Source organism: Streptomyces sp. NPDC046939, from assembly GCF_040644575.1.
Classification (GTDB): Bacteria; Actinomycetota; Actinomycetes; order Streptomycetales; family Streptomycetaceae; genus Streptomyces.
The window spans coordinates 1-57,671 of sequence record NZ_JBEYWV010000023.1 but is presented as its reverse complement, the minus strand read 5'-3'; the positions used below and the strand labels follow the sequence as shown (position 1 = coordinate 57,671).

The 57,671-nt window shown below is 68.6% G+C and carries 48 protein-coding genes, 2 tRNA genes and 1 pseudogene; 30 read left to right on the top strand and 21 right to left on the bottom strand.

Translation table 11 applies throughout. The annotated features are described in order from the left end of the window. The first annotated feature begins 384 nt into the window (after window positions 1-384). Window positions 385-1,722, top strand: coding sequence for an MATE family efflux transporter (locus ABZ877_RS24560; protein WP_361074706.1), 1,338 nt, complete (start codon window positions 385-387; stop codon window positions 1,720-1,722). Window positions 1,723-1,861: 139 nt separating this feature from the next. Here ABZ877_RS24560 and rplI read toward each other — a convergent pair whose 3' ends face one another. The 4 genes from rplI to rpsF form a co-directional block, all read right to left on the bottom strand. After that, on the bottom strand, window positions 1,862-2,308 hold the full coding sequence (rplI, locus tag ABZ877_RS24555) for a 50S ribosomal protein L9 (RefSeq protein ID WP_361074705.1): 447 nt from the start codon (window positions 2,306-2,308) through the stop codon (window positions 1,862-1,864). 18 nt (window positions 2,309-2,326) lie between these two features. After that, window positions 2,327-2,563 (bottom strand): 30S ribosomal protein S18, encoded by a 237-nt coding sequence (rpsR, locus tag ABZ877_RS24550; protein WP_003949403.1) that lies wholly within the window; start codon window positions 2,561-2,563, stop codon window positions 2,327-2,329. 57 nt (window positions 2,564-2,620) lie between these two features. Then, window positions 2,621-3,211, bottom strand: a complete 591-nt coding sequence (locus ABZ877_RS24545) for a single-stranded DNA-binding protein (protein ID WP_361074703.1) — start codon at window positions 3,209-3,211, stop codon at window positions 2,621-2,623. 72 nt (window positions 3,212-3,283) lie between these two features. Then, entirely contained in the window at window positions 3,284-3,574 is a 291-nt protein-coding gene (rpsF, locus tag ABZ877_RS24540; protein WP_052578287.1) for a 30S ribosomal protein S6, read from the bottom strand. Window positions 3,575-3,863: 289 nt separating this feature from the next. Here rpsF and ABZ877_RS24535 point away from each other — a divergent pair, with 289 nt between their 5' ends. The 3 genes from ABZ877_RS24535 (at window position 3,864) to ABZ877_RS24525 (ending at window position 6,623) form a co-directional block, all read left to right on the top strand. Then, on the top strand, window positions 3,864-4,184 hold the full coding sequence (locus ABZ877_RS24535; protein ID WP_361074701.1) for a hypothetical protein: 321 nt from the start codon (window positions 3,864-3,866) through the stop codon (window positions 4,182-4,184). Window positions 4,185-4,313: 129 nt separating this feature from the next. Further along, complete coding sequence (gene femX, locus ABZ877_RS24530; RefSeq protein ID WP_361074699.1) at window positions 4,314-5,435, top strand: peptidoglycan bridge formation glycyltransferase FemX; 1,122 nt, start codon at window positions 4,314-4,316, stop codon at window positions 5,433-5,435. Window positions 5,436-5,591: 156 nt separating this feature from the next. Further along, window positions 5,592-6,623, top strand: coding sequence for an alanine racemase (locus ABZ877_RS24525; RefSeq protein WP_361074697.1), 1,032 nt, complete (start codon window positions 5,592-5,594; stop codon window positions 6,621-6,623). Between the two features lie 87 nt (window positions 6,624-6,710). Here ABZ877_RS24525 and ABZ877_RS24520 read toward each other — a convergent pair whose 3' ends face one another. Next, complete coding sequence (locus ABZ877_RS24520) at window positions 6,711-8,210, bottom strand: glycosyltransferase 87 family protein (protein ID WP_361074695.1); 1,500 nt, start codon at window positions 8,208-8,210, stop codon at window positions 6,711-6,713. A 128-nt stretch (window positions 8,211-8,338) separates the two neighbouring features. Beyond that, on the bottom strand, window positions 8,339-11,140 hold the full coding sequence (locus ABZ877_RS24515; RefSeq protein ID WP_361074693.1) for a transglycosylase domain-containing protein: 2,802 nt from the start codon (window positions 11,138-11,140) through the stop codon (window positions 8,339-8,341). Window positions 11,141-11,513: 373 nt separating this feature from the next. Here ABZ877_RS24515 and ABZ877_RS24510 point away from each other — a divergent pair, with 373 nt between their 5' ends. From ABZ877_RS24510 to ABZ877_RS24500, 3 genes are all read left to right on the top strand, one after another. After that, entirely contained in the window at window positions 11,514-12,191 is a 678-nt protein-coding gene (locus ABZ877_RS24510; protein WP_361074691.1) for a helix-turn-helix transcriptional regulator, read from the top strand. Window positions 12,192-12,234: 43 nt separating this feature from the next. Then, window positions 12,235-13,317: an inositol-3-phosphate synthase gene (locus tag ABZ877_RS24505; RefSeq protein WP_361074689.1), complete on the top strand. Its 1,083-nt coding sequence runs from the start codon at window positions 12,235-12,237 to the stop codon at window positions 13,315-13,317. A 122-nt stretch (window positions 13,318-13,439) separates the two neighbouring features. Next, window positions 13,440-14,711: an MFS transporter gene (locus ABZ877_RS24500; protein ID WP_361074687.1), complete on the top strand. Its 1,272-nt coding sequence runs from the start codon at window positions 13,440-13,442 to the stop codon at window positions 14,709-14,711. A gap of 129 nt (window positions 14,712-14,840) precedes the next feature. Here ABZ877_RS24500 and ABZ877_RS24495 read toward each other — a convergent pair whose 3' ends face one another. Further along, window positions 14,841-16,313, bottom strand: a complete 1,473-nt coding sequence (locus ABZ877_RS24495) for a CCA tRNA nucleotidyltransferase (protein WP_361074685.1) — start codon at window positions 16,311-16,313, stop codon at window positions 14,841-14,843. Window positions 16,314-16,534: 221 nt separating this feature from the next. On the opposite strand from ABZ877_RS24495, the gene ABZ877_RS24490 reads away from it, so the two are divergent. The 7 genes from ABZ877_RS24490 to trxA all read left to right on the top strand — a co-directional run bounded on the left by ABZ877_RS24490 (window position 16,535) and on the right by trxA (window position 26,529). After that, window positions 16,535-18,904, top strand: a complete 2,370-nt coding sequence (locus tag ABZ877_RS24490) for a DUF6049 family protein (RefSeq protein ID WP_361074683.1) — start codon at window positions 16,535-16,537, stop codon at window positions 18,902-18,904. Window positions 18,905-18,949: 45 nt separating this feature from the next. Beyond that, window positions 18,950-21,202, top strand: a complete 2,253-nt coding sequence (gene murJ / locus ABZ877_RS24485) for a murein biosynthesis integral membrane protein MurJ (protein ID WP_361074681.1) — start codon at window positions 18,950-18,952, stop codon at window positions 21,200-21,202. Window positions 21,203-21,322: 120 nt separating this feature from the next. Continuing rightward, complete coding sequence (locus ABZ877_RS24480) at window positions 21,323-23,032, top strand: serine/threonine protein kinase (RefSeq protein ID WP_361074679.1); 1,710 nt, start codon at window positions 21,323-21,325, stop codon at window positions 23,030-23,032. Window positions 23,033-23,323: 291 nt separating this feature from the next. Then, window positions 23,324-24,043 carry an RNA polymerase sigma factor SigM gene (gene sigM, locus ABZ877_RS24475; protein ID WP_361074677.1) on the top strand — a complete coding sequence of 240 codons (720 nt, stop codon included), beginning with the start codon at window positions 23,324-23,326 and terminating at the stop codon, window positions 24,041-24,043. Continuing rightward, window positions 24,040-25,032: a hypothetical protein gene (locus ABZ877_RS24470; protein WP_361074676.1), complete on the top strand. Its 993-nt coding sequence runs from the start codon at window positions 24,040-24,042 to the stop codon at window positions 25,030-25,032. The genes sigM and ABZ877_RS24470 overlap by 4 nt, the downstream gene beginning before the upstream one ends. Before the next feature lie 142 nt (window positions 25,033-25,174). Then, window positions 25,175-26,149, top strand: coding sequence for a thioredoxin-disulfide reductase (gene trxB / locus ABZ877_RS24465; protein ID WP_361074674.1), 975 nt, complete (start codon window positions 25,175-25,177; stop codon window positions 26,147-26,149). 47 nt (window positions 26,150-26,196) lie between these two features. Further along, window positions 26,197-26,529: a thioredoxin gene (gene trxA, locus ABZ877_RS24460; RefSeq protein WP_361074672.1), complete on the top strand. Its 333-nt coding sequence runs from the start codon at window positions 26,197-26,199 to the stop codon at window positions 26,527-26,529. 76 nt (window positions 26,530-26,605) lie between these two features. Here the strand turns inward: trxA and ABZ877_RS24455 are convergent, their stop codons facing one another. The 9 genes from ABZ877_RS24455 to rpmH form a co-directional block, all read right to left on the bottom strand. Beyond that, window positions 26,606-27,223, bottom strand: coding sequence for a GNAT family N-acetyltransferase (locus ABZ877_RS24455; protein WP_361074671.1), 618 nt, complete (start codon window positions 27,221-27,223; stop codon window positions 26,606-26,608). Between the two features lie 325 nt (window positions 27,224-27,548). Then, a complete protein-coding gene (locus ABZ877_RS24450; protein ID WP_361074669.1) occupies window positions 27,549-28,670 on the bottom strand; it encodes a ParB/RepB/Spo0J family partition protein in 1,122 nt (373 codons plus the stop codon). Next, on the bottom strand, window positions 28,667-29,743 hold the full coding sequence (locus ABZ877_RS24445; protein ID WP_361074873.1) for a ParA family protein: 1,077 nt from the start codon (window positions 29,741-29,743) through the stop codon (window positions 28,667-28,669). The genes ABZ877_RS24450 and ABZ877_RS24445 overlap by 4 nt, the downstream gene beginning before the upstream one ends. Window positions 29,744-30,016: 273 nt before the next feature. Beyond that, window positions 30,017-30,733, bottom strand: a complete 717-nt coding sequence (rsmG, locus tag ABZ877_RS24440) for a 16S rRNA (guanine(527)-N(7))-methyltransferase RsmG (protein WP_361074668.1) — start codon at window positions 30,731-30,733, stop codon at window positions 30,017-30,019. 106 nt (window positions 30,734-30,839) lie between these two features. Beyond that, window positions 30,840-31,352: a R3H domain-containing nucleic acid-binding protein gene (locus tag ABZ877_RS24435; RefSeq protein WP_361074666.1), complete on the bottom strand. Its 513-nt coding sequence runs from the start codon at window positions 31,350-31,352 to the stop codon at window positions 30,840-30,842. A gap of 41 nt (window positions 31,353-31,393) precedes the next feature. Next, on the bottom strand, window positions 31,394-32,701 hold the full coding sequence (yidC, locus tag ABZ877_RS24430; protein ID WP_361074664.1) for a membrane protein insertase YidC: 1,308 nt from the start codon (window positions 32,699-32,701) through the stop codon (window positions 31,394-31,396). A gap of 8 nt (window positions 32,702-32,709) precedes the next feature. After that, window positions 32,710-33,060: a membrane protein insertion efficiency factor YidD gene (gene yidD / locus ABZ877_RS24425; RefSeq protein WP_361074662.1), complete on the bottom strand. Its 351-nt coding sequence runs from the start codon at window positions 33,058-33,060 to the stop codon at window positions 32,710-32,712. Continuing rightward, complete coding sequence (gene rnpA / locus ABZ877_RS24420; protein WP_361074660.1) at window positions 33,057-33,428, bottom strand: ribonuclease P protein component; 372 nt, start codon at window positions 33,426-33,428, stop codon at window positions 33,057-33,059. The genes yidD and rnpA overlap by 4 nt, the downstream gene beginning before the upstream one ends. 20 nt (window positions 33,429-33,448) lie before the next feature. Next, a complete protein-coding gene (gene rpmH, locus ABZ877_RS24415) occupies window positions 33,449-33,586 on the bottom strand; it encodes a 50S ribosomal protein L34 (RefSeq protein ID WP_015659252.1) in 138 nt (45 codons plus the stop codon). 388 nt (window positions 33,587-33,974) lie between these two features. Between rpmH and dnaA the strand changes: the two genes are divergently transcribed. From dnaA to ABZ877_RS24370, 9 genes are all read left to right on the top strand, one after another. Further along, window positions 33,975-35,996 (top strand): chromosomal replication initiator protein DnaA, encoded by a 2,022-nt coding sequence (dnaA, locus tag ABZ877_RS24410; RefSeq protein ID WP_361074658.1) that lies wholly within the window; start codon window positions 33,975-33,977, stop codon window positions 35,994-35,996. Between the two features lie 900 nt (window positions 35,997-36,896). After that, window positions 36,897-38,027, top strand: coding sequence for a DNA polymerase III subunit beta (gene dnaN, locus ABZ877_RS24405; protein ID WP_361074656.1), 1,131 nt, complete (start codon window positions 36,897-36,899; stop codon window positions 38,025-38,027). Between the two features lie 197 nt (window positions 38,028-38,224). Continuing rightward, window positions 38,225-39,100, top strand: a complete 876-nt coding sequence (gene gnd, locus ABZ877_RS24400; protein WP_361074654.1) for a phosphogluconate dehydrogenase (NAD(+)-dependent, decarboxylating) — start codon at window positions 38,225-38,227, stop codon at window positions 39,098-39,100. Between the two features lie 112 nt (window positions 39,101-39,212). Next, window positions 39,213-40,337 carry a DNA replication/repair protein RecF gene (recF, locus tag ABZ877_RS24395; protein ID WP_361074653.1) on the top strand — a complete coding sequence of 375 codons (1,125 nt, stop codon included), beginning with the start codon at window positions 39,213-39,215 and terminating at the stop codon, window positions 40,335-40,337. Then, a complete protein-coding gene (locus tag ABZ877_RS24390) occupies window positions 40,334-40,894 on the top strand; it encodes a DUF721 domain-containing protein (RefSeq protein ID WP_361074652.1) in 561 nt (186 codons plus the stop codon). The genes recF and ABZ877_RS24390 overlap by 4 nt, the downstream gene beginning before the upstream one ends. 274 nt (window positions 40,895-41,168) lie before the next feature. Then, window positions 41,169-43,241: a DNA topoisomerase (ATP-hydrolyzing) subunit B gene (gene gyrB, locus ABZ877_RS24385; protein WP_361074650.1), complete on the top strand. Its 2,073-nt coding sequence runs from the start codon at window positions 41,169-41,171 to the stop codon at window positions 43,239-43,241. 42 nt (window positions 43,242-43,283) lie between these two features. Then, on the top strand, window positions 43,284-45,893 hold the full coding sequence (gene gyrA, locus ABZ877_RS24380; protein WP_361074648.1) for a DNA gyrase subunit A: 2,610 nt from the start codon (window positions 43,284-43,286) through the stop codon (window positions 45,891-45,893). 18 nt (window positions 45,894-45,911) lie between these two features. Beyond that, entirely contained in the window at window positions 45,912-46,580 is a 669-nt protein-coding gene (locus tag ABZ877_RS24375; RefSeq protein ID WP_361074646.1) for a DUF3566 domain-containing protein, read from the top strand. A 133-nt stretch (window positions 46,581-46,713) separates the two neighbouring features. Next, a tRNA-Ile gene (locus ABZ877_RS24370) sits at window positions 46,714-46,787 on the top strand. Window positions 46,788-47,265: 478 nt separating this feature from the next. On the opposite strand, the gene ABZ877_RS24365 is transcribed toward ABZ877_RS24370, so the two are convergent. Next, complete coding sequence (locus ABZ877_RS24365; RefSeq protein ID WP_361074644.1) at window positions 47,266-47,592, bottom strand: DUF6344 domain-containing protein; 327 nt, start codon at window positions 47,590-47,592, stop codon at window positions 47,266-47,268. A 324-nt stretch (window positions 47,593-47,916) separates the two neighbouring features. Between ABZ877_RS24365 and ABZ877_RS24360 the strand changes: the two genes are divergently transcribed. Beyond that, window positions 47,917-48,045, top strand: a complete 129-nt coding sequence (locus tag ABZ877_RS24360) for a DLW-39 family protein (RefSeq protein WP_003999697.1) — start codon at window positions 47,917-47,919, stop codon at window positions 48,043-48,045. A 215-nt stretch (window positions 48,046-48,260) separates the two neighbouring features. Continuing rightward, window positions 48,261-49,724, top strand: a complete 1,464-nt coding sequence (locus ABZ877_RS24355; protein WP_361074643.1) for a hypothetical protein — start codon at window positions 48,261-48,263, stop codon at window positions 49,722-49,724. 42 nt (window positions 49,725-49,766) lie between these two features. On the opposite strand, the gene ABZ877_RS24350 is transcribed toward ABZ877_RS24355, so the two are convergent. Together ABZ877_RS24350 and ABZ877_RS24345 are read right to left on the bottom strand one after the other, a co-directional pair. Continuing rightward, a complete protein-coding gene (locus ABZ877_RS24350) occupies window positions 49,767-52,040 on the bottom strand; it encodes a protein kinase (RefSeq protein WP_361074641.1) in 2,274 nt (757 codons plus the stop codon). Window positions 52,041-52,509: 469 nt separating this feature from the next. Further along, entirely contained in the window at window positions 52,510-53,058 is a 549-nt protein-coding gene (locus ABZ877_RS24345; RefSeq protein ID WP_361074640.1) for a DNA-binding protein, read from the bottom strand. 182 nt (window positions 53,059-53,240) lie between these two features. On the opposite strand from ABZ877_RS24345, the gene ABZ877_RS24340 reads away from it, so the two are divergent. Beyond that, a tRNA-Ala gene (locus ABZ877_RS24340) sits at window positions 53,241-53,313 on the top strand. Window positions 53,314-53,395: 82 nt separating this feature from the next. Here ABZ877_RS24340 and ABZ877_RS24335 read toward each other — a convergent pair. Then, window positions 53,396-54,097 (bottom strand): DUF5324 family protein, encoded by a 702-nt coding sequence (locus ABZ877_RS24335; protein WP_361074871.1) that lies wholly within the window; start codon window positions 54,095-54,097, stop codon window positions 53,396-53,398. A gap of 253 nt (window positions 54,098-54,350) precedes the next feature. Between ABZ877_RS24335 and ABZ877_RS24330 the strand changes: the two genes are divergently transcribed. After that, window positions 54,351-54,878: a peptidylprolyl isomerase gene (locus ABZ877_RS24330; protein ID WP_361074638.1), complete on the top strand. Its 528-nt coding sequence runs from the start codon at window positions 54,351-54,353 to the stop codon at window positions 54,876-54,878. 210 nt (window positions 54,879-55,088) lie between these two features. Further along, complete coding sequence (locus tag ABZ877_RS24325; RefSeq protein WP_361074636.1) at window positions 55,089-55,853, top strand: rhomboid family intramembrane serine protease; 765 nt, start codon at window positions 55,089-55,091, stop codon at window positions 55,851-55,853. 280 nt (window positions 55,854-56,133) lie between these two features. Here the strand turns inward: ABZ877_RS24325 and crgA are convergent, their stop codons facing one another. Further along, window positions 56,134-56,391, bottom strand: coding sequence for a cell division protein CrgA (gene crgA / locus ABZ877_RS24320; protein ID WP_361074634.1), 258 nt, complete (start codon window positions 56,389-56,391; stop codon window positions 56,134-56,136). 258 nt (window positions 56,392-56,649) lie between these two features. Between crgA and ABZ877_RS24315 the strand changes: the two genes are divergently transcribed. Further along, window positions 56,650-57,363, top strand: coding sequence for a DUF881 domain-containing protein (locus ABZ877_RS24315; protein ID WP_361074633.1), 714 nt, complete (start codon window positions 56,650-56,652; stop codon window positions 57,361-57,363). A 53-nt stretch (window positions 57,364-57,416) separates the two neighbouring features. Further along, window positions 57,417-57,671: pseudogene (locus ABZ877_RS24310) on the top strand (class E sortase); the annotation flags it as partial.

Below are 57,671 nucleotides of genomic sequence, written 5' to 3'. Positions count from 1 at the left end.
GCGCCCGATTCCGGTTGTGACGCGGGGTTTTCCCGAGGTTTTCGGGGCCGGCCGACACGGTGGGCGCCGCCCCACGTTAGGCGTGTCGGCACCGTCAGCCAATCTGGTTATCCACAGGCGGTGTGGATGACGGCCCTCTACCTGTGGAGAACTCGGTAAATCCTGTGCACGACCCGGTGGACAGCCCTGTGAACAAGCCCTCAGCCTCTTCCACACACAGGGCCTGACCTGCACTTATCCCATCCACCGGCTGTGCAGAAGAAAAACTTTCCCAGTCGGCGCGGGTTCTCTCACGACGGCACCGGACCGCCCATATGAGCACGCCTCAAGTAAGGGTTCATATGGCGTTGCATCTCTTACCTGTGGAAGATTAGATTGGTGCCCATGACACAGGCTTCCGTGACCCCCAAGGCCGCCCGGCGACGGCACGACCGAGAGATCGTGGCTCTGGCCGTCCCGGCCTTCGGCGCGCTCGTCGCAGAGCCTCTTTTCCTCATGGCCGACAGCGCCATCGTCGGCCACCTCGGTACCGCTCAATTGGCCGGACTCGCCGTCGCCTCGGCCCTCCTCACGACCGCGGTCAGCGTCTTCGTCTTCCTCGCCTACGCGACCACGGCGGCCGTCGCACGCCGGGTCGGCGCCGGCGATCTGCGGGCAGCGATCCAGCAGGGGATGGACGGCATCTGGCTCGCCCTCCTCCTGGGCGCCGCCGTCATCGCCGTCGTGCTGCCCACCGCCCCCGCCATCGTTGAACTCCTCGGCGCCTCCGACACCGCCGCGCCCTACGCCGTCACCTATCTCCGCATCTCGGCACTGGGCATCCCCGCCATGCTCGTGGTCCTCGCCGCCACCGGCGTCCTGCGGGGCCTGCAGAACGCGAAGACCCCGCTGTACGTGGCCGTCGCCGGTTTCGTCGCCAACGCCGCGCTCAACCTCGGCCTGGTCTACGGCGCCGACCTCGGCATCGCCGGATCTGCCTGGGGGACCGTCATCGCCCAGGTGGGCATGGCAGTGGTCTACCTGGTCGTCGTCGTCCGGGGCGCCCGACGCCACGGCGCATCGCTGCGACCTGACGCGGCAGGCATCCGGGCCTGCGCCCAGGCCGGTGCGCCCCTGCTCGTCCGCACGCTCTCGCTGCGGGCGATTCTGATGATCGCCACCGCGGTCGCGGCCCGGCTCGGCGACGCCGATGTCGCCGCACACCAGATCATCCTGTCCCTGTGGAACCTGCTGGCCTTCGCACTCGACGCCATCGCCATCGCCGGACAGGCCATCATCGGCCGCTACCTGGGTGCCGACGACGCCCAGGGCGCACGCGACGTATGCCGCCGCATGGTGCAGTGGGGCGTCGCCGCGGGTATCGCTCTCGGCGTCCTGGTCATCGCGGGCCGACCACTCTACGTTCCGCTGTTCACCAGCGATCAGACCGTCCAGGACGCGGCGCTGCTCGCCCTGATCGTGGTCGCCGTCTCCCAGCCCGTCTGCGGCATCGTCTACGTACTCGACGGTGTCCTGATGGGCGCGGGCGACGGCTCCTACCTGGCCTGGGCGATGCTGATCACCCTGGCGATCTTCACCCCGGTGGCTCTGCTGGTGCCAGTGCTCGGCGGCGGTCTCACCGCCGTATGGGGAGCGATGGCGCTGATGATGGCCGTACGTATGGCGACGCTCTGGCTGCGCTACCGCTCCGGCCGCTGGGCTGTCACAGGCGCCACCCGCTGACCGGGGGGTGACACCGGGTCCCGTTTCACGTGAAACGGCGCAAGTTTCACGTGAAACGGCGCGATGCCCACAAACGGATGGGGCCGCACCCCGAAGGGTGCGGCCCCATCTGCGCTATGCGCTCTGCTCAGGGCAGGGCTCAGGCAGCGACGACCTCGACGTTGACCTTGGCGGCAACCTCGGGGTGCAGACGCACGGACGTCTCGTGGGCGCCCAGCGTCTTGATCGGCGAGCCCAGCTCGACGCGACGCTTGTCGATCTTCGGGCCACCGGCAGCCTCGATCGCCGAAGCGACGTCGGCCGGGGTGACGGAGCCGAAGAGACGACCGGCGTCGCCGGAGCGGACGGCCAGACGCACGTTCACGGCCTCGAGCTTGGCCTTGATCTCGTTGGCCTGCTCGATCGTCGCGATCTCGTGGATCTTGCGCGCACGACGGATCTGCGCGACGTCCTTCTCGCCACCCTTGGTCCAGCGGATCGCGAAGTTCCGCGGGATCAGGTAGTTACGGGCGTACCCGTCCTTGACGTCGACGACCTCGCCGGCGGCGCCGAGGCCGGAGACCTCGTGGGTAAGGATGATCTTCATGATTCGGTCACCCTTTCCTTATCGCGCGGTGGACGTGTAGGGCAGCAGCGCCATCTCACGGCTGTTCTTGACGGCCGTGGCGACGTCACGCTGGTGCTGCGTGCAGTTGCCGGTCACGCGGCGGGCACGGATCTTGCCGCGGTCGGAAATGAACTTCCGCAGCATGTTCGTGTCCTTGTAGTCCACGTACGTGACCTTGTCCTTGCAGAAAGCGCAGACCTTCTTCTTCGGCTTGCGCACAGGCGGCTTCGCCATGGTGTATCTCCTGTGTGATCAAGAAGTGGGGGTACGGCCCACCCTCGGCCCGGGGGCCTAGAAGGGGGGCTCGTCCGAGTAGCCGCCGCCGGAGCCGCCGGAGCTTCCGCCCCAGCCGCCACCGCCGCCGCCCTGCTGCTGGCCGCCGCCGGCCGGCGCGCCGGTCGCCCAGGGGTCGTCGGCGGGAGCACCGCCGCCACCCTGCTGACCGCCACCGGGGCCACCGCCCCAGCCGCCGCCCTGCTGGCCGCCACCGCCGCCGTAACCGCCCTGGCCACCGCGACCGCTGGTCTTGGTGACCTTGGCCGTGGCGTTGCGCAGGCTGGCGCCGACCTCCTCGACGTCCAGCTCGTAGACCGTGCGCTTGACGCCCTCACGGTCCTCGTAGGACCGCTGCTTCAGCCGGCCCTGCACGATGACGCGCATGCCTCGCTGGAGCGACTCCGCGACGTTCTCCGCCGCCTGACGCCAGACCGAGCACGTCAGGAACAGGCTCTCGCCGTCCTTCCACTCATTGGTCTGCCGGTCGAAGGTGCGGGGAGTGGACGCGACGCGGAACTTCGCGACCGCCGCACCGGAGGGGGTGAAGCGCAGCTCGGGGTCGTCGACAAGATTGCCGACGACCGTGATGACGGTCTCGCCTGCCATGGGGTACCTCTCGGCGGGTTTGCTGCGGACTGCTTGCTGCTACTCGGATCCCAGAACCGCTGAACCGGAGGTTCAGTGGGTCTCGGGACGGAGGACCTTGGTCCGGAGGACCGACTCGTTCAGGTTCATCTGCCGGTCGAGCTCCTTGACGACCGCAGGCTCGGCCTGCAGGTCGATGACCGAGTAGATGCCCTCGGGCTTCTTCTTGATCTCGTACGAGAGACGACGACGGCCCCAGGTGTCGACCTTCTCGACCTTTCCGTTGGCCTCACGGACCACGGAGAGGAAGTTCTCGATCAGCGGGGAGACAGCACGCTCCTCGAGATCGGGGTCGAGGATGACCATCACCTCGTAGTGACGCATGTGGAACCCACCTCCTTTGGACTCAGCGGCCACGGTCGTTCCGTGGCAGGAGGGTTGTTATGCGTGAGCAACGGTATCGGCCGCCACTGACAATCGGTCGTCGCGAAGGACGACCATGCAGATCAGCGGGTACTAGTCCCATGTCGGGACGTGGGCAGACACCAATGCAGACGGTACAGACTACCCGCACCCCGGCTTCCGGTTGAAATCCGGCGGAAGAGGCCCCCACTCTGTATACGACGGGTGTGAACGGCGCTACGATGCGCCGCCTTCCGCAGGAGGTGCCCTCATGGCACAAGCAATGCGAACCAACAGCTCTCACGCCGGCGGTCTCTTCGCCTCGGACGGCAAGCCCCATCCGGTGCCCGACACCCTGGTCGCGGTGACCGCGGTGCTCGGACTGATCGCGATCATCACCTCGATCTGGCACAACCTCCACCTCGTGAGCTCCTGGACCGGCCTCATCGGGATCCTGACCGGGGCGTACGGCCAGTTCGTCTCGGAGACGACACGCGAACGCTTCGCCCTGATCCTCGGCCTCGGCGCCTCGGCGGTCGGCTTCTTCATCGGCATGGCCCACGGCGGCCTCTTCGGCGGCGTCATCGGGTGAGGTCAGCGCCCCATCGGAGGTCGACCCCCCATACAGCCAACCGGGGCGCTCACCGGGCGCAGTAGGCTTCGGCGCGAGAGCCGGAGCCCCTGTACCCAGGGAGCCACACCAGCCCGAGGAGCGCCCCGAATGAGCCTGACCCTGAGGACCATCAGCCGAGAGCAGCATCTGGCCTATATCCAGAGCCTGCCCGCGGCGAGCCACATGCAGGTCCCGGCCTGGGCTGATGTGAAGGCCGAATGGCGCTCCGAGAGCATGGGCTGGTTCGACGACCGCACGGGCGAGATGGTCGGCGCGGGCCTGGTGCTGTACCGCCAGCTCCCCAAGATCAAGCGGTATCTGGCGTACCTCCCCGAGGGCCCGGTCATCAACTGGTACGCGCCCAACCTCGACGACTGGCTGCGCCCGATGCTGGCGCACCTGAAGCAGCAGGGTGCCTTCTCGGTGAAGATGGGGCCGCCGGTCGTCATCCGGCGCTGGGAGGCCACCTCCATCAAGAAGGGCATCCAGGACCCGGACGTGAAGCGCCTGCGCGACATCGAGGCGGACTTCATCGAGCCCCGCGCCTTCGAGGTCGCCGACAAGCTGCGCCGCATGGGCTGGCAGCAGGGCGAGGACGGCGGCGCCGGCTTCGGTGACGTCCAGCCGCGCTACGTCTTCCAGGTGCCGCTCGCCAACCGCTCCCTGGAAGAGGTCCACAAGAACTTCAACCAGCTTTGGCGCCGCAACATCAAGAAGGCCGAGAAGGCCGGTGTCGAGGTCGTCCAGGGCGGCTACCAGGACCTCGCCGAGTGGCAGCGGCTGTACGAGATCACGGCCGTGCGCGACCGCTTCCGCCCGCGCCCGCTCTCGTACTTCCAGCGCATGTGGACGGCCCTCAACTCCGAGGACCCCAATCGCATGCGGCTGTACTTCGCGCGCCACAACGGGGTGAACCTCTCGGCGGCCACGATGCTCGTCGTCGGCGGCCACGTCTGGTACTCCTACGGCGCCTCCGACAACATCGGGCGCGAGGTCCGGCCCTCGAACGCGATGCAGTGGCGGATGCTCCGCGACGCCTACGCGCTTGGCGCCACCGTCTACGACCTGCGCGGGATCAGCGACTCGCTCGACGAGACGGACCACCTCTTCGGCCTGATCCAGTTCAAGGTCGGCACGGGCGGCGAGGCCGCCGAGTACCTCGGCGAGTGGGACTTCCCGCTCAACAAGCTGCTGCACAAGGCGCTCGACATGTACATGTCCCGGCGCTGACATCGGCACCCGTGAGCCGGGCACGGCGCCCCCAGTGGCCCGTCCCGGCACACCCCGATCCGCTTTCGCCGCGGACCCGGCACAATTCACGTAGCTCCAAAGTTCTTTCATACCTCTGATACACCGCAGCCACGAGAAAGGTTCCGGGACCGGGCCATGGCGCTCACGCTCTACGTCGACACCGCGCGCTGGCGGGCGCACCACAAGCACGTGCTCGAGCAGTTTCCGGGACTCGTACCCGTCTGCAAGGGAAACGGATACGGCTTCGGCCACGAACGACTCGCGGAGGAGGCCACCCGTCTGGGCGCCGACATCCTCGCCGTCGGGACCACCTACGAAGCCGCTCGGATCAAGGACTGGTTCAGCGGTGACCTGCTGGTCCTGACGCCGTTCCGGCGCGGTGAAGAACCGGTTCCGCTGCCCGACCGCGTCATCCGCTCCGTCTCCTCCGTGGACGGCGTGCACGGCCTCGTGGGCGCCCGCGTCGTCATCGAGGTCATGTCCTCGATGAAGCGGCACGGCGTGACCGAGCAGGACCTGCCGCTTCTCGCGCACGCCATCCAGGACGTGCGCCTGGAGGGCTTCGCGATCCACCTCCCGCTGGACCGCACCGACGGCTCGGACGCCGTCGAGGAGGTCATCGGGTGGATGGACCGGCTGCGCGCGGCCAGGCTGCCGCTGCACACCATGTTCGTCAGCCATCTGAAGGCCGAGGAGCTGGCGCGGCTGCAGCAGCAGTTCCCGCAGACCCGCTTCCGCGCGCGGATCGGCACCCGGTTGTGGCTGGGCGACCACGAGGCGACCGAGTACCGCGGTGCGATCCTGGACGTCACGCGCGTCGCCAAGGGCGACCGGTTCGGCTACCGGCAGCAGAAGGCGGCCTCCGACGGCTGGCTCGTGGTCGTCGCGGGCGGCACGTCGCACGGGGTGGGCCTGGAGGCCCCCAAGGCGCTGCACGGCGTCATGCCGCGTGCCAAGGGCGTCGCCCGCGCCGGCCTGGCGACCGTGAACCGCAACCTCGCGCCGTTCGTCTGGTCCGGCAAGCAGCGCTGGTTCGCCGAGCCGCCGCACATGCAGGTGTCGATCCTCTTCGTGCCCTCGGACGCCGCCGAGCCGAGGGTGGGCGAGGAGCTGGTGGCCCACCTGCGCCACACCACCACGCAGTTCGACCGGCTCGTGGACCGCTGAGGCCACGTCCAGCACGGATGTGAGAGCGGGGCCGGACACCACCAAATGTCCGGCCCCGCTCCCGTTGCCCTCAAGCCTCTTGTTCGCTCACAGCGAACTGTCGGCTTCCTTGCCCCAGCTCACCGACGGCGGCTGCTCCCCGTCAAGGTCCGCATGGCGCGGGGGACGGGCCGCGTGGCCGAGCACGAAGACGTCCTCCGCGCCGTCCAGCACGCCACCCGAGGGATCGTCCCCACCGCCACGGCGCACCACGTCCCGTTCGGGCAGCCAGATGTCGCGCACGACGACGGCGCACAGGTACAGCGTGCCCAGGAGGTGCGCGGTGATCGCCAACTGGTAGCCCTCGGTCGGCAGGCCCTGGTGCTTGTCTCCGCTGGTCGTGTACGCGAGGTACAGCCAGATCCCGAGGAAGTACGCGATCTCGCAGGCCTGCCAGACCAGGAAGTCCCGCCACTTGGGCCGCGCCAGAGCGGCGAGCGGGATCAGCCACAGTACGTACTGCGGTGAGTAGACCTTGTTGGTGAGGATGAAGGCCGCGACGACGAGGAAGGCCAACTGCGCGAAGCGCGGACGGCGCGGCGCGGTCAGCGTGAGTCCCCCGATGCCGAGGCACGCCAGCACCATCAGGGCCGTGGCGAGCGTGTTGACGACGTCGGTGTCGAGCGGCGTGTCCATGTGCTGGGAGATGACCAGCCAGAAGGATCCGAAGTCGACGCCGCGCTCCTGGCTGAACGTGTAGAACTTCGACCAGCCCTCGGGCGCGAGCAGCATCACCGGGACGTTCACGACGAGCCAGGCCACGAGCGCGCCGCCCGTCGCGGCGATGAACGGCCGCCATTTACCGGCCCGCCAGCACAGCACGAACAGCGGACCCAGCAGCAGGACGGGATAGAGCTTGGCGGCGGTGGCGAGGCCGAGGAGCACACCGAAGGCGAGAGCGCGCCCCCGGGACCACATCAGCATCGCGGCCGCTGTGAGCGCCACTGCGAAGAGATCCCAGTTGATGGTGGCGGTCAGCGCGAACGCGGGCGCAAGGGCGACCAGGAGGCCGTCCCAGGGCCGTCGCCGGTGGGTCCGGGTGACGCAGACGGCGATGACCACGGCGCAGATCATCAGCATCCCGGCATTGACCATCCAGTACACCTGCTCCTGGTGCTGGATGGAGCCGCTGCCGGGGGTCAGCCACGAGGCGACCTCCATGAACACACCGGTGAGGACCGGGTACTCGAGGTAGTCCATGTCGCCGGGCAGCTTGTCGAAGTACGGCACGAGACCGTCCGCGAAGCCCCGCCCCTGGTACAGGTGCGGGATGTCCGAGTAGCAGGCGTGCGTGTACTGCGAGCTCGCCCCGAAGAACCAGCCTCCGTCGTAGCAGGGGAACTTCTGGACCATCCCGAGCGCGAACATGCCGAGCATCACCAGCGCGATGACGCGTACCGGTGTCCACCACGACCGGCCGACCAGCGCCCGTACGCCGAGGGGGCCGCCGATGAACTCAACTCCGGCGGCCGCGACCTCGTCCTCCCTGGTGGGCCGCACCGGCTCCGGTTCGGGTTGGCTCATACGCGTCGTCTCTGCACTGGGCATGCCGCACATCCTGCCGTACGTGGTTGAGAACGGGGCGAGGGCCGCCGCACCCGGTTCGGTGCGACGGCCCTCGCCACCTGGAGAACGCGCAGCGTTTCACGTGAAACACGCAGCGCTAGCACTGGGACCTATTGGCCGTCCTTGCCTCCGATGAAGCCCCCTCCGGTCTGACCATTGGTATTGCCGCTGTTCGCGCCGCCGGTCGTGCCTTCGGTCGTCCCGCCGTCCGTGGTCTGGCCTCCGGTCGTCCCACCGTCGGCCGTGCCGCCGTCCGTGGTTCCGCCGTTGTCGGTCCCGCCGTCCGTCGTCCCCCCGTCCTTGCCGCAGTTCCAGTCCGTCCACTTGTTGCAGGTCTCCGTGGGGGTCGGAGACGACGGGGCGGATGTGGTCGGGCTCGGCGTCGTCTTGGTCGGCGTGGGCTTGGGGGTCGTCGGCGTGGGCTTGGGGGTCGTCGGCGTCGGAGTGGGAGTGGGCGTCGCGCCGACGACCTTGCCGATGGGCTCGGGCTCCGGGAACGACTCGTTCGGCAGGCCCTTCATGGCCTGGGCCATGTAGTCGTGCCAGATCTCCGACGGGAACGAGGCACCGTGGATCTTCTGCTGGCCGCCCGTCCCGTACATCTCCAGGAACTTGCGGTTCTTGGACTTCTCGTTGTCGTCCATCCGGTACATCGTGATCGCCGTGGACAGCTGCTTGGTGTAGCCCACGAACCAGGCGGACTTGTTGCCGTCGGTGGTACCCGTCTTGCCGGCCACGTCGCGGCCCGGCAGCGCGGCGTTGGTACCGGTGCCCTTCTCGACGACCGTCTTCAGCACGTCGGTCACGTTGTCGGCGACCTTGGAGGCGAAGGCGCGCTCCGGCGTCGCCTCGTGCCGGTACACGGTCTCGCCCTCGTGCTTCACGGACGTCACCGAGTAGGGGTCGTTCTGCTGGCCGCTGGCCGCGAAGGTCGCATAGGCACCGGCCATACGGATCGCGCTCGGGTCGGACGTGCCGAGCGAGAACGACGGGTACCTGGCGCTGGCGAAGCTGTTGTCCAGGATGCCGGCCTTCTGCGCGGCCTCCTTCACCTTGTTCAGCCCCACGTCCATGCCGAGCTGCACGTAAGCCGAGTTCACGGACTCACGCATCGCCTCACGCAGGTCGATCTGGTAGCTCGGCGGGTTGTACGACTTCTTGCCGTCGTTCTTCTGGTTCCACTGCTCGCCCTTCTCGTTCATCCAGACCTCGCCGTTGTAGTCGTGGATCTTCAGGCCGTTCTGGCCGCTGTAGAGGCTCTTCGGCGAGACGACGGTGCGCTGCGACTCGTCCTGGTCCGGCGGCCCCTGCGGGTTCCTGACACCCCACTCAAAGGCCGCTGCCAGAACGAACGGCTTGAACGTCGAGCCGACCTGGGCACCGGTCACGTCCGCGTTGTTGGTGAAGTGCTTCGTCGCGTCCTCACCGCCGTAGATCGCCTCGATGGCGCCGTCCTTGGGCGAGACGGATGCGCCGCCGAACTGGACGTACTTGTCGACGTACACCCCGTTGACCTTGCGCTTCTCGTCGAGGTTCTCCTTGCGGACCTTCTTGACCGCGGCTTCGAGCTGGTCCACCTTCTTGCGGTCGAAGGTCGTGTGGATCTCGTAGCCACCGAGCCGCAAGGCGTTCTCGGTGATCTTCCCTTCGCTGTTCTTGATCACAGACGCCCTGGCGAGGTCGACGAGGTAGCCGATCTGACCGCTGAGCTGGGCATTCGAGCGCGGGTTCTGAAGCTTCGGGAACTCGGTGTACTTGGCGCGATCCGCGGCGGACAGGTGGCCGTCCTTGACCTCCTCGTCCAGGATCCACTTCCAGCGGGCCGTGGCGCGCTCGGTGTTCTTCTCCTGCGTGGCGTTCACCGGGTCGATCTCGGGGGAGCCGGCCGGGTCGTAGTACGTGGCGCCCTTGAGGACGGCGGCGAGGAAGGCGGTCTGGTTCGGCTGGAGCTTCGCCGCGTCCTTGCCGAAGTACGTGCGGGCGGCGGCCTGGATTCCGTAGGCGCCGCGGCCGTAGTACGCCGAGTTCAGGTAACCGGCCATCACGTCGTCCTTGTCGACCGTGCGGCCGACCTTGATCGAGACGAGGAGTTCCTTCAGCTTCCGGCTGACCGTCTGCGACTGGTCGTCCAGCATCGCGTTCTTCACGTACTGCTGGGTGATGGTCGAGCCACCCTGGGTCTGGCCGCCCTTCGCCATGTTGAACACGGCGCGCGCGATACCCATGGGGTCGACGCCCTTGTCGGTCTCGAACGTCTTGTTCTCCGCCGACATGACCGCATCCCGCATGGACTTGGGGATGTCCTCGTACTTGATGATCTGGCGGTTGGTCTCACCACCGGTGGCGACCATCTGCGTGCCGTCCGCCCAGTAGTAGACGTTGTTCTGCGCCTTGGCCGTGTCGGCCATCTTGGGCACGCCCACCATCGCGTACGCGATTCCCGCGACCAGCATCATGCCGCCCAGGAAGCCGAAGCCCGTCCCGGTCACGAGCCGCCAGGACGGCACCCAGCGCCGCCAGCCCCACTTGTTCGCGCGCGGGTAGTCGATGAACCGCTTCTTCTGCGGACCACGCCCCTTGCCGCGCCCGGGGCCGCTCGGACCGCCAGGGCCACCGCCACCGCGGCGCCCGCCTCCACCGGCGCCACCGCGTCCGGCGCCGCCCTCGGCGGCCCTGCGCCGCCCACCACCGCGCTGCGCGGCGCGGCGCGCCTCCGCGCGTCCTCCCCAAGGTTGATCGTCACCCTGGCTGCCGTACGAACCCGAGGAACTCGGGGGATCGTAGGAACCGGAAGGCGACGCGGTGCTGCCGCGCGGTGCCGCGCGGCGGCCCGACGGTTCTCCTGACGCTCCGCGACGGGCCGCGGCGCGCCCGCCCTGCGGCTGCGGCGGTTTGCGACGGTGCTCGCTCATCGAACGATTACTCCTCGGGCAGGCGCGGCCTCGCGCGCCTGGAAACGGCGTCTGGTGTCCGGTCCCCCCGACGTACGGATGTGCCGCTCCCGGCACTCACCCGCACTGCACCCGGGACAACGACGCCCCCAGGCGTCACATGGTTCCCGGTGGTCTGCATGGCGGACAGACTACGCACCGTCAAAACCCTCCGAGGGCCGAAGTTCACCCCAAAACAGGCAAGTTGCTCCTATGAATCATTGATGTGACGCCGTTCACCGTGATCCCTCTTGTCGCAGTCGTAGGCTCGTTCTATCGTGCTGATGTATCGAGTCGATACATCAGCACGACATAAAGAGTCGATACACGGGCCCGCGACAGTGAGGAGGCGACGATGAGCCGGCGCTCCGGCATCCTTGAGTTCGCCGTACTCGGACTGCTCCGCGAATCCCCGATGCACGGCTATGAGCTGCGCAAACGACTCAATACGTCGCTGGGGGTCTTCCGCGCCTTCAGCTACGGAACGCTGTACCCCTGCCTCAAGACGCTGGTCGCGAACGGCTGGTTGATAGAGGAACCGGGCGCCGGTCCCGCCGACGCTCCCGCCTCACTCACGGGACGTCGCGCCAAGATCGTCTACCGGTTGACGGCGGAAGGTAAGGAGCACTTCGAGGAGCTGCTCTCGCAGACCGGCCCCGACGCCTACGAGGACGAGCACTTCGCCGCGCGATTCGCCTTCTTCGGGCAGACGTCACGCGATGTGCGCATGCGCGTCCTCGAGGGCCGTCGAAGCCGTCTGGAGGAGCGTCTCGAAAAGATGCGCCTCTCCTTCGCCCGCACCCGGGAGCGCCTGGACGACTACACACTCGAGCTGCAGCGACACGGAATGGAGTCCGTGGAGCGCGAAGTGCGCTGGCTCAACGAGCTCATCGAGAGCGAGCGCGCGGGCCGGGACCAGCGAAGGTCCGGCCCGGGGGGCGCAGCTCAGCAGGACATTTCTGGAGAGACGGGCGGCCTGCCCCGGCACCGGGACAGCACCCGGCCGGATCCGTCCGACGACACCGCCACGTGAAGTCCGCTCAGGACTTCACCAGTACACACAGGGAGCAACCGGAATGGGTTCGGTTCGCGTAGCCATCGTCGGCGTGGGCAACTGCGCCGCCTCGCTGGTGCAGGGCGTCGAGTTCTACAAGGACGCTGACCCGGAGACCAAGGTCCCCGGCCTCATGCACGTCCAGTTCGGCGACTACCACGTCGGCGACGTCGAGTTCGTCGCCGCGTTCGACGTCGACGCGAAGAAGGTCGGCCTGGACCTCGCGGACGCCATCGGCGCCTCCGAGAACAACACCATCAAGATCTGCGACGTGCCGAACACCGGCGTCCAGGTCCAGCGTGGCCACACCCTCGACGGTCTGGGCAAGTACTACCGCGAGACGATCGAGGAGTCCTCCGAGGCCCCGGTCGACGTCGTTCAGGTCCTCAAGGACAAGCAGGTCGACGTGCTCGTCTGCTACCTGCCCGTGGGCTCCGAGGACGCGGCGAAGTTCTACGCCCAGTGCGCCATCGACGCCAAGGTCGCCTTCGTCAACGCCCTCCCGGTCTTTATCGCCGGCACCAAGGAGTGGGCGGACAAGTTCACCGAGGCGGGCGTCCCGATCGTCGGTGACGACATCAAGTCGCAGGTCGGCGCCACCATCACCCACCGTGTGATGGCGAAGCTGTTCGAGGACCGCGGTGTCCGTCTCGAGCGCACCATGCAGCTCAACGTCGGCGGCAACATGGACTTCAAGAACATGCTCGAGCGCGACCGCCTCGAGTCGAAGAAGATCTCGAAGACGCAGGCCGTGACCTCGCAGATCCGCGACCGCGAGCTGGGCGAGAAGAACGTCCACATCGGCCCGTCCGACTACGTCGCGTGGCTCGACGACCGCAAGTGGGCGTACGTGCGTCTCGAGGGCCGCGCCTTCGGTGAGGTCCCGCTGAACCTCGAGTACAAGCTCGAGGTCTGGGACTCCCCGAACTCCGCGGGTGTCATCATCGACGCGCTGCGCGCCGCGAAGATCGCCAAGGACCGCGGCATCGGCGGCCCGATCCTCTCCGCCTCCTCGTACTTCATGAAGTCCCCGCCGGTGCAGTACTTCGACGACGAGGCCTACGAGAACGTCGAGAAGTTCATCAAGGGTGAGGTCGAGCGCTGACCTTCCTCACACGGCGTCGTTTCACGTGAAACAACGCGTGTCTGAGGGCTGACGCACCTGTCGAGACCCCCGGATCGCACCCATCGTGCATCCGGGGGTCTCCTCTGTGTGAGGCTGTGCCCATGGCTGTCGTCCGTGATCTGCGCGTCCTGCTGCGCTTGCGCGATTTCCGGCGTCTGCTCACACTGCGCCTGCTCTCCCAGGGCGCGGACGGCGTGTACCAGGTCGCGCTCGCCACGTACGTCGTCTTCTCCCCGGAGAAGCAGACGACGCCCACCGCCATCGCCTCGGCCATGGCCGTGCTGCTGTTGCCGTACTCGCTGGTCGGCCCTTTCGCGGGCGTCCTCCTCGACCGCTGGCGCCGCCGTCAGGTCTTCCTCTACGGCAACCTCCTGCGGGTCCTTCTGGCCTCCGCGACAGCCGCCCTCATGCTGAGTCACGCACCCGACTGGCTCTTCTACGCCTCCGCGCTCTGTGTCACCGCGGTCAATCGTTTCGTCCTGGCCGGACTGTCGGCCGCGCTGCCGCGCGTCGTCGACGCCGACCGCCTCGTCATAGCCAATTCGCTCTCCCCGACGGCCGGCACCCTCGCCGCGACCCTGGGAGGCGGCCTCGCCTTCATCGTGCGGCTGGTGGGCCCGGACTCGGACGCGTCGGTCGTCCTCCTCGGCGCGGCTCTCTACCTCTGCGCCGCGCTCGCCTCCCTCCGCATGGGCAGAGAGCTCCTCGGACCGGACCGCGACCTGATACAGCCCCGCCTCGCGGTCGCCCTGGCCGGTACCGCGCGCGACCTGCTGGCAGGCGTACGGCATCTCACCTCCCGGCGCCCCGCGGCGCGCGCTCTGGCCGCGATGACGGCCATGCGGTTCTGCTACGGCGCTCTCCTGGTCATGGTGCTCATGCTGTGCCGCTACGCCTGGACGACCACGGAGTCCGACGGCTTGGCCCTGCTGGGCCTCGCGATGGGCGTCTCCGGAGCGGGCTTCTTCGTCGCCGCTGTCATCACGCCTGCCGCCGCGAGACATTTCGGGGCGAGCGGCTGGATCGTGGTCTGCGCCGGGGTGGCGTCCGTCCTGGAGCTGACACTCGGGCTTCCCTTCGCGCCCGGCCCCACCTTGGTGGCGGCCTTCGTGCTGGGACTCACCACCCAGGGAGCGAAGATAGCCACCGACACCGTCGTGCAGTCCTCGGTCGACGACGGCTTCCGCGGCCGGATCTTCTCCGTCTACGACGTCCTCTTCAACATGTCCTTCGTCGGCGCGGCGGGTGTGGCGGCGCTCATGCTGCCACCCGACGGCCGCTCCGTCCCTCTGGTGGTGTTCATCGCGGCGCTCTACGGAGCGGTGGCGCTCGGCATGACCCGGCCCCGTGCGCATGTGAAGGATCCCGCCTGACACCTGGCCGACCCGACGCTCAGGGTCTCGGCCGGTGTTTCACGTGAAACACCGATTCACCCCGGATGCGCCTTGGGGCTCTGTTTCACGTGAAACAGAGCCCCAAGGCATGGCTTGTCCCTCAGCCCTTCAGTCCTGCGGCTGAGCCGCCCACCACTCCTTCAGAGCCGCCACCGCCGCGTCATGCTCCATCGGACCGTTCTCCAGCCGCAGCTCGAGGAGGAACTTGTACGCCTGGCCGATCACCGGCCCGGGCCGCACCCCCAAGATCTCCATGATCTGGTTGCCGTCGAGGTCCGGGCGGATCGAGTCCAGCTCCTCCTGCTCCTGCAGCCGGGCGATGCGCTCCTCCAGGCCGTCGTAGGCGCGGGAGAGGGCGTTCGCCTTGCGCTTGTTGCGCGTCGTGCAGTCGGACCGGGTCAGCTTGTGCAGGCGCTCCAGGAGCGGGCCCGCGTCCCGCACATAGCGGCGCACGGCGGAGTCCGTCCACTCGCCGGTGCCGTAGCCGTGGAAGCGCAGGTGCAGCTCCACGAGGCGGGTGACGTCCTTCACGAGCTCGTTGGAGTACTTGAGCGCGGTCATGCGCTTCTTCGTCATCTTGGCGCCGACCACCTCGTGGTGGTGGAAGGAGACGCGGCCGTCCGGCTCGAACCGACGCGTGCGCGGCTTGCCGATGTCGTGCAGCAGGGCCGCGAGGCGCAGGGTCAGGTCGGGGCCGTCGGTCTCCAGCGCCATGGCCTGCTCAAGGACGATCAGCGAGTGGTCGTAGACGTCCTTGTGCCGGTGGTGCTCATCCCGCTCCAGGCGCAGAGCGGGCAGTTCGGGGAGGACGTGGTCGGCCAGGCCGGTGTCGACGAGCAGCGTGAGGCCCTTACGCGGATGGGCCGACAGGAGGAGCTTGTTCAGCTCGTCCCGGACCCGCTCCGCCGACACGATCTCGATCCGGCCGGCCATCGCCTTCATCGCGGCGACCACGTCGGGGTCCACCTCGAAGTCGAGCTGGGCGGCGAACCGGGCGGCGCGCATCATGCGCAGCGGGTCGTCGGAGAAGGAGTCCTGGGGTGTGCCGGGCGTGCGCAGGACACGCGCCGCCAGGTCCTCGAGGCCGCCGTGCGGGTCGATGAAGTCCTTCTCCGGCAGCGCGACGGCCATCGCGTTCACGGTGAAGTCGCGGCGGACGAGGTCTTCCTCGATGGAATCGCCGTAGGAGACCTCGGGCTTGCGCGAGGTGCGGTCGTACGCCTCCGAGCGGTAGGTGGTGACCTCGATCTGGAAGCTCTGCTCGACGTCCCCGACGCGCGCGTCCTTCTGGCAGCCGACGGTGCCGAAGGCGATGCCGACCTCCCACACCGCGTCGGCCCACGGCCGGACGATCTTCAGTACGTCCTCGGGGCGGGCGTCGGTGGTGAAGTCCAGGTCGTTGCCGAGCCGGCCGAGCAGTGCGTCCCGGACCGAACCGCCGACCAGGGCGAGAGAGAACCCGGCCTCCTGGAATCGGCGGGCAAGGTCGTCCGCGACGGGCGAGACCCGCAGCAGCTCGCTCACCGCGAGGCGCTGCACCTGGCTGAGGGCGCTGGGGTTGTCTTCATTGGCGTTCGGCACAACAGGACAGGGTACGTGGCCCACCGCGCCCGGACCGAACCGTTTCGCGGGGCCGCCGCAGGACCACCGGAGCGGCCCCCTACCCTGGCTCCACGATCTTGTGGAGCAGACCGTGGCACCCAGCCACAGGGCTCCTCGTTACGATGCGTGGACACATCTGCGACCACTGACGACGACGAGGGACGGACGAGCGCGTGGCCGAGGCGGCAGACTACCCAGGGATGAGTCCCTCACCTGCCCGTCGCCTGCTGCGGCGCACCGGCGCTCTGTTCGCCGCTGCGCCGCTCCTTGCCGCGCTGCCGCTGCTGCCCGGCGCCGCCCCCGCGTCCGCGCACACGGCGACGTCCGCTGCCGCCGCGGCCACCGGCACCAAGACGGTCGACGTGGCCGTCAACGAGCTCTCGCCCGTCGCACCGTCCGCGCAGGACACCCTCACGATCCGCGGCAGAGTCACGAACAAGGGCAAGCAGGCGGTCACCGACGCCCATGTGGGCCTGCGCGTCGGCACCTCCTACGGCGGACGCTCGGCGATCGACGACGCTGCGGAGAGCGACACCGGGGGCGCACCGGACGGTACGGAGGTCGCGAGCAAGTACGCGCAGAAGCTCGCGAGGCTGGCGCCGGGCGCCACCCAGGACTTCACGCTGTCCGTGCCGGTCAAGGAGCTGCATCTCGGCGCCGACGGCGTCTACCAGATCAGCGCCGCCCTGATGGGGGAGACGGCCGCCGCGCCGTACCAGCAGACGCTCGGCATCCAGCGGACCTTCCTGCCCTGGCAGCCCGGCGGGGCCGACACCAAGACCAGGACCACCGCTCTGTGGCCGCTGATCTCCGACACGCACCTGACCGCCGAGACGGGTACGAGCGAGCAGCAGACGCCCGTCTTCAGTGATGACAGCCTCGCGCGGCAGATCGGCCCGGGTGGCCGCCTCCAGCAGATGCTGGCGCTCGGCGACGGCCTCGACGTCACCTGGGTGATCGACCCGGATCTGCTGGCCTCGGTCGACGCGATGACGGACACGTACACGATCAAGGGCCCGGACGGGAAGTTCACCCCCGGCAAGGACCAGGCGATCGCCAAGGCGTGGCTGCGCGACCTGCAGGCGGCCGTCCAGGGCCAGAAGGTGGTCACGCTGCCGTTCGCCGATCCGGATCTCGCGTCCTTGGCGCACACCGGCACGAAGGTCGGCGGATCGCTCGGGCACCTCAAGGACGCCACGGACGCGGCCGTGTCCACCGTGGACACCATCCTCCACGTGAAGGCCGACACGTCGTACGCATGGCCTGCCGAGGGCGCTGTCGACCGGGACATCGTCAAGGTCGCCACGTCCGCGGGCGCCAACAAGATCATCGCGCGCAGCGACACGTTCCAGGAGACGGGCAGCCTGTCGTACACGCCGTCCGCGGCGCGCCCCATCGGCGGCGGCGCGACGGCCGTGGTCGCCGACGCACGACTGTCGACCGCGTTCCAGGGCGACATGTCACGCGCCGAGAACTCCACGCTCGCCGTCCAGGAGTTCCTCGCCCAGAGCCTCATGCTGAACCGGCAGACGGACAAGCAGCGCACCGTCGTGGTGGCCCCCCAGCGGATGCCCACCACGAGCCAGGCCCAGGCGATGGCCGAGGCGCTGCGCGCGCTCCAGGACAGCACGTGGTCCCAGCCCCAGAGCCTGGCGGCCGCGACCACGGCCAAGCCGGACCCCGGTGCGAGGACCCGTGTGCCCTCCGCCCGCTCCTATCCGTCGTCCCTGCGTCGGCAGGAGCTGTCGCGGGCGGCGTTCGAGCAGATCCAGAGCACCCAGAACGACCTCGAGAACTTCAAGCACGTCCTCACCGACCGGTCCCGGGTGGTGACCCCGTTCGGCCGCTCGATGGACCGGGAGATGTCCACGTCGTGGCGGGGCCGGTCCAAGGCCTCCGCGTCCTTCCGTGACGGCGTCTCGACGTACCTCTCCGACAGCACCAACCAGGTCGCCCTGATCGAGAAGTCCCGCGTACGGCTCTCGGGACGCAGCGCGACCATCCCGGTGTCCGTGCAGAACAACCTGTGGCAGGACGTCGACCACCTGGTGCTGCGGCTCACCTCGGCCAACGGCACGCGTCTGCGGATCGGCGACGGCGCCTTCGAGGAGAAGGCCGTCAAGATCGCCAGCGGGCACAGCCAGTCCGTGAAGTTCACCACCACGGCCAAGGCCACGGGCCCCATCACGGTCTACGCCCAGCTCTACACCGAGGACAACCAGCCCTACGGCAAGCAGATCGCCTTCAAGGTGGACGCCACCGAGATCACGCCCACCGTGATGCTCGTCATCGGTGGCGGCGTCCTGCTCCTGGTCCTGGCCGGATTCCGCATGTACACCCAGCGCAAGCGCACCGCCGCCGCCCAGCAGGAGGAGGGCGCGGCGCAGGACGAGGCCGTCGACACGGCCGACACCGCCGAGCCCGTGCGGGGTGATGCGGAGGGTGAAGCGGAGAGCGAGTCGGCCCCCGGCGCGCAGGCGGACGTCCCGCAGCAGCCGAGTGACCCGACGGCTGACACCGCTCCGGAAAGCACGGCCCCGTCGGGCACGGGTGAGAGAGTGGACCGTTGAGCGATGTCGTGGCCGGTGGGCCGGGGACGATGAGGTGGGGTATCCATGAACGCGCCGTACAACGGTGACCGTGGTCAGGGCTCGGGCGGCTCTGCCTCGGGCGATGGCCACCCGTACGCCGACCCCCACGGGTCCGGCGGCCAGGTGCCGCCGCCCCAGCCCGCCCCCGAGGCCTACGGTCAGGACGCCTACCTCCAGGACGCGTACAGCCAGGACCCGTACCGGGCGCAGGACCTCTCCGCCCAGGACCCGGTGACCGAGGCGCTGTACGACCGCTCCGCGCACCCGCCGCCGCCCCCTGGCACCTACCAGGCGCCGCAGCCGCTGTACGCGCCGCCGCCCGCCAACCAGTACCAGCCGGATCCGCGTGTCTGGGCGCAGACGCCCGCACCGGAGCCCGAGGGCCCCTCCCAGTACCTGCCGTACGGCGACGACGCGCGCACGACCCAGTTCGTCGGGGTCGACGACCTCGTGACGCAGGCCGGTGAGGAGCGTCACGAGTCGGACGCCTTCGCCCATCTCTTCCGCGACCAGCAGCCCGGCTACCGAGGCGGCCGTGCCCCGGCCGAGCAGCCGGTCGACGACCCGACCACGTTCCTCGGTCAGGCGCCCCTCCAGGCGCCGCCACCGCCCGCGGCGCCGGCCTCCGCCCCCGCCGCGAAGAAGGGTGGCCGCGCGGCGAGCCTGATGAAGTCGAGCGCGGTGATGGCGGCGGGCACGCTCGTCTCCCGCCTCACCGGCTTCGTCCGCACCATGGTCATCACCGCGGCCCTGGGCGCGGGGCTCCTCGGCGACACCTGGACCGTCGCCTACACCCTGCCGACGATGATCTACATCCTGACCGTCGGCGGCGGCCTGAACTCCGTCTTCGTCCCCCAGCTCGTCCGCGCCATGAAGGAGGACGACGACGGCGGCGAGGCGTACGCCAACCGCCTGCTCACCCTCGTCATCATGGCTCTCGCGGTGATCGTGGCGGTCGTCGTCATCGCCGCACCACTGCTGATCAACCTGATGTCGAGCACGGTCTCGGACAACCCTGCCGCCGACAGCGTCGGCGTCACCTTCGCCCGCTACTGCCTGCCCACGATCTTCTTCATGGGTGTGCACGTGGTCATGGGCCAGATCCTGAACGCCCGCGGGAAGTTCGGCGCGATGATGTGGACCCCGGTCCTCAACAACATCGTCATGATCTTCACCTTCGGCATGTTCATCTGGGTCTACGGGACCGCCGCCGAGTCGCACATGGGCGTCACCACCATCCCGCCGGACGGTGTCCGCCTCCTCGGCATCGGCACCCTCCTCGGCCTGACCGTGCAGGCGCTCGCGATGGTCCCGTACCTGCGCGAGACCGGTTTCCGCTTCCGCCTCCGCTTCGACTGGAAGGGCCACGGCCTCGGCAAGGCCGTCAAGCTCGCCAAGTGGACCGTGCTCTTCGTCCTCGCCAACCAGGCGGGCGTCATCGTCGTCACCCAGTTGGCGACCGCCGCCGGCGAGGCCTCGAACGCTGCGGGCAGCGGCATCATGGGCTACTCGAACGCCCAGTTGATCTGGGGCATGCCGCAGGCCATCATCACCGTCTCGGTCATGGCCGCCATGCTGCCGCGCATCTCGCGCGCCGCCCACGACGGCGACCCGGGCGCGGTCCGCGACGACATCTCCTCCGGCCTGCGCACCTCGGCCGTGGCGATCGTCCCGGTGGCCTTCATGTTCGTCGCGCTCGGCGTCCCGATGTGCACCCTGCTCTTCGGCTCCAGCGGCATCGACGCCGCCAAGTCGATGGGCTACATCCTGATGGCGTTCGGCCTCGGCCTCATCCCGTTCTCCGTGCAGTACGTGGTGCTGCGTGGCTTCTACGCGTACGAGGACACCCGCACGCCCTTCTACAACACGGTCATCGTCGCCGCGGTCAACGCCGCGGCGTCGGCCCTGTGCTACGTGATCCTGCCCGCCCGCTGGGCGGTCGTCGGCATGGCCTTCTCGTACGGACTCGCGTACGCGATCGGCGTCGGCGTCGCCTGGCAGCGCCTGCGCAAGCGGCTCGGCGGCGACCTGGACGGCGCGAACGTCGTGCGGACGTACGCCCGCCTCTGCCTGGCCTCCGTGCCCGCGGCGATCATCGGTGGCGGAGTCGGGTACGCGCTCACCATGGTCCTCGGCCATGGCGCGCTCGGATCGATCGCGGCGCTGGTCGTCGGTGGTGCGGCCCTGCTCGGCGCCTTCTACGTGGCCGCGAGGAAGATGCGGATCGAAGAGCTCAATTCGATGGTCGGTATGGTCCGTGGACGTCTCGGCCGCTGAGAGGACCGGGATCGCGCACAACCTTCGGCGACCACCGTGTGTCGTGCTTAGCGTCGGACTGTGGGCACAATTGGCTTGGGCGTCGGAGTGAGCGCAACGAATGGGGAGGCAGGAACGACGGTGGCGGAACGGAGCACGGCTGCCGTCGACGTGGCCGACAACGGCGGGGACGAACCGCTGACCGCCAGTGCGGACAAGGCGGAGCAGGCCACGGCCGACGGGGTGGCCGACATCGCGAAGCGAGACACCACGGCACGTGAGGAACCCGCGGACATCGCGGAGACGGGGACCCACGTGAGCCCTCGCACGTCCTCACCGCCCGAGCTGCACAGCGGCCACAAGCTCGCCAGACGCTACCGACTCGAAGAATGCGTCACTCGTCTGGACGGTTTCAGCAGTTGGCGCGCGGTCGACGAGAAGCTCCGCCGCGCCGTCGGCGTGCACCTGCTGCCCGCCGACCACCCGAGAGCGCGCTCGGTGCTCGCCGCGGCCCGCTCCTCGGCGCTGCTCGGCGACCCGCGCTTCGTCCAGGTCCTGGACGCGGTCGAGGAGAACGACCTCGTCTACGTCGTCCACGAATGGCTGCCCGACGCCACCGAGCTCACGGCGCTGCTCGCGGTCAGCTCCCTGGAGGCGCACGACGCCTACCAGATGGTCAGCCAGATCTCCTTCGCCATGGCCGCCGCCCACCGCGAGGGCCTCGCCCATCTCCGGCTCACCCCCAGCGCCGTCCTGCGCACCTCCACGGGCCAGTGGCGCATCCGCGGCCTCGCCGTGAACGCCGCGCTGCGCGGCATCACCTCCGACACCCCGCAGCGCACCGACACCGAGGCGATCGGCGCCCTCCTGTACGCCGCCCTCACCCAGCGCTGGCCGTACGAGAACGATGCGTACGGCCTGTCCGGACTGCCCAAGGGCGTCGGCCTCATCGCCCCCGACCAGGTGCGCGCCGGCGTCCACCGCGGCCTCGCGGAGCTCGCCATGCGCGCGCTCGCCAACGACGGGGCGACGGCGTCCCGCCAGGAACCGGCGTGCACCACGCCGGAGGACCTGGTCAAGGCGATCGGTGAGATGCCCAAGATCCGCCCGCCGGAGCCCGCGTTCACCGCGCCGCCCGACTACCAGCGGACGACGTACCAGCAGGGACCGTTCGGGCGCCCCGCAGGCCCCGGCGTCACCCAGGCCGTGCCCACCCCGCCGCCCCCGCTGCAGAGCCGCACCGGCAAGGCCCTCAAGTGGGCCGTCTCGGCGCTGCTCATCGCCGCCCTGGGCCTCGGGAGCTGGCAGCTGGCGGACGCCCTGATGAACCGGAACGACAACCCGGACAAGTCCGAGCACACCCAGACGACGGACAACAGCGTCAAGGGGCCGACGAAACCGCCCACCGGCCCTGTCAGCATCAGTGCGGCACAGGACTTCGATCCGTTCGGCGACAACTCCGAGAAGCCGGCGGACATAGGCAAGGCCTACGACAACGACCCGGACTCGTACTGGCAGACGGACTTCTACAAGGGCGCCGAGTTCGGGAATCTGAAGCCGGGTCTCGGCATAGTGCTCGACCTGGGGAAGTCGCAGAGGGTGGGGAAGGTGACCGTCTCGTTCGTCGGGGACACCACCGTCGAACTCCGTGCGGCCTCAGCCGATGCGAGCACGCGTCCTACGTCCTTCAGCGCGTTCCAGGAGCAAGCGAAGGGTTCGGGCACGAGCGTCACGCTCCGCCCGGACAAGACGCTCAAGTCCCGGTACCTGCTGGTCTGGCTGACCAAGCTGCCTCTCACCGAGGACGGCACGTACCGCGGCAGGGTCAAGGACATCAAGATCACCAGCTGAACCGCCCGAGAAGGAACCGAGGGGATCGCGCCCGGCGCGATCCCCTCGAACATGCCCGGGCGGGCCGCCTACGCGGCTGTCGGCAGAACCGCGAGGAACACGACCGCAACCGCGAGCCGCAGCCCCGGTTGATCTTGTCTCGGTTTTCGCCAGGTCCCCTGCGGCCTTTCGGTCACATCGCCCCACTCCCGTTCCGGAACCGCTTCGGGCCGGATCCGTCCTGTGGCATTGTGACGATCGTTCTACGCGATCGGGTTATGGTCGCCTCCCCTACAGACCTCGGGGACACGCATGGAAAGCCGGTCGACACATTCCGAGCTCCCGGACACCGAGCTCCTCGCCCGTCATGTCGCGGGGGACAAGGACGCCTTCGCGGAGATCGTGCGCCGCCACCGGGACCGGCTCTGGGCCGTGGCCCTGCGGACCCTGGGCGACCGGGAGGAAGCCGCCGACGCCGTGCAGGACGCCCTGGTCTCCGCCTACCGGGCCGCGCACACCTTCCGCGGCCAGTCGGCCGTGACGACCTGGCTGCACCGCATCACCGTCAACGCCTGCCTGGACCGGGCCCGCAAGACGGCTTCCCGCAAGACCGCGCCCGTGGACGACACCGAGCGCCTCGACCAGCTCCTGGAGCCGCACGAGTCCGCCGCCGCTCCGGCTGAGCGCGGCGACCTCCACCGCGAACTCCTGGCCGCCCTGCGATCACTGCCGGCCGACCAGCGGGCCGCTCTCGTCCTCGTCGACATGCAGGGCTACCCGGTGGCCGAGGCCGCCCAGGTACTCGACGTCCCCGTCGGTACCGTCAAGAGTCGCTGCGCCCGCGGCAGAGCCAGACTGGTCCCCCTCCTGGCCCACCTCCGTACGGACGGCGACGGTGAAGAGGGCGAGGAGAATCCACCTCCCGAAAGGAACCGGACGCGGGGGACATCCGTCCCACCCTCAGCGGAGCCTCGGGACGAAGCAGGACCACACGATTCGGCTGCGATGAAGGGCGGAGGTGGGCGAGGGTGACATCCACGACCGATACGGCGGAGCACCCGGAGATCGACGAGATCTCCGATCTCGCCGAGGGCCTGCTGCCCGCGTCCCGCAGCGCCGAGCTACGACGGCACCTCGACGGCTGCTCGCTCTGCGCCGATGTCTACGCCTCGCTGGAAGAGATCCGCAGCCTTCTCGGTACGCCGCTGCCGGGGTCGTCCCGTATGCCTGACGACGTGGCCGAACGCATCGACGCGGCGCTGGCGGCCGAAGCGCTCCTGGACAACGTCGCCCCCGACGTCACAGACGCGAGGGCGGGCAACGACTCCAGCGAGACCGAAGACGGCACCCGCGAAACGGAAGGCGACGACCGCGACACGGAGGACGACGCCCGCGACACGACGGCCCCCGTTGCAACCGGCCCCGTTTCACGTGAAACATCGACTGCGGCCGCATCGCACTCCACGAACCGCCCGTCCGGACACCCTCATGCCACCGCTGGCCCAGGACGCAGGGCCCGCGCGAGGCGGCGCCGCACAGGTGCCGCTCTCGGCGCGGCCCTGGCCGTCGCCGCGCTGGGCGTAGGAGCGCTCCTCCTTCAGGACGGGGACGGGAAGCCGACAGCGAAGGAAAGCGGCCGCGCCGACACCTTCGCCGAGAGCTCGTTGGACGCGAAGGTCTCCGAGCTGCTCGGTACGAGCGGTGGCAGTGTCGCGCCCCTCTCCACGGACAAGCCGTCTTTCGGGACGAAGAGCAGCGGCCCCGAGTCGCCGCAGAGCGTCCCGATGCCGAAGAAGGCCACCACTGTGCCCGCCTGCGTCCAGCTCGGAACCCACCGCAATGAGGACCCGATCGCGGCGGAGCAGGGCACGTACGAGGGGAAGAGCGTCTATCTCGTCGTGCTGCCGCACAAAACCGATCCGGCTCACCGCGTGACCGCCTTCATCGTGGACTCCGCCTGCCTGAAGCAGGCGCGGTCCGAAGGCGAGCTGCTGTTCACCCACGACTACGACCGCGGCTGACGGGCACCCGAACGCAACCCCGACATGCGCACGGACACGTCGGGAATGCATGCCCCGTAGGATCCGTTGGGTGGGGTGAGAGTCCTGAGAAGAGACTCCCCCGGCAGTACGCAGCAGTCCCGCAGAGACGAGGAAACAAGCCGTGAGCGACGTCCGTAACGTGATCATCATCGGCTCCGGGCCCGCCGGCTACACGGCGGCGCTCTACACCGCGCGCGCGTCGCTGAAGCCACTCGTGTTCGAGGGCGCGGTCACCGCCGGTGGCGCGCTGATGAACACGACCGAGGTGGAGAACTTCCCCGGCTTCCAGGACGGCATCATGGGCCCCGAGCTCATGGACAACATGCGCGCCCAGGCAGAGCGCTTCGGCGCTGAGCTCGTGCCCGACGATGTCGTGGCCGTCGACCTGTCCGGTGAGATCAAGACCGTGACGGACACCGCGGGCACCGTGCACCGCGCGAAGGCCGTCATCGTCACCACCGGCTCTCAGCACCGCAAGCTCGGCCTGCCCAACGAGGACGCGCTGTCCGGCCGCGGTGTCTCCTGGTGTGCCACCTGCGACGGCTTCTTCTTCAAGGACCAGGACATCGCCGTGATCGGTGGTGGCGACACCGCGATGGAGGAGGCCACCTTCCTCTCGCGCTTCGCCAAGTCCGTCACGATCGTCCACCGCCGCGACACCCTGCGCGCCTCCAAGGCGATGCAGGAGCGCGCCTTCGCGGACCCGAAGATCAAGTTCGTCTGGGACAGCGAGGTCGCCGAGATCAAGGGTGACCCGAAGCTCGCCGGTCTGACGCTGCGCAACCTCAAGACGGGCGAGACCTCGGAGCTGCCCGTGACCGGTCTCTTCATCGCCATCGGCCACGACCCGCGGACGGAGCTCTTCAAGGGCCAGCTCGACCTGGACGACGAGGGTTACCTGCGGGTGCAGTCCCCGTCGACGCGCACCAACCTGACCGGTGTCTTCGCCGCCGGTGACGTCGTGGACCACACCTACCGCCAGGCGATCACGGCGGCCGGCACCGGCTGCTCCGCCGCTCTCGACGCCGAGCGCTTCCTCGCCGCGCTCTCCGACGGCGAGGCCCCTGAGCCCGAGAAGACGCCGACCAGCGTCTGATCCCGTACTTCCACCCCGCAACCCCAGAGAAAAATGAGGAGCCCGCTGTGGCCGGCAACCTGAAGAACGTGACGGACGCTTCCTTCGACGAGGACGTCCTGAAGAGCAGCAAGCCCGTGCTGGTCGACTTCTGGGCCGCTTGGTGCGGTCCGTGCCGTCAGATCGCGCCGTCGCTGGAGGCCATCGCCTCCGAGTACGGCGACAAGATCGAGGTCGTCAAGCTCAACATCGACGAGAACCCGGCCGTGGCCGCCAAGTACGGCGTCATGTCGATCCCGACCCTGAACGTCTACCAGGGCGGCGAGGTCGCGAAGACCATCGTCGGTGCCAAGCCCAAGGCCGCCATCGTGCGCGACCTCGAGGACTTCATCGGCGAGTAACAGCTCCGACGCTGTTTCACGTGAAACACGAAGGGCCAACCCACTCGGGTTGGCCCTTCGTCATGTTCCGGGATTCTCACAGCGGCCGCAGGGCCGGCTCCTTCTGCACCGCGCCCAGAAGCCGGTCCAAGGCCATTTCCACGTCCTCTTTCCAGGACAGCGTCGTCCGTAGATCCAGCCGCATACGCGGGTACGTGGGGTGAGGCCGTACGGTCTTGAAGCCCACCGCCAACAGATGGTCGGCGGGCAGCAGACAGGCGGGCTCCTTCCACTGCGCGTCGCCGAACGCCTCGATCGCCTTGAAGCCGCGACGCAGCAGATCCTTGGCCACCGTCTGCACGATCACGCGGCCCAGCCCCTGCCCCTGATAGCCGGGGGTGATCCAGGCCGTCATCAACTGGACGGCGTCGGGGGAGACCGGGCTCGTGGGAAACGCCGTGGAACGAGGCACGTACGCGGGGGGCGCGTAGAGCACATAGCCGACCGGTACATCATCGACGTAGACGACGCGGCCGCAGGATCCCCACTCCAGGAGGACGCCGGAGATCCACGCTTCCTTCTCCAGGTCCGGCGTACCCGCCTTTACCGCGGCCTGGCCGCTGACCGGGTCCAGCTCCCAGAAGACGCACGACCGGCACCGCTTGGGAAGGTCCGGAAGGTTGTCCAGCGTGAGCGGTACGAGCCGACGCCCCATGAAGGCTGATCCTCGCTTCCTTCGCCCGCGGCGACGCGAGCGGCTGACAGAGCGCCCCGCTCCCTGAGCAGACTGCCGACGAATCCGCCGACTGCGCCCAGTCCGAGACCTGCGGTCATCAGTCGAGTGCGACGCACCGATCGCATGACCCCGCCTCCCCTGTGAGGTACTGCCAGGTGAACGCGCTCTTTCCCCGTCGCATCGTAACCACGATGCGATTCCATCGATACCGTAAGAAAGCAAAGAGCGGGCCGTGTTCCGGTACACACCGGACACGACCCGCTCTTCGTTTACACACGTATCAGGAACACGCGTGTCAGGACGGTCAGTCCTGTTCCTCGCTCTCGCTTCCCTCGGGAAGGCCACTCTGCTCCGAGAGGCCGTTCTGGAGGACCGGGCCCTCACCCGGAGCCAGCGTGTCGAGAATGCGCTCCAGATCATCCATCGACGCGAACTCGACGACGATCTTGCCCTTCTTCTGGCCGAGGTCGACCTTCACTCGCGTCTCGAAACGGTCCGACAGCCTCGTGGCAAGGACGTTCAGCGCGGGCGAGACACGGGCACCGGCCCTCGGCCCCTTGGCCCGCGTCGTGCTCGTGGGCCGCGAGCCCATGAGCGTCACGATCTCCTCGACCGCCCGCACGGAGAGCCCTTCGGCGACGATGCGATGGGCGAGCCGGTCCTGCTCCTCCGAGTCGTCGACGGAGAGCAGCGCCCGAGCATGACCGGCGGACAGGACACCTGCCGCTACCCGCCGCTGAACCGCCGGCGAGAGCTTCAGCAGACGCAGCGTGTTCGACACCTGCGGCCGGGACCGACCGATCCGGTCAGCCAACTGGTCGTGCGTGCAGTTGAAGTCCTTGAGCAGCTGGTCGTAGGCGGCAGCCTCTTCCAACGGGTTCAACTGGGCGCGGTGCAGGTTTTCCAGGAGCGCGTCGAGAAGAAGCTTTTCGTCGTCCGTGGCCCGCACGATCGCGGGGATCCGCTCCAGCCCCGCCTCACGGCAAGCCCGCCAGCGTCGCTCACCCATGATGAGCTCGTAGCGCCCCGGTCCCGCCTGTCGTACGACGACAGGCTGCAGGAGACCGACTTCCTTGATGGACGTGATGAGCTCGGCGAGGGCGTCCTCGTCGAACACGTCACGCGGCTGCCTCGGGTTGGGCGTGATGGCGTCGAGCGGCAGCTCGGCGAAGTACGCACCCGCAGGAGCCTCGAATGTGTCGGCCGCGCTGGCAGCCGCGTCCTCTGTTTCACGTGAAACCTGCGCCGGTGGCAACGATGCCACCTTGGCCGCAGCCACCCCGCGCTCCGCCGTCAGCACGGGCACCGAGGCGGGAGAAGTCGATGCTCCTCCTGCCGGGCCCGCAGGCGCCGGCTTCTCCGGTGCGGGTGCCGCCGGGATCAGTGCGCCGAGACCACGGCCCAGTCCCCTCCGTCGATCGCTCACTGAATACCCTCCGGCGTGCTGTGCTGGTCAAGTGGAGTGCCCCCGTGGGCACGCTGGGCGTCGTAGTGGATCCCGACCCCGCGCAGCGCCATCTCCCGCGCCGCTTCGAGGTAGGAGAGCGCACCGCTCGACCCTGGATCGTAGGTCAGCACCGTCTGGCCGTAGCTCGGCGCCTCCGAAATACGGACCGAGCGGGGAATGCTCGTCCGCAGCACCTCGTCGCCGAAGTGGTTCCGGACCTCGTCGGCGACCTGGGAGGCCAGCCGCGTCCGTCCGTCGTACATGGTCAACAGGATCGTCGAGACATGCAGCGTGGGGTTGAGATGGCCACGTACGAGATCCACGTTCCTCAGCAGTTGCCCCAGTCCCTCCAGTGCGTAGTACTCGCACTGGATAGGAATGAGCACCTCGGCACCGGCGACCAGAGCGTTGACCGTCAGGAGGCCGAGCGACGGTGGGCAGTCGATGAGGATGTAGTCCAGCGGCTGCTCATACGCCTGGATGGCTCGCTGCAGTCGGCTCTCACGCGCGACCAGCGAGACCAGTTCGATCTCCGCACCAGCGAGGTCGATGGTGGCCGGAGCACAGAAGAGACCTTCGACATCCGTGACGGGCTGCACCACTTCCGAGAGCGGTCTGCTGTCGACCAGCACGTCATAGATCGAGGGCACATCGGCGTGGTGGTCGATGCCCAGCGCCGTGGAGGCATTGCCCTGCGGATCCAGGTCGACGACCAGGACACGTGCGCCATGCAGCGCGAGCGACGCCGCGAGGTTGACCGTCGTCGTGGTCTTACCGACCCCGCCCTTCTGATTGGCCACCACCATGATGCGGGTCTGCTCCGGACGCGGCAGGCCTTCACCTGCGCGGCCGAAAGCTTCTACTGCCAGTGGGGCAGCGTGACCCATGGGGGTGTCGTCCATCGGGGTCGGTGTTTCACGTGAAACATCCTCCCCCGCCGACTCGGTGCGGGGACCGGGGACCGGATCGGTCATCGGTCCCGCGATGTTGGCGTCGGACCGCAAGGATTCACTCTCCTCGACTTCAGGCTCGCAATGAACAGAGCCTCCCATGCCGTCGGGGTCGAGAACCAGCGAGGCCCGGTCTTCTGTGGACAGATCCCCTTCTGTGGACAACGCCGTGCCCGAATCGAGGGATCCGAGGGGTCTGCGGTCGCGGGGAGGGGCCGCTGTGCGGCCGCGACTGATGATGCCATGCAGCAGGGAGCGACGTTTCACGTGAAACACGATGCACCGCACCCTGGTGCACTCCGGCGCGACACCCCGATATGCGTAGGTTTGGCAGCTTGTGTGGAGTACTGCTGGTCCTCAGACTGCCTCTGAGCGTCAGCGCCTGCGTCGAGCTCGGCCCGTGCGGGCCGCCTTGGCGCGCTTGGCGGCGAAGCGCACCCCGCCCGGGCTCTCACCGACCTCCACACGCACCACCGTGGAGAGCGGGTCGACCACTCCTTCGCCGACGTGCAGCACCGAGGTCTCCACGGCGCCGAGCTTGTTCAGCGCCGCACCCGCATTCTTGAGCTCCTCCTCCGCCGTGTCGCCCTTGAGCGCCAGCATCTCCCCGTAGGGCCGCAGAAGAGGAACACCCCAGGCGGCCAGGCGGTCCAGCGGGGCCACGGCACGCGCCGTGACGACGTGGACGGGCGTCAGCTTGCCGAGGACCTCCTCCGCGCGGCCGCGGACGACCGTCACATGATCGAGCCCAAGCAGCTCGACCACCTCGGTCAGGAACGTCGTACGACGCAGCAGCGGTTCGAGGAGCGTGATCTTGAGGTCGGGGCGGACCAGCGCCAGCGGGATGCCCGGCAACCCGGCGCCCGAGCCGACGTCGCACACGGTGACACCCTCCGGAACCACTTCGGAGAGCACCGCGCAGTTCAGGATGTGCCGCTCCCACAGGCGCGGCACCTCGCGGGGGCCGATGAGACCGCGCTGCACTCCCGCGTCGGCGAGCAGCTCCGCGTAGCGGACGGCGTCCTGAAAGCGATCGCCGAATACCGCCCGCGCCTGCTCAGGAGCCGGGGGGAGTTCTGCTGCCTCCGTCACGGGGACCGTCCTTCCGTACCGCACTAGCGCACTGGGTGGCTGACTAACAGGCTGACAAAGATCGGCCCCGCCTGCGAACAGACGGGGCCGGAAAGCGACGTGCCGATCAGGCGGGAAGCACGACGACGAAGCGCTGCGGCTCCTCGCCCTCGGACTCGCTGCGCAGGCCGGCGGCCTTGACCGCGTCGTGCACGACCTTGCGCTCAAACGGCGTCATCGGCTGCATCTTGACCGGCTCGCCGGTGCTCTTCACCTCGGCCGCGGCCTTGGCGCCCTGCTCGGTGAGCTCGGCCCGCTTCTTGGCGCGGTAGCCGCCGATGTCGAGCATGAGCCGGCTGCGGTCGCCCGTCTCACGGTGCACCGCCAGACGCGTCAGCTCCTGAAGGGCCTCCAGGACCTCCCCGTCGCGGCCGACGAGCTTCTGCAGGTCGCGGCCGCCCGCGTCGCTGACGATGGACACGGCGGCACGATCGGCCTCGACGTCCATGTCGATGTCACCGTCGAGGTCGGCGATGTCCAGCAGACCCTCGAGGTAGTCCGCAGCGATCTCACCCTCCTGCTCGAGGCGGGTCAGGGTGTCGCCACCCTCGGAAGCGGCGGAGGTGGTGCCTTCCGTCACGGGATGGACTCCTTCTTACGTCGAGGACTTACGTCGAGGATTTACTTCTTGGACGAGGACTTGGACCGCGGCGGCTGGCCCTTGCGCTGGCCGGACTTGGCCCTGCTGCGACCGTTGGCACCGGCGGCGGTGGAGCCGCCGGCGGGCTTGGCGCCGGACTGCTTGGCCTGCGGGGCGGCGTCCTGCGGCTCGCCCTTCTTCTCCAGCGAGGTCTTCGCCGGCGACGCGGGCTTGGCGGGGCCGCCCGTGACCCCGGTCTGGCGCTGCGACTTGGACTGCCGCTTGGGCTGCTGCCGCTTCGGGGCGGCGGGCGAGCCGTCCTCGTCCAGGACCTCCGTGGCGGCGGAGCTCTTCACCACGGTGCCGTCGGCCTGCGCGGCGAGACCGGCCTTGCTCAGGCCGTTGATGAACTTCCGCTCCTGCTCGTTGCGGTCGCGGCCCTTGGCGACGATGCCCTTGACGATGTTGCGCTCGCGCTTGGTGCGGGTCGCGCTGTGCGCGATGACGTGCTTCTGCAGGCCCTCGAGCATCTTGGCCTGCGCCTTGCTGCCCGGCGTGGGGTTGCGGTTGATCACGTACATCTGCTGGCCCATGGTCCACACGTTGGTGGTCAGCCAGTACACGAGGACACCGACGGGGAAGTTGATGCCCATGAACAGGAAGATCAGGGGGAAGACGTACATCAGCATCTTCTGCTGCTGCATGAACGGCGTCTTCACCGTGAGGTCGACGTTCTTGGTCATCAGCTGGCGCTGCGTGTAGAACTGCGACGCCGACATCAGCACGATCATGATCGCGGTGACCACGCGGACGTCGGTCAGATGGGCGCCCATCTTGGCGACTTCGCCGGCGCTGTCCGTGAACTTCGCGGCCAGCGGGGCACCGAAGATGTGGGCCTTCTGGGCGCTGTCGAGCAGCGACTGGTCGATGACGCCGATCTTCTTGTTGTCGGCGATACCGGCGAGCGTGTGGTAGAGCGCGAAGAAGAACGGCGACTGCACGAGGATGGGCAGGCACGAGGAGAGCGGGTTGGTGCCCGTCTCCTTGTACAGCTTCATCATCTCTTCGGACTGACGCTGCTTGTCGTTCTTGTAGCGCTCCTGGATCGCCTTCATCTGCGGCTGGAGCAACTGCATGTTCCGGGTCGCCTTGATCTGCTTCACGAAGAGCGGGATCAGGCAGATCCGGATCAGCACCACCAGGGACACGATCGACAGACCCCAGGCCCATCCAGTGTCCGGGCCGAAGATGGCCCCGAAGACCTTGTGGAACTGGACGATGACCCAGGACACCGGGGTCGTGAGAAACGCGAAGACACCAGAAATCGCGTTGACGATATCGGAAATCATGTCCCTGATCAGGCTCCTTGGGCGTGGGGCGAAGTCGCTGCGGACGGGTTGTCCTGGGCGGAGGGGTCCTCGCCCGGGGCGACGGGGGCCGCTTTCTTGTCCCCGCGCAAGGCGTCACGGAGCATCTCGTGCCAGCGCGGACGCTTGCGTGGTGGAACGTGGTCGACGCCGCCGGGCGACCATGGGTTGCACCGAAGGATGCGCCAGGCGGTGAGGGCTGTTCCCTTGATCGCACCGTGCCGGTCGATGGCCGTGAAGCCGTAGTGGGAACACGACGGGTAGTACTTGCACACGGGACCGAGCAGCGGACTGATGGTCCACTGGTAGATCTTGATCAGCGCAAGCAGCGGGTACTTCATCGCGCGCCCCCTCCCAGCAGCCGCTGCAGTGCGGCGTCCAGGTCTCGGGCCAACTGTGCGTGGGTGGCGTCGCCCGCTGGGGGCAACGCGCGTACGACTACCAGGCTACCTGGGGGCAACAAGGCCATTCGGTCCCGCATGAGGTGGCGGAGTCTGCGCTTGACCGTGTTCCGTACGACGGCTCCACCCACTGCTTTGCTCACGACGAAACCCGCACGCGCTGGGGTAACGCTCTCCCCAAGCGCGTGCGGGTCCGTTGAACCGCTGCGTAGATGGACGACGAGGAGCGGGCGTCCGGCCCGGCGTCCTCGGCGTACCGCGGTCGCGAAGTCCTCGCGCCGCCTCAGCCGATGCTCGGTAGGCAGCACGTCATGACCTGATTACGAGATCAGGCGGACAGGCTGGCGCGACCCTTGGCACGGCGGTTCGCGAGGATCGCACGACCGGCGCGGGTCCGCATGCGAAGGCGGAAACCGTGGGTCTTGGCGCGACGACGGTTGTTCGGCTGGAAGGTGCGCTTGCTCACTCGGGGGCTCCAGAAAATCGTGTGGTGGCGGGACATCGCCTGGCTGTCACCGTGCGCCCACGAGTAGCTCGCAATACGCCCGAGTGCACCGCTACACGGCCCTCCCGTGGAACCGGGGGGAAACCGCGATCTTGCCCATCGGAGGCAGGCGGCAGCAGCCATCGACAACTCGACCTGGTTACGGTACGCGCGGCTACGCCATCCGGTCAAACCGACCTCAGGCGCGAGACACTGTCCACAGGCTGGGGACAACAACTTGAACCGCAGCGGTCACGCTGACTACCGTGGCTGAACTCCGATTCGTTCCCTTCTCACCACCCCACCCGATTTTCTTCCCGACCCGTCCCAGGAATCACACGTTCGTGGGACCAGCGAGAGAGCGTGCCCTGTGGCTGACGTACCTGCCGATCTTGCCGCAGTGTGGCCACAAGTGCTGGAGAAACTCCTCGGGGAAGGGCGCGGACAGGGCGTCGAGACGAAGGACGAGCACTGGATCCGGCGCTGCCAGCCGCTGGCGCTGGTCGCCGACACCGCGCTCCTGGCGGTGCCCAACGAGTTCGCCAAGGGCGTCCTCGAAGGCCGCCTCGCCCCGGTCGTCAGCGAGACGCTGAGCCGCGAGTGCGGGCGCCCCATCCGTATCGCGATCACGGTCGACGACTCGGTCGGCGAGACCCCCGCGCCTCCCGCGCCGCCGGTCCAGCAGCACCGCTACGAGGACGCTGAGCCGTCCGCCACCGGTCAGCCCCGTGATACGTATGACGGCCGCGACCCCTACGAGGGCTACGAGCGGCGCGGCGCGGAGGACCACGGCCAGCGCGGCGACCAGCAGCCGCGCGCCGACCAGCTCCCCACCGCCCGCCCTGCCTACCCGGACTACCAGCGCCCCGAGCCGGGCGCCTGGCCGCGCCCCCAGCAGGACGACTACGGCTGGCAGCAGCCGCGCCTCGGCTTCCCGGACCGGGACCCGTACGCGTCGCCCCAGCCCCAGCACGACTACCGCCAGCAGGACCGCTCGCCCTACGAGCAGCAGTCGTACGAGTCCGAGCGCGGCCGCTACGGCCAGCAGCCGGAACGCTCGCCCTATGAGCAGAACCAGGGAGAGCGCCCCCCTTATGAGGAGCGTTCCTCCTACGACGAGCGGTCCTCTTATGAAGAGCGGCCTTCGTACGACGAGCGTCCTTCTTATGAGGAGCGCGGTTCCTACGACTCGCCGCGCGAGCGCCAGCAGCGGCGTGACCCCGGTGAGCTGCCGATGGGTGGCCGCCACGGCCAGGACGGTGGTCCCTCGGGGCCCGGCCCTGGCGGGCGCGGGGTCCCGAGCGGCGCTCCCGGACCGCTGGCCGCGCAGCCCGCGCCGGCGACCGGCCCCGGTGAGCCGACCGCCCGCCTGAACCCCAAGTACCTCTTCGACACCTTCGTGATCGGCGCCTCCAACCGGTTCGCGCACGCGGCCGCGGTCGCTGTCGCCGAGGCGCCGGCGAAGGCGTACAACCCGCTCTTCATCTATGGGGAGTCGGGGCTCGGGAAGACGCACCTCTTGCACGCCATTGGGCACTACGCCCGTAGTCTCTACCCGGGCACGCGCGTGCGCTATGTGAGCTCCGAGGAGTTCACCAACGAGTTCATCAACTCCATCCGTGACGGCAAGGGCGACAGCTTCCGCAAGCGCTACCGCGAGATGGACATCCTGCTCGTCGACGACATCCAGTTCCTGGCGGACAAGGAGTCGACGCAGGAGGAGTTCTTCCACACCTTCAACACGCTCCACAACGCCAACAAGCAGATCGTGCTCTCCAGCGACCGGCCGCCCAAGCAACTGGTCACGCTCGAGGACCGGCTACGCAACCGGTTCGAGTGGGGTCTGATCACGGACGTCCAGCCGCCCGAGCTGGAGACCCGTATCGCGATCCTTCGCAAGAAGGCGGTGCAGGAGCAGCTCAACGCGCCGCCGGAGGTGCTCGAGTTCATTGCGTCCCGCATCTCGCGCAACATCCGCGAGCTGGAAGGGGCGTTGATCCGGGTCACGGCGTTCGCGTCGCTCAATCGACAGCCTGTGGACCTGGGTCTGACCGAGATCGTCCTCAAGGACCTGATCCCCGGCGGCGAGGACGCGTCACCCGAGATCACGGCGTCGGCCATCATGGCGGCGACGGCCGACTACTTCGGGCTCACGGTGGAGGACCTCTGTGGATCCTCCCGCAGCCGCGTCCTGGTGACGGCCCGCCAGATCGCCATGTACCTCTGTCGCGAGCTGACGGACCTCTCCCTGCCGAAGATCGGTGCCCAGTTCGGCGGCCGCGACCACACCACGGTGATGCACGCCGACCGCAAGATTCGCGCTCTCATGGCCGAGCGGCGCTCCATCTACAACCAGGTCACCGAGCTCACGAACCGCATCAAGAACGGCTGACAGCACCCCTGTCACAGCCCACGAGGCGCTCCGGGACTCCTCCCGGAGCGCCTTTCTTCATGCCCGAACACGCGCGCTGTCGCTGCCGCGTGCGAGCCCAAGCACCTTCTCTGTTCGATTACTTGGCACGTTACGGCCGTTCTCCACAGATGTGCCGGATTTTTTCGCTCCACAGCCTGGGGACCGCGAAGTTGTCCAGACGATGTCCACAGCGCACGGTAGTGAAATCCCATCAGGCCAGGTCAGATGCGTGTGGATTGGTGGACAGAAGATCTCCACAGCCTGTGGACAAAGATCTCCTCCACAGGCTGTGCACGCCGTTGTCCACCGGTGACCCACAGGATCTCAGCTCTTGTGCACAGCGAGGGGAAGCTTCTCCACACCGCTGTCCACTGTTCGGCAACGCGACGCGCTTCGTCACCGGGGCGAGTGAAAGCCGTCACACCGAGGGGGTGGGTTGGGCTGTGGGGAACGTGGGTAAAGCTGGGGACGGCGCTGGGGAGAAGTGGCCCCCTCCTGTGCATCGGGTGTGCAGAACTTTTCGCCGTCCACAGAAGAACCCGGTTGTCCACCGCTGCGGCCCACAGGCCCCGTGGACAAAAAACCGGCTCTGACCTGCGAACTCACGGTTATCCACGGTTTCCACAGGCCCTACTACTACTCCCGACTAGAGAGAGCTGGGAATCCGTTTCGAAGTGGGGGCTGTGCACAACTCGCTCCCGGCGGCCCGACTGCTGCTCGGCACGACTTGACCCCGACAGGCACCGACTGTCAGTGCGGTGCGTCAGACTGGTCCCCGGTGTTCTCCCCATCGGTGGGCCGAGCGACACCACGTCTGACGACGAGACCGATGACCAACGCAGGGCGAGAGCAGCCAGCAACAGCAGGAGGCGGCTTACGGTGAAGATCCGGGTGGAACGCGACGTACTCGCGGAGGCAGTGGCCTGGGCGGCGCGCAGCCTCCCGGCACGACCGCCTGCGCCTGTCCTCGCTGGCCTTCTCCTGAAGGCCGAGGAAGGCGCACTCAGCCTGTCGAGCTTCGACTACGAGGTCTCGGCACGCGTCTCCGTGGACGCGGAGATCGACGAAGAGGGCACGGTGCTCGTCTCCGGCCGCCTCCTCGCCGACATCTGCCGCGCCCTTCCCAACCGCCCGGTGGAGATCTCCACAGACGGTGTACGAGCGACCGTGGTCTGCGGCTCCTCGCGCTTCACCCTCCACACCCTCCCTGTGGAGGAGTACCCGGCACTGCCGCAGATGCCGACCGCCACGGGCACCGTCCCCGGTGAGGTCTTCGCCTCGGCCGCCCAGCAGGTGGCCATCGCCGCCGGCCGCGACGACACGCTGCCCGTCCTCACCGGTGTGCGCATCGAGATCGAGGGCGACACGGTGACGCTGGCCTCCACCGACCGCTACCGCTTCGCGGTCCGCGAGTTCCTGTGGAAGCCGGAGGACCCCGAGGCGTCCGCGGTCGCCCTGGTGCCCGCCAAGACGCTCCTGGACACCGCCAAGGCCCTCACGAGCGGTGACACGGTCACCCTGGCGCTCTCCGGCTCCGGCGCGGGCGAGGGGCTCATCGGCTTCGAGGGCGCGGGCCGCCGCACCACCACCCGTCTCCTTGAGGGCGACCTGCCGAAGTACCGCACGCTGTTCCCGACGGAGTTCAACTCCGTGGCCGTCATCGAGACCGCCCCCTTCGTGGAGGCCGTCAAGCGCGTGGCCCTGGTCGCCGAGCGCAACACGCCGGTGCGGCTCAGCTTCGAGCAGGGCGTGCTCATCCTGGAGGCAGGCTCCAGCGACGACGCACAGGCTGTGGAAAGGGTCGACGCCCAGCTGGAGGGCGACGACATCTCGATCGCCTTCAACCCGACGTTTCTGCTCGACGGCCTGAGCGCGATCGACTCCCCGGTCGCCCAGCTGTCGTTCACGACGTCCACCAAGCCGGCGCTGCTCAGCGGCAGGCCCGCGGTGGACGCCGAGGCGGACGACGCCTACAAGTACCTGATCATGCCGGTGCGGCTGTCGGGCTGAGTCTCGAAAAGGGCAGCTCGCCTGGGGTCCCGCTCCGGGCGACCTGCCCGCTGAGCGCTTCTGAGCCCCCTGTGGGGCGCCCGTCGCCCGAAAGGCGTGGGTGGCGCCCCCAGGTTTAGGCTCGGACGCGGGTACGCACGCACGGTGACATGCGGGCACGTGCCTCTCACGCCTCGTCGCAACGTAAGGAACCACTGATGGAGCTCGGTCTCGTCGGCCTCGGCAAGATGGGCGGCAACATGCGCGAGCGCATTCGCCGCGCGGGCCACACCGTCATCGGCTACGACCGCAATCCGGACCTCGCCGATGTCCACAGCCTGGAAGAGCTTGTGGGCAGCCTCAAGGGCCCGCGCGTGGTGTGGGTGATGGTTCCCGCCGGGGCGGCGACCCAGTCGACCGTCGACGAGCTGAAGGAGCTGCTCTCCGAGGGCGACGTCGTCGTGGACGGCGGAAACTCGCGGTGGACGGACGACGAGAAGCACGCGGCCGAGCTGGGTGTGAAGGGCATCGGCTTCGTTGACTGCGGCGTGTCCGGCGGCGTCTGGGGCCTGGAGAACGGCTACGCGCTGATGTACGGCGGTGCGGCCGAGGACGTGGCGAAGGTCCAGCCGATCTTCGATGCCCTGAAGCCTGAGGGCGACTTCGGTTCCGTGCACGCGGGCAAGGTCGGCGCCGGCCACTTCGCAAAAATGGTCCACAACGGCATCGAGTACGCCATGATGCAGGCCTACGCCGAGGGCTGGGAGCTCCTGGAAGCCGCGGACTCGGTGACCGACGTGCGCGAGGTCTTCCGCTCCTGGCAGGAGGGCACGGTCATCCGCTCCTGGCTGCTCGACCTCGCCGTCAACGCCCTGGACGACGACGAGCACCTGGACAAGCTGCGTGGTTACGCACAGGACTCCGGCGAGGGCCGGTGGACCGTGGAAGCCGCCATCGACCACGCCGTCCCGCTGCCGGCGATCACCGCGTCGCTGTTCGCGCGCTTCTCGTCGCGGCAGGAGGACTCGCCGCAGATGAAGATGATCGCGGCGCTGCGCAACCAGTTCGGCGGCCACGCCGTCGAGAAGGCCTGATCCACGAGGCCTGGTCCACAGGCGAGAAGAATCGATCCACAGTCTGTGCACGGCTGACCCGCAGCCAGACCACAGCACTACGCGAACCACTGGGGGAGGTCGGCCCACGACCATGCACGTCACGCATCTGTCACTGGCCGACTTCCGCTCGTACCCCCGGGCCGAGGTCGCCCTCGACCCCGGGGTCACCGCGTTCGTGGGCCCCAACGGGCAGGGCAAGACCAACCTCGTCGAGGCCGTCGGCTACCTCGCCACCCTCGGCAGCCACCGCGTCTCCTCCGACGCCCCGCTGGTCAGGATGGGTGCCGAGCGCGCCGTCATCCGCGCCCAGGTGCGCCAGGGCGAGCGGCAGCAGCTCATCGAGCTCGAGCTGAACCCCGGCAAGGCCAACCGTGCCCGCATCAACAGGTCCTCGCAGGTCAGGCCCCGTGACGTGCTCGGTATCGTACGGACCGTGCTGTTCGCGCCCGAGGATCTCGCCCTGGTCAAGGGTGACCCCGGCGAGCGGCGCCGCTTCCTCGACGAGCTGATCACCGCCCGCTCCCCGCGCATGGCCGGCGTCCGCTCCGACTACGACCGCGTCCTCAAGCAGCGCAACACCCTCCTGAAGTCCGCGGCGCTCGCCCGGCGCCACGGCGGCCGCACCATGGACCTGTCCACGCTCGACGTGTGGGACCAGCACCTCGCGCGCGTGGGCGCGGAACTGCTCGCCCAGCGGCTCGACCTCATCGCGACGCTGCAGCCGCTGGCCGACAAGGCGTACGAGCAACTGGCGCCCGGCGGCGGTCCCATCGCCCTCGACTACAAGCCCTCCTCGCCGCAGATCGCCGGGCACGCGCGCGAGGAGCTCTACGAGCAGCTCCTCGCCGCGCTGGAGGAGGCGCGCAAGCAGGAGATCGAGCGCGGCGTCACCCTGGTCGGCCCGCACCGCGACGAGCTGCTCCTCAAGCTCGGGCAGATGCCCGCCAAGGGGTACGCGAGCCACGGCGAGTCCTGGTCGTACGCGCTGGCGCTGCGCCTGGCCTCGTACGACCTCCTGAAGGCCGAGGGGAACGAGCCGGTGCTCGTCCTCGACGACGTCTTCGCGGAGCTGGACGCGCGCCGCAGGGAGCGGCTGGCGGAGCTCGTGGCGCCGGGCGAGCAGGTCCTGGTGACGGCGGCGGTCGACGACGACGTGCCGGGCGTGCTCACCGGCACCCGGTACGCGGTCTCCGAGGGGACGGTGGAGCGACTGTGAGCGACAGCACATTCAACGACGGCGGAGCGGCCGACAAGCCGCAAGGGCCGCCGCCGGAGCCCTCCGGCGTCGACCTCGCCCGCGTCGCCCTGCGCGCCGCGAAAGAGGCCGCACGCGCGCGTGGCGCCGCGGCCCAGCAGAAGAAGCAGGTCCGGCGCGGCGGCTCGCTGCGCTCGGGTGCCCGCGCGGACGGCCGGGACCCGATGGGGCTCGGGCCCGCCATCAACCGGCTGATCACCGAGCGCGGCTGGGAGACGCCGGCTGCGGTCGGCGGCGTCATGGGCCGCTGGCCGCAGATCGTCGGCGAGGAGCTGGCCAGGCACTGTGTGCCGCAGAAGTACGACGAGGACGAGCGCGTCCTGGTGGTGCAGTGCGATTCGACGGCCTGGGCGACGCAGGTGCGCATGCTCGCCGTGCAACTGGTCAAACGGCTCAACGAGGACCTCGGGCACGGCACCGTCCGCCGCATCGACATCAGGAACCCCGGGGGCGGCCCGCGCCGCTACGGCCCCTTGCGCGCCCCCGGAAGCACTGGTCGCGACGACACCTTCGGGTGAGCGCGGAGGCCCGATAGCGGGGGGTTGACACCTCGAAGCGCTGGGTGCCGGTGTGAGCCTCTTGGAGCCCCGTTCCGCATATGGGGAGTCGGCCGAGACCGGTTGAGGGCGGCACATGCGGACTCAGGTACCGCCAAACCCCCATCACTGTCGGCGCTACCGGTAGACTGGAAGCTAATCCCGCCCCACTTGTGGGACGCACCGAGCAACGCTGACAGGGCTTACCGAACCAACACGCCGCAGCCGCACCGGCCACCAACCGGGAGCTTGGCTTGTGCTGTGCCAGAAAGGGCGCTTCGTGGCCGATTCCGGCAACCCCAACGAGAACATCCCGTCCACCGACGCAGACGCGCGCGCGCACGTGGGGGCGACAGAAGCCTCCTACGACGCGAGCGCGATCACCGTCCTCGAAGGGCTGGACGCGGTCCGCAAGCGACCCGGCATGTACATCGGCTCGACCGGTGAGCGTGGCCTGCACCACATGGTGCAGGAGGTTGTGGACAACTCCGTCGACGAGGCCCTGGCCGGGCACGCCGACACGATCGACGTGACGATCCTGCCCGACGGCGGCGTCCGCGTCGTCGACAACGGCCGCGGCATCCCCGTCGGCATCATCCCGTCCGAGGGCAAACCGGCCGTCGAGGTCGTGCTGACCGTCCTGCACGCGGGCGGCAAGTTCGGCGGCGGCGGCTACGCCGTCTCCGGTGGTCTGCACGGCGTCGGCGTCTCCGTCGTCAACGCGCTGTCCACCAAGGTCTCCGTCGAGATCAAGACCGACGGTCACCGCTGGACGCAGGACTACAAGGCGGGCGTGCCGACCGCGCCGCTCGCCAAGCACGAGGCCACCGAGGAGACCGGTACGTCGGTCACCTTCTGGGCCGACGGCGACATCTTCGAGACCACCGAGTACTCCTTCGAGACGCTGTCGCGGCGCTTCCAGGAGATGGCCTTCCTCAACAAGGGCCTGACGATCAAGCTCACGGACGAGCGCGACTCCGCCAAGGCGGTCGTGGGCGCCGACTCCGCCGACGCCACGGACGACAATGAGCCGCGTTCGGTGACGTACCACTACGAGGGCGGCATCGTCGACTTCGTGAAGTACCTCAACTCCCGCAAGGGCGAGGTCGTCCACCCCTCCGTGATCGACATCGAGGCCGAGGACAAGGAGAGGCTGCTCTCCGTCGAGGTCGCGATGCAGTGGAACACGAGCTACAGCGAGGGCGTCTACTCCTTCGCGAACACGATCCACACGCACGAGGGCGGCACCCACGAGGAGGGCTTCCGCGCCGCGCTGACCGGTCTCATCAACCGGTACGCGCGCGACAAGAAGCTGCTGCGCGAGAAGGACGACAACCTCACGGGTGACGACATCCGCGAGGGTCTGACCGCGATTCTCTCGGTCAAGCTGGGCGAGCCGCAGTTCGAGGGCCAGACCAAGACCAAGCTGGGCAACACCGAGGCGAAGACGTTCGTCCAGAAGGTCGTGCACGAGCACCTGACGGACTGGCTGGACCGCAACCCGGTCGAGGCGTCCGACATCATCCGCAAGTCGATCCAGGCGGCCACCGCGCGCGTGGCGGCCCGCAAGGCGCGCGACCTGACCCGTCGCAAGGGGCTCCTGGAGTCCGCGTCCCTGCCGGGCAAGCTCTCCGACTGCCAGTCGAACGACCCCACCAAGTGCGAGATCTTCATCGTCGAGGGTGACTCCGCCGGCGGCTCGGCCAAGTCCGGCCGCAACCCGCAGTACCAGGCAATCCTCCCGATCCGAGGCAAGATCCTCAACGTCGAGAAGGCGCGGATCGACAAGATCCTGCAGAACCAGGAGATCCAGGCGCTGATCTCCGCGTTCGGCACCGGGGTCCACGAGGACTTCGACATCGAGAAGCTCCGCTATCACAAGATCATCTTGATGGCGGACGCCGACGTCGACGGCCAGCACATCAACACCCTGCTGCTGACCTTCCTCTTCCGCTTCATGCGGCCCCTGGTCGAGGCCGGCCACGTCTTCCTCTCCCGGCCGCCCCTGTACAAGATCAAGTGGGGCCGCGAGGACTTCGAGTACGCCTACTCGGACCGCGAGCGCGACGCTCTCATCGAGATCGGCCGCCAGGCGGGCAAGCGCATCCGCGAGGACTCCATCCAGCGCTTCAAGGGTCTCGGTGAGATGAACGCCGAGGAGCTGCGCATCACCACGATGGACCAGGAGCACCGCGTGCTCGGCCAGGTCACCCTGGACGACGCCGCCCAGGCCGACGACCTGTTCTCGGTCCTCATGGGCGAGGACGTCGAGGCGCGCCGCTCGTTCATCCAGCGCAACGCCAAGGACGTCCGTTTCCTCGACATCTGAGTCGGTCCCTGCTGACCGCCGCAGAAAGGATTGTCACCAGCAATGGCCGACGAGAACATCCCGACCACCCCTGAAGAGGGCGAGATCGCCCTTCGTGTCGAGCCCGTCGGGCTCGAGACGGAGATGCAGCGCTCGTACCTCGACTACGCGATGTCCGTCATCGTGTCCCGCGCGCTGCCCGACGTGCGCGACGGTCTCAAGCCCGTGCACCGCCGTGTCCTGTACGCCATGTACGACGGCGGCTACCGGCCCGAGAAGGGCTTCTACAAGTGCGCCCGCGTCGTCGGCGACGTCATGGGCAACTACCACCCGCACGGCGACTCCTCGATCTACGACGCCCTGGTCCGCCTGGCGCAGCCGTGGTCGATGCGGATGCCGCTGGTGGACTCCAACGGCAACTTCGGTTCTCCCGGCAACGACCCGGCGGCCGCCATGCGGTACACCGAGTGCAAGATGGCGCCGCTGTCCATGGAGATGGTCCGCGACATCGACGAGGAGACCGTCGACTTCACGGACAACTACGACGGCCGCTCCCAGGAGCCGACCGTCCTGCCGTCCCGCTTCCCGAACCTGCTGATCAACGGCTCGGCCGGCATCGCGGTCGGCATGGCGACCAACATCCCGCCGCACAACCTGCGCGAGGTCGCCGCCGGCGCCCAGTGGTGCCTGGAGAACCCGGAGGCCTCGCACGAGGAGCTCCTGGACGCGCTCATCGAGCGCATCAAGGGCCCCGACTTCCCGACTGGCGCCCTCGTCGTGGGCCGCAAGGGCATCGAGGAGGCGTACCGCACCGGCCGCGGCTCGATCACGATGCGCGCGGTCGTCGAGGTCGAGGAGATCCAGAACCGCCAGTGCCTGGTGGTCACGGAGCTTCCGTACCAGGTCAACCCGGACAACCTCGCCCAGAAGATCGCCGACCTCGTCAAGGACGGCAGGATCGGCGGCATCGCGGACGTCCGCGACGAGACGAGCTCCCGCACCGGTCAGCGCCTGGTCATCGTCCTGAAGCGGGACGCGGTCGCCAAGGTCGTCCTGAACAACCTGTACAAGCACACCGACCTGCAGACGAACTTCGGCGCCAACATGCTGGCCCTCGTCGACGGTGTGCCGCGCACGCTCTCGCTCGACGCGTTCATCCGCCACTGGGTCGGCCACCAGGTCGAGGTCATCGTCCGGCGCACCAAGTTCCGGCTGCGCAAGGCCGAGGAGCGCGCACACATCCTGCGCGGCCTCCTGAAGGCCCTGGACGCCATCGACGAGGTCATCGCTCTCATCCGGCGCAGCGACACCGTGGAGACGGCGCGAGAGGGCCTCATGGGCCTTCTGGAGATCGACGAGATCCAGGCCAACGCCATCCTCGAGATGCAGTTGCGCCGCCTGGCCGCCCTGGAGCGCCAGAAGATCGTCGCCGAGCACGACGAACTGCAGCAGAAGATCAACGAGTACAACGCGATCCTGGCCTCGCCCGAGCGGCAGCGCCAGATCATCAGCGAGGAACTCCAGCAGATCGTCGACAAGTTCGGCGAGGACCGGCGCTCCAAGCTCGTGCCCTTCGACGGTGACATGTCCATCGAGGACCTCATCGCCGAGGAGGACATCGTCGTCACCATCACGCGCGGGGGCTACGTCAAGCGCACCAAGACGGTCGACTACCGCTCCCAGAAGCGTGGCGGCAAGGGCGTGCGCGGCACGAAGCTCAAGGAAGACGACATCGTCGACCACTTCTTCGTCTCCACCACGCACCACTGGCTGCTGTTCTTCACCAACAAGGGCCGCGTGTACCGCGCCAAGGCGTACGAGCTTCCCGACGCCGGCCGGGACGCGCGCGGGCAGCACGTCGCGAACCTGCTCGCCTTCCAGCCCGACGAGTCGATCGCCGAGATCCTCGCGATCCGTGACTACGACGCGGCGCCGTACCTGGTCCTCGCGACCAAGGCGGGCCTCGTGAAGAAGACGCCGCTCAAGGACTACGACTCGCCCCGCTCCGGCGGCGTCATCGCCATCAACCTGCGGGAGACGGCGGACGGTTCGGACGACGAGCTGATCGGCGCCGAGCTGGTCTCGGCCGAGGACGACCTGCTGCTCATCAGCAAGAAGGCGCAGTCGATCCGGTTCACCGCCACGGACGAGGCACTGCGTCCCATGGGCCGCGCCACTTCGGGCGTCAAGGGGATGAGTTTCCGCGAGAGCGACGAACTGCTCTCGATGAATGTCGTCCGGCCAGGTACGTTCGTCTTCACCGCGACCGATGGCGGGTACGCCAAGCGGACCGCGGTCGACGAGTACCGTGTGCAGGGCCGTGGCGGCCTGGGCATCAAGGCTGCCAAGATCGTGGAGGACCGTGGCTCGCTCGTCGGCGCGCTGGTGGTCGAGGAGACCGACGAGATCCTCGCCATCACGCTCTCCGGCGGTGTGATCCGTACGCGCGTCAACGAGGTCAGGGAGACAGGCCGTGACACCATGGGCGTCCAACTGATCAATCTCGGCAAGCGCGATGCCGTCGTCGGCATCGCTCGTAACGCCGAGGCCGGTCGTGAGGCCGAGGAGGTCGACGGTGACGTCGCGGAAGCGGACGGCACCGTCACCGACGCAACGGCCCAGGACGACACGGCCGTCGTAACGGACGAGGGCGAGCAGTCCTCGGCCGAGTAGCGCGAGGAGAGAGTCATCGTGAGCGGAGCCACGGGCGCAGGCTCTACCGGCACATCGGCCGGTACGGAAACCGAGAGCGGCCGTGGCTCCGCTCATGGCTCGAAAGACTCGCACGAGTCTCATGGATCCCAGGGGGGAACTGTGACGGACACCCGAGGTCCGCAGGCACAGCAGTACGCGGACGGTGGCGGCGCCCTGCCCGGGGAAAGGCAACAGCCGCAGCAGGCTGCTCAGCCGTACCACCCGCCGCAGGCGTACCAGAACGCGCCGGCCGGGGCCGTGCGCAGGCCGCGCACCGGCGCCAGCACCACGCCACGCACGCGTAAGGCCCGATTGCGCGTCGCCAAGGCGGACCCGTGGTCGGTGATGAAGGTCAGCTTCCTGCTGTCCATCGCGCTCGGCATCTGCACCATCGTCGCGGCCGCCGTGCTGTGGATGGTCATGGACGCCATGGGCGTCTTCTCCACTGTCGGTGGCACGATCTCCGAGGCCACGGGCTCCAACGAGTCCAACGGCTTCGATCTCCAGTCGTTCCTCTCGCTGCCGCGCGTGCTGATGTTCACGACAGTCATCGCGGTCATCGACGTCGTCCTCGCGACGGCGCTCGCGACGCTCGGCGCGTTCATCTACAACCTCTCCGCGGGCTTCGTCGGCGGCATCGAGCTCACGCTCGCCGAGGACGAGTAGCGGCTTTCGCGGGCTCTCAGCGGGTCGGTTAGAGCCGCTGGTGGGCGGGCCAGGACTATCGATTTTGGGACTGGCCCCCAGGTGCGCTAATCTTCAGAGGTCAGCGCGCGGGACACACACCGCAAAGCGCGGCGGGGCTATAGCTCAGTTGGTTAGAGCGCATCCCTGATAAGGATGAGGCCACAGGTTCAAATCCTGTTAGCCCCACAACAGAGAAGGACCCTCAGTCGGAAACGGCTGGGGGTCTTTTGCTTGCCCTTGCTCGCTGAGGGATTGCGTCCGGGCATGGCGAAAGGGCCCGCGCAGCCGGTGGGGATGGCTGGGGCCTCGTACGTCTGTGTGCTGTCTGCTGTGCCGCTGTGTTGTGTACCGCTGTGTGCTGTGTGTCTTGCGTGTTCTGGCGGTTCGGCGTGGGCGGCGTAGGAGATGCCGCCCGCCAGTGGTGTCGCGTACGTACGAGGGGTGCGCGGGACGGAGTCCTGTGGCGGACCGTGGCCGCGTCGGGGCTCGTACGCCCCGGTGCTGCGCTGTGCTGCTCCGCAGGGCCTTGTGCTGCCCGCTGGAGGTGTGGTGCGGTTCTAGCTGTGGTGCGGTGATGCGGTGGTGCGTTGTTGCTTCGTCTGGTCTGTCGTGCCTGGTGCTCTGTGGTGCTTGCCAGGGTCTCGGGCTGACGGTCCGGCCACTGTTACGCGGTGAGTGCGCCGGTCGACAGTCCCTCGTCGGCGTCGGACTGCTCGGCGTCGGCCGGCGGGCGGTGGCGGCAGCTCGGGGAGGAACCGTGGGCCTCGGCGCGGATGCGCTGCTTCATCGTCGGTGGCAGGGACCGCTTGAGACTCCAGAACGGGCGGGCCGTCGTGGCCGCGGGCGCGCTCACCGCCGTGGTGCGCGCTCCCTCCGTCTGCTGTACGGGAGTGGCCGCGGCGGCCGGGGAGACGAGTCCGAGCGCCGAGAACAGCGCGATGAAGGCAGAGATGACGGCGGTCCACAGCGTCATGACCCGGTTCTTGGTCATGGCCCCTCACTTTCGGGTTGGGCGATTTGCGTACTTTCCTCATGATGTGTATGCAGTGCCCGAAGCGCGGGACCGACGCCCGTGGCGCGTCGATCTTCAGATGAACATCACACGGATGGGCGCAAGAGCACCGAAATAACCGTTGATGCGTCAGATTGCATGTTTTGCGTTGAGGTGTGGGTGATTCGCGGAGGGGAGCCATCCGGTTCTACTGCACTTTTCCGGACGGGAGTTGAGCCGCGGCCAGGTCACCGATCGGTATCGGCCGGTGTGTATAGTCGGGCGCCAGAAGTCCCCTACGTCAAGGAAAGACGAGGTCGCGCGGTGAAGAAGCTTCTCCTGGTCGCACTGGCCGCCATCGGCGGGCTCCTCGTGTACCGCCAGATCCAGGCGGATCGCGCCGAGCAGGATCTGTGGACGGAGGCGACTGACTCCGTGCCCACGGGTTCGTGAGTATCGACAACAGTCTCTTCACAGGCCCCGGTCGCATGAGCGGCCGGGGCTTTGTGCTGCCCGCCTTCATCCGCGTACGCAATGTCATGCAGGAATGTGACGTCCTCCACGTAGAGGGTGGCACTTCGTACAGCGGTGAATGAGTGGCGCGATTACGGCGCACGCCGGACAGTACGTGCTTCGGAACGGCAGGATGGCCCCCCATGGGGAGACTCATGAGGCGGCCGTTGAGGGAATGGCGCGCCCGCGGGAGGACGGCCGTCGCCGTCGGCGCGGTGGTGTGCGCCGGATCGTCCGGAGCGCTCGCACTGCCCGCCACGACAGCGGCGGGGGCGGCAGACGCGGCGGACGCGGTGAATCCGTACGTCTACGCCAAGGGCGCCGAGAACGTGCCGAGCGCGTCGAACAGCACGGACGCGCCGCGCCTGCGGACGGGCGGGACGAGCCGCAGTTCACTCGGCGCCGGTACGAGCGGTGCCGCGTACTACCGCGTCGAACTCGACAGAGCCGCCAACGCGTATGTGTCTGTGGTCGCCGTGCCGCCCCTCGGGTCTGGCGTGAGGGCGACCTACTCGGACGGCATCAGCGTGACGCTGCAGGACCGCAATGGCGCTCGCTGTGACTCGGAGCGTGCGACGTTCCGCTCCGGTGGCTATCCGCGACCCGTCACGGCCACCGTCGAGCGACTCGTACGGCCTGGGGCGCTGCGCTGCCAGACAGCGGGGACGTACTACGTGGTGGTGGAACGGAAGACGGGTGCCGACTCGACGCGGGAGACCTGGGGGCTCGAACTGAAGGTGGCCACTGAACCCGGTCTCGTCTCCCCTGCCCCCGAGCAAGGGCCGCAGACGTGGCCGTCGGCCTCTGTGCGGCCGCCGACGAGGGCAGGCGTCCGGCGTGCGGGAGGGACCGGGTTCAACGATGCGGTGGCGTTGACGAGCGGTGTGTGGACGGACGGCGTCCGCCCTGGCCAGAGCCACTTCTACCGGGTGCCTGTGGACTGGGGGCAGCAACTCTTCGTCGATGCGGAGCTGGGCAGTTCGGCGGGGGACGGGGCGCGTCGGGCGGTCGTGACGGGAGCGCTCGACATGGAGCTGTACAACCCGGCACGGGCGTCGATCAGAGCGAAACAGGCGTCGTACGCGGGGGAACCGACGTCGGCCGCGTTCGATCCGTTGCCGCCGGTGGCCTACGAGAACCGGCGTTTGATGCGCGACGACCAGGCGGCGATGCGGCTGGCCGGCTGGTACTACCTCCGGGTCAGCCTCGATCCGGCGATGGCGTCCAAGTTCGGGGACAAGGCGTCCGGGCTGACGCTGCGGATCACGGTCGACGGTGAGGCGCGACGGCCGCCGGACTATGTGCGGGACCCGGGTGAGTTCCAGGTGACGGAGGAGGACCGGGAGGCTGCTGAGAAGGGGGAGGGGGGTGCGGTCTGGGAGAACCCGGCCTTGGGGGATGACGGTGTTGGTGAGGGCGGGCGTGGGCTTGGAGCTTCTGGGGCGTCTGGGTCTGTTGGTGCGTCGGGTTCCGCCATGTCCTCGTCATCGTCCGGGTCCGGGGGCAGTGGGGGGATGTTGCTGGTGGGGGTGGCGGGGATTGGGGTGGGGTGCGCGTTGGTGTTGTGGTTGGGGGTTTGGCGGGTTGTCGCGGTGCGGCGGGTTCGAGGGGCGAGCTGAGGGTCTGGGTGGATGAGGGGTTTTCGGGTGCGCTGGCTGTGCTCAGGCCTGGGTCAGGGCCCAGATGCCGACGGTGAAGCAGACCAGGGCGATGAGGAGGACCGGGATCGCGATCTTCGCGGGTGGCCCCGGGCGGTGGTCGGTAGGGCGGTGGGTGGTGGGGCGCTCGTCGCGGGGTGAGGCCTCGGGGATGGGGTGGGGAGTTTCTCGGTCGCTGTCTGGAACCTCTCGGGTGCGAGCGGTGTACAGAGAGTGACGGCTTTCTTGGTGCGAGGCCACGGTGGTCATTGCGTGGGCCGGGTGTGTGGAGGGGGAGACGGTATGGGTGCTGTCTTGAGGCGAGTAGGGCTGTGGGTGCGGCGTGGGTGTCGGAGTTGGGGTGGGGGTGGGGGTCGAGGTCGGCGTGGGGTCGGGTGTCGGCTGGGCTACGGACGGGCGGTGCCGGGGTGGCTCGGGCAGCGGGACTGCGCTGGTTGGCTGGCCCGTCGGCATCGGGGGGACCGCAGGTGGGGGCGGAAGCGGGGTACCGGGAGCGGGTTCGGTGGTAGCCGGGGGCGGGAGGTGGAAGCTTCCCGTCTCCGACATCGAGGGGAGGGGTGGCTCCGGCGTCGACTCTGGGTGCGGTGGCGTGGGTGGTTCCGCAGCGGGGGTGAGGGCAGCGGGGGACTTGGGCTCGGACTCGGGCCAGGTGCTGGGGTGCGGCGTGTGGTACTGGGAGCTTGCGGGGTACGCGGATTCCGGGCTTGGGACTTGCTTTGGCGCGGGCATAGGTTCCGGGCCGTAAGAGGGCGCTGGCCTGTAGCCGGAGGCTTGGCCGTACTCAAGATCCGACGGGTAACTGGGCTGGGGCTCGGTCCCGCTTCCGGCCCCGGTCCGGTACTCAGGCTCAGGCCCGCTCCTGGAGGCGGTCCCATACTGGGGTTCCGCCGCGCTATTGCTTCCGGGACCGTACTGGGGCTCCGCCGTGCTACCGCTTCCGGAGCCGTGCTGAGACCCCGCCGTGCTACCGCTTCCGGAGCCGTACTTAGGCCCCGCCGCGCTAACGCTCCCCGGACCGTACTGAGGTTCCGCCGTGTTACCGCTTCCGGAGCCGTACTGGGGCTCCGCCGTACTACCGCTTCCGGGACCGTACTGGGGCTCCGCCGCGCTACCGCTTCCGGGACCGTACTGAGGCCCCGCCGTGCTACCGCTTCCCGCCTCGTACTGGGGCTCCGGGCCGCTCCCAGTTCCGGACTCGTACCGGGACTCCACCCCACTCGGGGTTCCCGCCCCATACCGGGGCTCCGCCCCAGCCCCCCACCTTTGCTCCCCGCGCCCGGATCCCGCCCCAGACCCCCGCTCGCGGTCCCCGCGCTCAGCCTCCCGCTCCCACTCGGGTACCGGCATCACCGGAGTCGGCGACGTGGCGTTCAGGGGGCGGGCCCTGCGTCCTCGTACGGCGGGGCCGTTCGGGCCGAAGCCGGGTGGGAGGGGGCCGAGTTGATCGAAGACCTCGATCAGCTCGTCGTCGGGGCCGGGCTCCGGCAGGAGCTCAGCGGCGTCGAGAAGCGCCCTGCGCGCTCCCGTGGCGGTACGGAAGCGGGCCTCGGGATCCGGCTGCAGGAGACCCGCCAGGACGCTCCACAGCGGGCCGGGGACGCCCACCGGGGCGCCGGGCGTGCCGTGCTCGGCGAAGTGCTCGATCAGGGCTTTGGCGTCGGGTTTGGCGCCTTCGAGGAGGTAGAGCGCCACGAGGCCGGCGGCGAAGAGGTCGGCGGGGAAGTCCGGTTCGGCGCCCATCGCTTGCTCCGGTGCGAAGTAACCGGGGGTGCCCACCACGTAGTTGGTCTCGGTGAGGCGCGGCTCGCCCTTGCGCATGGCGATGCCGAAGTCGGAGACGCGCAGATGCGGCAGGCCCGTACCGGTGTGCTCCAGAAGGATGTTGGCCGGTTTGATGTCACGGTGCACTACACCCTCGGAGTGCACCGCGGAGAGTCCCGAGAGGAGTTGGTCGAGGAGGATGCAGACGAAAGAGGGCGGCAGGGGCCCGTAGTCAGCGACGAGGTGGACCAGGGACCCGCCCGAGACGAGGTCCATGGTGAAGAGGACCTTGTCGTCGTCGGCGGCCCAGCTCGCGGGGGCCAGGACATGGGGATGGTCGATGCGCAGGGCTTGTTCTCGCACGAAGCGCAGCAGGGTGTGGGCGTCGCTCTGCTGGAGGACCTTGGCCGCGACGTAGCGGCGGCGCCGGTGGTCCCAAGCCCGCCATACCGCGCCCACTCCCCCGCGGCCGATCGGGTCGGCCAGTTCGTACCGGCCGGCGAAGACCTCACCCATGGTCGTGCGTCGCTCCCCTCCCGGACCGGCGATGTGAAGGGCCCAGCAGCCCGTCGACCCCGCTTGCGCCACCGCGCCACCGTGCTATCGCGGACCGTCAGACCCAACCCTGTACCCGTGACCGATCACGGCCATCACCGCCACCACGATCTCAGCCATCGTGTGCGCGGCGGGCCCGATCATGGCAACCGCCCCGGCACTCGCCGCCCCACCGCTGACAACGGCACCAATGACGCTCACCGAACCGAAGAACCAACCCGGACCACCGAGCCGCCCCAGCCACCGAGCCGCCCCAGCCTCCGAATCAACCCAGGCCACCGAGCCGCCCCAGCCACCGAATCAACCCGGGCGACCGAGCCGAGCCAGCCCGAGAGCCATCGCAGCACCCTGGACCCGACACACTCCGGCCGGCCCCGGACACCCCGCCCGACCCCGGGCACCCCATCCAGCCCCCACCCAACCGCAAAACTCAGTTCTGGTGGGCCTGATAGTGGGCAACCGCGTCGGATGTGCGGCCCGCGCCGTAGACCCGGAGGAACTCTGCCAGTTCGGGGTGGGTGGGGGCGAGGGAGTCGGCGGCCTCGATGATGTCGCCGGCCGCCGAGACGGAGCGGAGCAAGGACTGGATCTCACGCACGACACGCTTCACGGTCGGGGCGCCCGAACCGGAGGCCGTCTGGCCGGTGTTGGTGAGGACGGATCCGCCCTGGGACTTGCGGACCTCGTCCATGCGCTCGGTGGCCTCGGCGGCGCTGACGCTGCCGTCGGCCACCTGGCTCGCGAGATCCTGCAGGAGCTGGACTCGCTGCACGACCGCGGGGTTGCCGATCTTCGCGCGCTGACCGCTCATGAGCTGCGACAGCATCGGTGCGGACAGGCCAAGGACGCCCGCCAGGCGGGCCTGGTTCAGACCGAGGTCCTCGATCAGCCGACGGAAGAGCGCCCCCAGCGGCTCTCCGTACCAGCTCCGCTGGAGCTCCCGGGCTCTTGCGGTAGCTTCCTGCTGTGCGGCGTCCATTGCGTCTCCCCATCGCTTTCCCCAATACGGCGCTTCGCTGCCGCGAAGCACGTGGGGCATCTTACGGAGAGTGGTCGTCCGCCGGGACCCCCAATCCTTTTGCTAGATCCGGGGGGTGACCCGGTACTCTGGTCTGCGGTGCTCGCCCAAGGCCTGGATCTTGGTGGGACGCACCGTTTTTCGGGGCCTTAGCTCAGTTGGTAGAGCGCTGTCTTTGCATGGCAGATGTCAGGGGTTCGACTCCCCTAGGCTCCACAGTGGTCCACAGCGAAGCCCCTCCGACCGCCAGTTCACCTGGCGGTCGGAGGGGCTTCGTCGTGCGTAAGCACCCCGGCGCTCAGCGAGGCTCCTCCGGGCTGGCCTCCGCCTCGGCCTGCTTGGCCTGGACCTCCGGGTCGAGGACGTCCTGGGCACCGGCGCCGTCGACCGAGGTCAGCGGGGTGCCGTCGGGGACCTCGGTGGCGGCCGGGGGCTCGACCAGCCAGTCCGGGTTGGCCTGCTTGTCCCACCACTTCCACGCGACGTACGCGCCGCCCGCCACGACGGTCAGCACCGCGAGCCCCTTGGCGAAGCGGCCCGCGCGGGCGCGGCGCTCGTGCTTGCGGACGATCTTCTGGATCTCCCGCGGGGAGACCTGGCCGCGTAGTGCGGCGAGGGCGGCGATGCTGCGTGCCGTCGCCTCCTCGGCCACCGGCTGGGCCGACGCCCTGGCCTGCTCGATGCGGGGCTTCGAGAACTCGGCGGCCTGCCTGGCCGCCTGGAGCGTACGGGCGGCCGCCTCATGCGCGGCATGGTCGACCTTCGGCGGGACATGGGTGCGTGCCTGCTCAAGACGCGGAGCCAGGTGGGCGCCGTACTGGGCGCGCGCCTGCTGGGCGGCCTGCGCGACCTTGGGGCCGAGCACGACGCGCGCCTCGTGCGCGTACTGCGTCGCACGGTCCTTGGCCGTCCCGGCGTAGGGCGCCACCACGTCCGCGGCGTGCAGCACGCTGTCCTTCGCCGAGCCGGTCGCGGCGCGCACGCTGTCGATGCGGGTCACGGGATCCTCCTCCTCGGTGGCGTACAGGTATCTCACCTTTCCACCCTTTTGCGGATCATGCCTGCCGGAAGTTCAATGTGGTGGTAAGGCTTGTAACGGAGCGGTAGGGGGCCTGGCGACGACAATGCCACGGATCGTGGCGGGGCGCGCCTCCACGGTTACGAGTAGACCGGTTTTGGGTGGCTGAAACCTCGGGGCCCGGTCGGAGCCGTGGGAGGATCGGCTGGGCACCGAAGACAACGGAAGGCAGACCGTGGCCGAGCAGCTTTACGCCACCCTCAGGACCAACCAGGGCGACATCGAGGTCAGGCTCCTGCCGAACCACGCGCCGAAGACGGTCAGAAACTTCGTGGAGCTCGCCAAGGGTGAGCGGGAGTGGACGCACCCGGAGACCGGTGAGAAGACGACCGCACCCCTCTATGACGGCACTGTCTTCCACCGTGTCATCAGCGGCTTCATGATTCAGGCGGGCGACCCGCTGGGGAACGGGACGGGCGGCCCCGGTTACCAGTTCGCGGACGAGTTCCACCCCGATCTGGCGTTCACCAAGCCGTATCTGCTCGCGATGGCCAACGCGGGGCCGGGGACGAACGGATCGCAGTTCTTCATCACCGTCGCCCCGACGGCCTGGCTGACCCGGAAGCACACGATCTTCGGCGAGGTCGTCGACGCGGCCGGACAGAAGGTCGTCGACACCATCGCCGCCACGCCGACGAATCCGCGTACGCACCGTCCGGTGAGGGACGTGGTCATCGAGTCCGTCGTCGTGGAGACTCGCTGACATCTCCCTCGAGCATCTTGGGGAGCCGGTCACGCGAAGGAGCCGGTCATGGATCAGGCGTCCGGCAGTCCGCACCCACAGGACCCACACGACCCACAGGAACCGCACGACCCGCAGGAGACCTCTGACCTGCCCGCCTGTTACCGGCATCCGGACCGGCGGACCGGTGTCCGCTGTGTCCGGTGCGAGCGGCCCATCTGCCCTCAGTGCATGATCAGTGCCTCGGTCGGGTTCCAGTGCCCGGACTGCGTGCGCGGTGGGGCGGGTACGGGGCAGCCGCCGGGCGCGAGCCGGCCGCGGACCGTCGCCGGGGGGACCGTCGTCGCGGATCCGCGGCTGGTGACCAAGATCCTTGTCGTGATCAATCTGGCCGTGTTCATCGCGGTCCACGTGGACGACGCCCTCCTCGACCGGCTCGTCCTGGTCGCCGCCTGGCCGCCGGCCTCCCTCCCGCCGGACCAGGGCGTCGCGGCCGGGGAGTGGTACCGGCTCGTGACCTCGATGTTCACGCACAACGCGGTGTGGCACATCGGGTTCAACATGCTCGGCCTCTGGTGGCTCGGCGGCCCCCTCGAAGCGCACCTGGGCCGAGTCCGTTATCTGGCCCTGTACTTCCTGTCCGGGCTGGTCGGCAGCGCCACCGCGTACGCCTTCGCCGCCCCGGGCGTCGCGACGCTCGGAGCCTCGGGCGCGATCTTCGGACTGCTCGGGGCGACCGCCGTCCTGATGCGCGAGCTCGACTACGACCTGCGTCCCGTCATCGGTCTGCTCGCGCTGAACCTGCTCTTCACGTTCACGTGGCGGGACATTTCGTGGCAGGCGCACATCGGCGGCCTGGTGGGCGGATTCGTCATCGGGTACGCCATGATCCACGCCCCGCGCGAACGCCGCGCGCTCATCCAGTACGGGGCCTGTGCACTGGTGCTCGCGATCGTGCTCGGCGTGGTTCTCGTCCGGACCGCGCAGCTCACCTGAGCCCGCTTCTCCACCGATGGTGACCGTCTCGGTACGCACGTTGTCCACAGCGTGTGCCGGATCTTGTGCATGCTGTGCGGAACGACCGCGCCCCTCGCCTCTGAGCTGGGTTTTCCCAGGAGAGGCAAGGGGCGAACAGGAGAACGAGCGTGACCTGACCGGTCACACCGGCGTCAATCTCCGGAGAGTTATCCACAGATCGTCTGACCTTTTCAACACTGTGGAAAAGCCCTGTGGATAACTCAGTGGACAACCTTGGGGAAAGGCGTGGATCGGCGCGTCACTTCCACTGGGTGGAGACGCCGAAGCCGGCCGCGATGAAGCCGAAGCCCACGACGATGTTCCAGTTGCCGAGGGCGTCGATCGGCAGGGAACCGTTGGTCACGTAGAAGACCACGATCCAGGCGAGCCCGATGATGAACATCGCCAGCATCACCGGGGCCACCCAGCCGCGGTTGGTCAGCTTGATGTTCGCTGCCTGCTTCGACGCCGGGGGCGGCGTGTAGTCGGCCTTCTTGCGGATACGTGACTTCGGCACGAGGGTCTCTCCTGTCGATGCGCTGCGTGGCCGCGCAGGGGACGTGGGCTGGCTCCGGAGCAGCGTACAAGGGGAAGTTCAAAGGAATCCGAGCGCTCCCCCGGGCGTCCGTTAGCGTAGTGCTTCCGCGGCGTCGAAGGAGATAAGGGTACGTTGAGCAATTCTGCCGACCCTGACAAAGGGCCTGTCAACGTCTCGGGCACGCCCGGTGCCCCCGATGTCCCCGGCAGCGGTGCCGGTCGCGGGCGCTTCCGTCCCGTGCGGCTGCTCACTGTGGGCGTCTTCGCCCTCGCCGGGCTGATCTTCTTCACCAGCTTCAACACGGCCAAGGGCACCAATATCCGTACGGACGCCTCCCTTCTGAAGCTGTCCGACCTCATCCAGGAGCGCAGCCGGAAGAACAAGGAGCTGGAGGAGGGCAACAGCGGCGTACGGGACGACGTCGAGTCGCTGGCCGAGCGCGACGACGGGTCGACCAAGGCCGAGGACGAGAAGCTGGACCGCCTGGAGACGGCGTCCGGTACGAAGGAGCTGAAGGGTGAGGCGGTCTCCGTCACGCTCGACGACGCCCCGCCGAACGCGACGGCCAAGCTCCCCGGCTACCCCGAGCCGCAACCGAACGACCTGGTCATCCACCAGCAGGACCTCCAGGCCGTGGTGAACGCGCTGTGGCACGGGGGCGCCAAGGGCATCAAGGTGATGGACCAGCGCCTCATCTCCACCTCCGCCGTCCGCTGCGTGGGCAACACTCTGATCCTCCAGGGCCGGGTCTACTCGCCGCCGTACAAGATCACCGCGGTCGGTGACCCGGAGAAGATGAAGCACGCGGTCGCGTCCTCCCCGGAGATCCAGAACTACATGCTCTACGTCAACGCCTACGGGCTCGGCTGGAAAGTCGAGGACGACGGGGCGGTGACTCTTCCCGCGTACTCGGGCACAGTGGATCTCCACTACGCGAAGCCGGTGGAGTAAGGCCCGGCAGGGCCCCGCACGGCCGCGGAACACCCGAGCCGAGGAGGCCGGCGGTGTCGGTGCGCGTCGTCGTCAGGTCGCTGAGCGAGCTCTGCATCACCGTCGGCGCCGTGATCGTGCTGTTCGTGGTGTACGTGCTGTTCTGGACCGGTGTGAAGGCCGACAGCGCCATGCACCACCAGATCGACGTCCTGCACGACCAGTGGGCCGAGCGCCCGGCCGCCACCGCCCCGCCCTCGCAGTCCCCTGCCCAGGAGGTGCCGCCGAGCCCGGCCGCGTACAAGGACGGCGAACCGTTCGCCGTGATG

Coding starts and splice junctions, on each gene's coding strand:
- ABZ877_RS24365 (WP_361074644.1), bottom strand. CDS start 47,592: ATGACCAAGAACCGGGTCATGACGCTGTGGACCGCCGTCATCTCTGCC.
- ABZ877_RS24325 (WP_361074636.1), top strand. CDS start 55,089: ATGATCAGTGCCTCGGTCGGGTTCCAGTGCCCGGACTGCGTGCGCGGT.
- rpsR (WP_003949403.1), bottom strand. CDS start 2,563: ATGGCGAAGCCGCCTGTGCGCAAGCCGAAGAAGAAGGTCTGCGCTTTC.
- ABZ877_RS24560 (WP_361074706.1), top strand. CDS start 385: ATGACACAGGCTTCCGTGACCCCCAAGGCCGCCCGGCGACGGCACGAC.
- recF (WP_361074653.1), top strand. CDS start 39,213: ATGCACGTCACGCATCTGTCACTGGCCGACTTCCGCTCGTACCCCCGG.
- gyrA (WP_361074648.1), top strand. CDS start 43,284: ATGGCCGACGAGAACATCCCGACCACCCCTGAAGAGGGCGAGATCGCC.
- rplI (WP_361074705.1), bottom strand. CDS start 2,308: ATGAAGATCATCCTTACCCACGAGGTCTCCGGCCTCGGCGCCGCCGGC.
- ABZ877_RS24545 (WP_361074703.1), bottom strand. CDS start 3,211: ATGGCAGGCGAGACCGTCATCACGGTCGTCGGCAATCTTGTCGACGAC.
- ABZ877_RS24505 (WP_361074689.1), top strand. CDS start 12,235: ATGGGTTCGGTTCGCGTAGCCATCGTCGGCGTGGGCAACTGCGCCGCC.
- ABZ877_RS24490 (WP_361074683.1), top strand. CDS start 16,535: ATGAGTCCCTCACCTGCCCGTCGCCTGCTGCGGCGCACCGGCGCTCTG.
- ABZ877_RS24510 (WP_361074691.1), top strand. CDS start 11,514: ATGAGCCGGCGCTCCGGCATCCTTGAGTTCGCCGTACTCGGACTGCTC.
- ABZ877_RS24535 (WP_361074701.1), top strand. CDS start 3,864: ATGGCACAAGCAATGCGAACCAACAGCTCTCACGCCGGCGGTCTCTTC.
- sigM (WP_361074677.1), top strand. CDS start 23,324: ATGGAAAGCCGGTCGACACATTCCGAGCTCCCGGACACCGAGCTCCTC.
- femX (WP_361074699.1), top strand. CDS start 4,314: ATGAGCCTGACCCTGAGGACCATCAGCCGAGAGCAGCATCTGGCCTAT.
- ABZ877_RS24455 (WP_361074671.1), bottom strand. CDS start 27,223: ATGGGGCGTCGGCTCGTACCGCTCACGCTGGACAACCTTCCGGACCTT.
- ABZ877_RS24355 (WP_361074643.1), top strand. CDS start 48,261: ATGAGGCGGCCGTTGAGGGAATGGCGCGCCCGCGGGAGGACGGCCGTC.
- ABZ877_RS24500 (WP_361074687.1), top strand. CDS start 13,440: ATGGCTGTCGTCCGTGATCTGCGCGTCCTGCTGCGCTTGCGCGATTTC.
- ABZ877_RS24515 (WP_361074693.1), bottom strand. CDS start 11,140: ATGAGCGAGCACCGTCGCAAACCGCCGCAGCCGCAGGGCGGGCGCGCC.
- ABZ877_RS24345 (WP_361074640.1), bottom strand. CDS start 53,058: ATGGACGCCGCACAGCAGGAAGCTACCGCAAGAGCCCGGGAGCTCCAG.
- ABZ877_RS24350 (WP_361074641.1), bottom strand. CDS start 52,040: ATGGGTGAGGTCTTCGCCGGCCGGTACGAACTGGCCGACCCGATCGGC.
- ABZ877_RS24525 (WP_361074697.1), top strand. CDS start 5,592: ATGGCGCTCACGCTCTACGTCGACACCGCGCGCTGGCGGGCGCACCAC.
- murJ (WP_361074681.1), top strand. CDS start 18,950: ATGAACGCGCCGTACAACGGTGACCGTGGTCAGGGCTCGGGCGGCTCT.
- gnd (WP_361074654.1), top strand. CDS start 38,225: ATGGAGCTCGGTCTCGTCGGCCTCGGCAAGATGGGCGGCAACATGCGC.
- rpsF (WP_052578287.1), bottom strand. CDS start 3,574: ATGCGTCACTACGAGGTGATGGTCATCCTCGACCCCGATCTCGAGGAG.
- yidD (WP_361074662.1), bottom strand. CDS start 33,060: ATGAAGTACCCGCTGCTTGCGCTGATCAAGATCTACCAGTGGACCATC.
- ABZ877_RS24445 (WP_361074873.1), bottom strand. CDS start 29,743: ATGGGAGGCTCTGTTCATTGCGAGCCTGAAGTCGAGGAGAGTGAATCC.
- yidC (WP_361074664.1), bottom strand. CDS start 32,701: ATGATTTCCGATATCGTCAACGCGATTTCTGGTGTCTTCGCGTTTCTC.
- ABZ877_RS24520 (WP_361074695.1), bottom strand. CDS start 8,210: ATGCCCAGTGCAGAGACGACGCGTATGAGCCAACCCGAACCGGAGCCG.